The organism is Aeromicrobium jepli (genome assembly GCF_047246605.1).
GTDB lineage: Bacteria > Actinomycetota > Actinomycetes > Propionibacteriales > Nocardioidaceae > Aeromicrobium.
In genome coordinates, this window is sequence record NZ_JBFOKO010000001.1 from 504,316 (window position 1) to 560,071 (window position 55,756).

The window sequence follows — 55,756 nt, forward strand, 5'->3', positions numbered from 1 at the left end:
AACGCCAAGCAGCGCCGCGCGTTCTCGGAGTCCGTGCAGATGGTCTTCCAGGACCCGCACAGCGCCCTCGACCCGCGCCGCACGATCCTGCAGAGCGTCCGCGAGCCGCTCGACGTCATGGGACGCGGCGACAAGCGCGAGCGCGAGCAGGTCGCGGCGAAGGCCCTCGAGGACGTCGGCCTGCCGAGCCAGATGCTCAGCCGCTACCCGCACCAGCTCAGCGGCGGCCAGAAGCAGCGCGCGAACATCGCGCGGGCGCTCGTCACGAACCCCAAGGTCCTCGTGTGCGACGAGTCCGTCGCGGCGCTCGACGTGGCGCTGCAGGCCGAGATCCTCAACCTGCTGCAGGACCTCAAGGCCGAGTACGAGCTGACGATCCTGTTCATCAGCCACGACCTGTCCGTCGTGAGCTACCTCGCCGACCGCATCAGCGTCATGTACCTGGGCAACATCGTCGAGAACGCCACGACCGAGTCGCTCGTGAGCCAGAGCCTGCACCCGTACAGCGAGGCGCTGCTCTCGGCCCAGCCGCTCGTGCACGACTCGTCCGCCGGGCGCCGCATCGTGCTCAAGGGCGACATCCCCAGCCCCGTGGCGCCGCCGCCGGGCTGCCGCTTCAACACCCGCTGCCAGTTCGCGCAGGAGAAGTGCCGCCAGGAGAAGCCTGCGCTGCTGCCGGTCCTGCCCGGCCACTCCTCGGCGTGCATCCGCGTCGACGAGCTGTACGGCGAGCGCCTCGGAAGGACGGTCGCATCATGAGGATCGCGCGTGTCATCGGGACCTGCCTGCTCTCGGCGATCCCCACCCTCATCCTGGCGACGCTGATCGTCTTCCTGCTCCAGCGGCTCATCCCCGGCGACCCCGCCGTGGCGATCGCGGGCGACTACGCCACCCCGGAGAACCTCGCCCGCATCCGCGAGGAGCTGGGCCTCGACAAGCCGTGGTTCGTCCAGTACCTGTCGTGGATCGGCAACGCGTTCACGGGCGACCTGGGCACCTCGTTCCAGACCGGTGAGTCGATCACCGCGCTCGTGATGCAGCGCCTGCCCGTCACGCTCGTCCTGACGACCATGGCACTGCTCGTGGCCGTCGTGATCGGCCTGCCGGCCGGCGTCTGGGCCGCCCAGAAGGTCGACACGACGTTCGACCGGTTCCTCACGACCGCCGCCACCGCCGGCATCGCGATCCCGAACTTCTGGCTCGGCATGATGCTCATCATCGTGTTCGCGCTGACGCTCGGCTGGTTCCCCGGACCGGGCGGCGTGAGCTTCCAGAACGACCCGGCGCAGGCCCTGCGCGGCATGGTGCTGCCGGCCCTCGCGCTCGGCCTCGTCGGCGGCGCCGAGATCTGCCGCCAGGTCCGCAGCGCGATGGTCGAGAGCCTCTCGACGGACTACGTCCGCACGCACCGCGCCAAGGGCCTGTCGACCCGCAGCATCGTGTGGAAGCACGCGCTGAAGAACTCGAGCCTGCCGTTCGCCACGATCATCGGCCTGCAGGTCTCGCGCCTCATCGGCGGCGCGGTCGTCGTCGAGGCCGTGTTCGGCCTGTCCGGCATCGGCTCGCTCGCCGTCGAGGCCACGAACCAGCGCGACTACGGCGTGATCCAGGCGGTCGTCTTCGTCGCCGCCGTGATCGTCCTGTTGACGAACCTCATCGTCGACGTCTCGTACCGACTGCTCGATCCGAGGATCTCCTGATGTCCGCTGTCGCCACCCGTGTCCAGTCCACGACCACGCGCCGCAAGGCCGGCCGCCTCTCGGTGTGGACGAGCTACGTCATCTTGCTGGTCGTCCTGCTCGTCGTGCTGTTCGCGAACTTCATCGCCCCGTACGACCCCAACAAGCAGGACCTCGACAGCATCCTGCTGCCGATGAGCGGCCAGCACTGGCTCGGGACCGACGACCTCGGGCGCGACGTGCTGAGCCGGATGCTCCACGGCACCCGCGTCTCGGTCCTCGCCGCGCTGCTCGCCGTCGCGATCTCGGTCGCGATCGGCCTGCCGCTGGGCATCGCGGCCGGCTGGCTCGGCGGGCCCACGGACCTCCTCGTGATGCGCGTGGTCGACGCGATCATGTCGTTCCCGGCGATCGTCCTGGCCATCGGCATCACGGCCACGATGGGCCCGGACATCACGACGGCGATGATCTCGGTCGGCATCGTGATGTCGCCGGCGATCCTGCGGCTCGCCCGGGCCCAGACGATGGCGATCCGGTCCGAGACGTACATCGAGGCCGCGAAGTCCTTCGGCGCCCGCGGGCTCCGGCGCATGATGCTGCCGCACGTGCTGCCGAACATCATCCAGCCGGTGCTGGTCCAGGTGGCCGTCCTGATGGGCTTCGCGCTCATCGCGGAGGCGAGCCTGAGCTTCCTGCAGCTGGGCGTGCAGCCCCCGACGGCCTCCTGGGGCGCCGTGCTCTCGCGGTCCTACACGTTCCTCGACCAGGCGCCGATGCAGATCTTCATCCCCGGCGTCGCGATCGCCGCCACGGTGTTCTCCTTCAACATCATCGGCGACGAGATCCAGCGATTCCTCGACCCGAAGCGGAAGTGACGCCATGACCACCGTGTTCGTCGCCAACCGGGCCGAGATCGCGGCCCGCGTCCTGCGCACCGTGCGCGAGCTCGGCCACCAGGGCGCCGTCGCGCACCCGGCCGTCGACGCCGACCTGCCCTACGTCGCCGCGGCGGACGTCGCGGTGGGCCTCGACGGCCCGCGCGACTTCGCGAGCGTCGAGGCGATGGTGGCCGCGGCGCGGACGGCCGGCGCCGACCTCGTCCACCCCGGCTACGGCTTCCTCTCCGAGAACGCCGCGTTCGCGCGGGCCGTCGAGGCCGCCGGCATGACGTTCGTCGGCCCGTCCGCGGACGTCATCGAGCTCATGGGGGACAAGGCCAGCGCCCGGGCCGCCGCCGTGCGCGCGGGCCTGTCCGTCGCCGCGGGGTCGGACGGCGCCGTCGACTCCCTCGAGGCCGCGCGGGACGCCGCCGAGCGCGCCGGCTACCCCGTCATGCTGAAGGCGGTCGCCGGTGGCGGCGGCATCGGCATGGCCGTCGTGCGCGACGCGGACGGCCTCGAGCAGGCCTTCACGTCCGTGACGGGACGCGCCGCGTCCGTCTTCGGCGACGCGCGGGTCATCGTCGAGCGCTTCATCGAGCGCTCGCGCCACATCGAGGTCCAGGTCATGGGGCTGCCGGACGGCCGCGCCATCGCCCTGTCCGAGCGCGACTGCTCCGTGCAGCGCCGGCACCAGAAGGTCGTGGAGGAGAGCCCGTCCCCCGCGCTCGACGCGACCGCCCGGGCCGACCTGCTCGCGCGTGCCGCCGCGCTGACGGAGGCCGTCGGCTATCGCGGCGCCGGCACGATCGAGTTCATCCACGACCTCGACTCCGGCGAGTCGTACTTCCTGGAGATGAACACGCGCCTGCAGGTCGAGCACCCGGTCACCGAGCTCGTGCACGGCGTCGACCTCGTGGCGTGGCAGCTCGCGATCGCCCTCGGCGACGCGACCGTCCCGGACTTCCGCGTCGAGCCGAGCGGGCACGCGGTCGAGCTGCGCCTCTACGCCGAGGACTCCGAGCGGTTCCTGCCGCGTCCGGGCGTCATCACCGCGTGGCGGATGCCCGAGGGCGAGGGGATCCGGGTCGACGCGGGCTACGCCGACGGCACCACGGTGACGCCGTTCTTCGATCCGCTGCTGGCCAAGATCGTCGCCCACGCGGCGACGCGCGACGAGGCCATCGTCCGGGCCCGCGAGGCCGTCGCCTCGACCGTCGTGGAGGGACCGGGCTGCAACCTGGCGTTCCTCGCGCGCGTGCTGGAGGAGCCCGAGTTCGTCGACGGCACGCACGACACCGGCATCGTGGAGCGGATGCGCGCCACGGCGGTCCGCTAGCGGCGGACGGACAGCACGCGGAAGCCCTTGCTGCTGGCCACGCGCTCGGTGGGGAAGCCCTGCTCGTCGAGCCAGCGCTGCAGCGTGTCCGCGCCGAGGTTCCTGCCCACGACGAGGCGCGCCTCGCCGCCCGGGCGCAGCCGCGGCAGCCACGTCAGGAGCAGCTCGTGCAGCGCCTCCTTGCCGATGCGGATCGGCGGGTTCGACCAGATCGCGTCGAACCGCAGGTCCTCCGGGACGTCCTGCGGCAGCACCGCGTGCACGTCGAGGCCGGCCGCGTTGCGAGCGGTGAGCTCGAGCGCCCGCTCGTTGACGTCCACCGCCCAGACGGTGCTGCCCGCCTCGGCGAGCGAGCACGCGATCGGTCCCCAGCCGCAGCCGAGGTCCAGCACGACCGAGCCCGCCGGGGGAGGGGTGCTCTCGGCCAGCAGGATCGCCGTCGCCTTGTCGAGGCGGTCGCCCGAGAAGACGCCCGTGGACGTCTCGTAGGAGCGCGTTCGGTCCCACACCGTGACCGAGAGCGTGCGCCGCTCGTCGCTCGTCGTGGGGGCCGCGTCGAAGTAGTGGCTCACTCGTCCTCGCCGTTCTCGACCAGCCACGCCTCGCGGACCGTCGGGGTGGCCATCAGCAGCCACGCCTCGGTGAGCAGCTCGCGCAGCTCGTCCGGCTCGGCCTCGTCGGGCCGCACCAGCACGGCGGACAGGTCGGCCTTCCGGAAGTGCTCGATGTAGTAGTAGGGGGTGCCGGGGTCCTCGGTGAGGGCCTCGAGCTCGCTGCGGTCGACCTTGACGGCGACCGATCCGGGCGAGTCGTCACGATCTCGCCACCACGCGACCAGGCGCCCGCCCGTCTTCACGCCGGGCATGCCCCACGACAGGCTCGCCTCGGTGTCGGGGAACTGGAGCAGGAACGCCTCGATCTCCTCCCAGGTCATGGGGCAACCGTACGCCCCCGATCGCGGACGGTGGTCTCGATGCGCCGCTCGTTCCTCGCGAGCTACTCGACCACCGGCGGCGGATGCGAGCGGTGGTCTCGATGCGCCGCTCGTTCCTCGCGAGCTACTCGACCACCGGCGGCGGCAGGCGGTCGAGGAAGGCGGCCTGGGCCGCGACGATCGCCTCGGCGGCCTCGTCGAGGCCGAACCACGCGACGCGGTCGATCTCGGGGAAGGCCTGCATCGTGCCGGAGTTCGGCGGCCACTCGAGGTCGAACGTGCCGGGCACGACGGACTCGGGGTCGAGGTCGGCCTCGACGGCCCACACGAGGACGTCCTTCCTCGACTGGCGCACCGATCCCAGGTCGAGCCACGGGCCGTCGGGAACGGGCACGCCCAGCTCCTCGAGGAACTCGCGGGCGGCGGCGTCCTCGGGGGACTCGCCCTCCTCGACGACGCCTTTCGGGATCGACCAGGCGCGCTCGTGGCGGCGCGCCCAGAAGGGCCCGCCGAGGTGGCCCAGCAGGACCTCGCGGCGACCGTCGCGGACGCGGTGCAGCAGCAGGCCCGCGCTGAGGAGGCGGGCCATCACTCGTCCCGGCGGCGGCGCGCCTGCTCGACCCGGGCGGCGAGCTGGTCGTCGGCGGGGTAGACGACCTCCTCCAGCACGAGGCCGTGGGCGGGCATGACCTTCACGCGCGGGTCGCGCACCTGCGCCCCGAGGATCTCGGCGGCGAACTCGGGCTTCTCGCGACGCTCGCCGACGGCCACGAGGCAGCCCATGAGCGAGCGGACCATCGAGTGGCAGAACGCGTCGGCCCGGACGGTCGTGGCGATCGTCTCGCCGCCGCGGACGGTGCGCAGGGTGAGCAGGTCGCGGATCGTCGTGGCGCCCTCGCGCTGCTTGCAGAACGCGGCGAAGTCGTGCTCGCCGAGCAGGTGCTGCGCGGCCTCGTTCATGAGCTCGACGTCGAGCGGGCGCGGCATCGCGGCGACCATGCGCCGCTGCATCGGGTCGGGGCCGGCGGGGTGGTCGGTCATCCGGTAGACGTACCGGCGCTCGATCGCGGCGAACCGGGCGTCGAAGTGCTCGGGCGCCTCGGTGACCCGCATGACGCGGATGTCCGCGGGAACGATCCGGCGCAGGCGCCGCTCGAGCACGCCGGGGTGGCTGTCGACGTCGACGTGGGCGACCTGGCCACGGGCGTGCACGCCGGCGTCCGTGCGGCCGGCGCACGTGACGCGCGGCGGCTCGGGCAGGCGCAGGATCGTGCCGAGCGCCGTCTCCAGCTCGCCCTGCACCGTGCGGAGGCCGGGTTGGCTCGCCCAGCCCCGGAAGTCGGTTCCGTCGTAGGCCAGGTCGATCCGCATGCGCACGGGACCACGGTACTGGCCGCGTCGTCGCTCCCGGGAGGCGGAACGGGCGGATCGACCTACCGTGGAGGGATGAGGTCTCGGGTGGCGATGACGGTGACCATGGTGCTGGCGGCCCTGCTGCTGCCGGTGCCCTCCGGCGTGGCGGCCTCGTCGGGGTTCACGCGAATCCTGCTGACGTCGACCGCGACGCCGGCCACGTCGCAGTACGTCTCGTGGAGCCGGTCCCGCGCGGCCTCCGGGCAGCGTGTCGTGACGGTCGCGCCGGACGGGACCGTGCGCACCTCGCCCGCGGTGCGCAAGACCGGCACGACGAAGCGCACGGCCGGGAGCACGCAGTACCGGTACGTCGCACGGGTGTCCGGCCTGACTCCCTCGACGCGGTACCGGTACCGGATCGTGAGCGGGTCGACGGTCTCGTCGTGGCGCACGTTCCGGACCGCCCCGCGCGCCGGCGAGCCGTTCACCCTGCTGTCCTTCGGCGACACGCAGGTCGACAACGCCGGCGTGCCCGAGAGCACGATCGACCGGGCCGTGAAGCGGTACCCGTCGGGTGAGCTGATGCTGCAGGCCGGCGACGTCGTCAACAAGCCCTGGGTCGGCCGCGAGTGGGCCGACCTGCACCGCGCGCTCACGCCCTCGGGGCAGTCGCGCAGCTGGATCTCCTCGATCGGCAACCACGAGCAGTGCAAGGTCCCGGGGCCGTGCCGCTCGGGGAGCGCACGCGGCTTCCGCTCGTACTTCCAGGGCGCGAGCAACGGCTTCGACGGTCAGCGGCGGACCTGGTTCCGGGTGGACCACGGGCCCGCGCGCATCATCGTGCTGGACTCGTTCGGCTCCGACCTGAAGCGCCAGCGGGCGTTCCTCATCGACTCGCTGCGGACCAACCGGCGCGCGTGGTCCATCGTGCTCATGCACCGAGGCCCGTTCGCGGCGCGCGGCGACCGTGACAACGCCGAGATCCGGCGCTGGTTCCTCGGTCCGCTGGAGAAGTACGGCGCGGACCTGGTCCTGTCCGGTCACGACCACTCGTACGCGCGGGCCACGAAGGCCGGCGTCACGTACGTGACCTCGGTGAGCGGTCCCAAGTACTACGACACCTCCGCCAAGGACTTCCGCGAGAACGGTGCGCGGCGGGTGAAGTGGGCCGAGCGGACCTCGACCTTCCAGGCACTGAGGATCACGCCGACCACCCTGCGCCTGCGCGCCGTCGTGAGCCACCGCGCGAAGGGGGCGAAGCCCGCGACCGCGGTCGGCCGGACCCTCGACCTGTTCACGCTGCGGCGCTGAGCCCGCTCAGGTCCCGGCGGCGCGGACGCCACGGATCCCGGCGAGCACCTCGTCGGTGTGCTCGCCGATCGCCGGGACCCGCAGCCGGCGCTCGCTGCTGCTCAGGCCGACCGAGGTCATCGGGCCGGGTGCCGCGACGGGCCGCCCCGTCGGGGAGGTGACGCGGACGACGCTGTCGTCACCGCGCTCGTCGAGTCGCCGGACGGCCTCGGCCAGCTCGCGCACGGGGCCGGCGGGGATCGACAGCCGCGCCATGCGCGCGAGGATGTCGTCGTTCGTGCGCGTGCGGCACCACGCGGCGACGAACTCGTCGACCTCGTCGCGGGCGACCAGCACGGCGTCCTCGTAGGACAGCGACCCGGCCCAGTCGTCGCGGCCGATCTCGCGGCAGAAGGCCGCCCACTTCGGGTCGCCGACGGGGGCGAGGTGGACGAAGCCGTCCATCGTCCGGAACGTGTTGCCGATCGAGACCGGCGCACGGTTGCCCTCGCGCCGGTAGGGCCGACCCTCAAGGGACTCGTGGACGTCGTGCGCGAGCAGTCGCATGTAGGTCGAGAGCATGTCGACGTCGACGAGCTGCGCCTGCGGGTCGGCCTCGCGGACGCGCAGCGCCATGAGGATCGACATCGTCGCGCGGTAGGCCGTCAGGTGGTCGGCGACGAACGTGCCCACCAGGGTGGGGTCGCCGTCGGGCAGTCCCGTGATGTCCGGGATGCCGCTCATGCACTGGATGATGGCGTCGAACGCCAGCAGCGAGCGGTCCGCGCTCGCGGACCCGAAGCCCGTGATGTGCACCATGATGATCGACGGGTTGACCGCCTTGAGGGTCTCGAAGCCCCAGCCCAGGCGGTCGGGGACCTCGGCGCTGTAGTTGGTCAGCACGACGTCGGCGTCCTCGACGAGCCGCAGGAACAGGGCCAGCCCCTCGGCGTCCTTGAGGTCGAGCACGACGCTGCGCTTGCCGCGGTTCTGCGCCGCGAAGTAGACGCTGTCCTCGCCGTCCACCGGCAGCGCCATGCGCGCGAGCTCGCCGCCCGGCGGCTCGACCTTGATGACGTCCGCACCGTGGTCGGCGAGGATCTGGCCGGTGTGCGGGCCCGCGATCGCGTGCGTCAGCTCCAGCACGCGGACGCCGTCGAGTGCGGCGGTCATCGCGGACCCATGGAGGAGGCCAGCTTCTCCAGCCCGACCTTGGACACCTTGCCCGTCGGCGCGAGCGGCATCTCGTCGATGACCTCGATGCGGGGGATCTTGTAGGGCGCCATGTGGTCCCGGCACCAGGTCAGCAGGTCCTCGGCCGTCACCTCGCCGCGGGCGCCCTGCTCGAGCTGGACGAACGCGACGGGCGCCTGCCCCCTGCGCGGGTCCGCGACGCCGATGACGCCGCACGCGGCGATCGCCGGGTGCCGGCTGAACAGGTGCTCCAGCTCCGATGGGAAGACGCTCATGCCGTTGACCTTGAGCATCTCCTTCGTGCGCCCGAGGTAGTGCAGGGCGCCGGTCTCGTCGATCGTGCCGATGTCGCCCGTGTGCAGCCAGCCGTCGCGCAGCGTCTCGGCCGTCGCCTCGGGCCGGCGGTGGTAGCCGCGCATCATGCTGGGGGAGCGGACGATGATCTGGCCCTCCTCGCTGACGGGGACCAGCTCGCCGGTCGTGAAGTCGACGATCGCGACGTCCGTGCCGGGCATCGGCAGTCCCGTGAAGCCGGGCCGGCCGCGCAGGTCGGCGTCGTCGCCCTGCAGGCCGAGGGTGAACGTGTCGAGCGTGTGGTCCTCGGTCATGCCGTACGAGCTCTCGCGCAGGATGCCGGGCGCGCCGGTCTCGCGGGCCCAGCGCTCGCGGATCTCGACCGTCAGCTTCGTGACGAACGACATCGTGACCGGGGAGCGCAACGACGCGAGCGACAGGCCGGAGTCCTTCGCCACGTCCAGCAGCTCGAGGTAGTTGTCGACGGTGCCGGCCATCGCCGTCACCGCGTGCTCGTCGATGGAGCGCAGCACCGCCTCGGCGTCCCAGCGGTAGTGCAGGACGCACGTCCCGCCGTTGACGAGGGAGACGAGGAACGCGTCCTCGCCGGCGATCCAGAACACGGGGACGAAGACGAGGCTGACCGCGTCCGCGCCGCCGCCGAACCCCAGCTGACCGCCGGTCAGGGCGGTGTAGAGCATGTCGGCCTGCGTGTGCTCACAGCCCTTCGGCATGCCGGTCGTGCCGCCGGTGTAGTTGAGGGCGGCGAGCGCGTGCGGGTCGTCGGGGTCGCGGGGGACGGGCAGGTCGTCGCGCTCGAGGACCGACATGAACCGCGTCGTGTCCTGCGCGACCGGCACGTCGGCGGCCATGCCGCGGGGCAGGTCGCCGCCCTCGGGCAGGAAGTCGGTGTTCGCCGAGGCGATGATCTCGGTCACCGCGGTCCCCTCGCAGCCGGCGCGGAACTCGGGCGCGACCTCGTCGAGGATGAACGCGAACGTCGCCTCCGAGTCGAGCAGCTCGTAGTTGATCTCCTCGCGTCGGAACATCGGGTTGACCGGGACGTGCACGCCACCGGCCTTGAGGATCGCGAAGAACGCGATGATGAACTGCGGGCAGTTGGGCATCATCACCGCGGCCCGGTCGCCGGGGACGAAGCCGCGGTGCGCCAGGTAGGCGGCGACGCGGTCGCTCAGCCGGTCGAGCTCGGCGTAGGTGAGCGTCCGGCCGTGGTGGACGATCGCGGCATGGTCCGGCCGCTGCGCGGCCCACGAGCGCACGTAGTGGGTGACCGTCGACTCGCCGAAGGGGTAGTCGATCGTCGGCTCGCCGACGTCCGGCCAGGCCTCCCGGCGGCGCCGGGCCAGGTCGGCCAGGTACTCGTCGATCTCGCGGTGGAACCTCTCCGACATCGTCACGGGCGTGCACCTCTCGTCGTGCTCCGGGCGTGCGGCACCACCCCTCGGGGCAGCGGCGTACGCCTGAACCTGAAACAAGGTTCAACGCGACACTATGACGTGCGTCACGTGTGGTCAACCATGCGGCGGGAAACTCCGAGTGACCGATTTCGACTGGAAGGACAGGAAGAACGGGATGTGCCGGGAACGCCAGTCAATTTTGAGGTCATCTTCAATTTGGGCCTTGTCAGGTGAAGAGACCCTCTCTATCGTCGGCGCCACCATTGGGGTTGAGAGGACTGGCTGATGAAGATCACGTCACGTGTGGGAGTGGCGGTGGCCGCGGCGATGCTCGTCGTGGTCGGCGCCTGCGGCACCGGAGGATCGGGCGGGGGAGGCGGCGGTACGCTGCGCGTCGCGACCCAGGCCGACATCTCGTCGATGGACCCGATCCGCGGCAACTCCGGGTCCGACCACCAGATGCTCTACCCGCTCTACGACACGCTCGTCTCGTTCGACCAGGACCTGCAGCCCGAGCCCGGGCTCGCGGAGTCGTGGGAGTTCGCCAATCCCCGCCAGCTCGTGCTGAAGCTCCGCGAGGGCGTGAAGTTCCACGACGGCGAGCCGCTCGACGCCGAGGCCGTCAAGTACAACCTCGAGCGCGCCGCGGGCGAGGGCTCGAACATCGCCGCGGACGTCGAGTCGATCGAGTCCGTCGAGGCCGTCGACGACCTGACGGTGCGGCTGAACCTCAAGCAGCCGAACTCCGCGCTCGTGATGACGCTGGCCGATCGCGCCGGGATGATGGTCTCGCCCAAGGCCGCCGAGGCGGCCGGCGGTGACCTCAGCACGAAGCCCGTGGGCGCCGGCGGCTGGAAGTTCGTCGAGTGGAAGCGCGGCGACTCCATGACGTACGAGAAGTTCGACGACTACTGGGACAAGGACGCCGAGCGCGTCGACAAGGTCGTCATCAAGGTCATGCTGGAGCCCAAGACGCGCGCCACGTCGCTGCGGTCGGGCCAGCAGGACATCGCGTGGGACATCGTCCCGGCGGACGCGGAGTCCATCAAGAAGAACGACAAGCTCACGCTGCACGAGCAGCCGCGCATGTGGACCTGGATGATCTACACCAACCGGGCGTCCGAGGAGCTCGGCGACCCGCGCGTCCGCCGTGCCCTGAGCCTGGCGATGGACCGCGACCAGCTGCTCGAGAGCGCGTACTTCGGCATGGGCACCAAGCCGCGCGGCTTCCTGCCCGACGGCTACTGGGCCGAGCCGTCCGACAAGGTCCAGCTGGACTACGACGTCGCCGAGGCCAAGCGGCTCATCGCCGAGGCCGGTGCCGAGGGCCTGAGCTTCGACATGCTCCTCTACGCCGACGCCACCTCGACCCGCGTGGGCGAGATCCTCAAGGACCAGTGGGCGCAGATCGGCGTCGACGTGAAGCTGGTCCCGCGCGAGGTCAACCAGGCCAACAACGACTACTTCAACGACAAGAAGACGCCCGCGTTCTTCGCGGCGTGGACCGGCCGGCCGGACCCGGCGCTGACGTACCGGCTGATGTTCACGAAGCAGGCGTACTTCAACACCTCGGGCCAGTCGACCCCGGGCATCGACGCGGCGCTCGCCGAGGACGCCGCCGCCACGACGCCCGAGGCGCGCAAGGCCGCCCTCGACAAGGCATCCGAGGCGGTCTACGCCGACATGCCGATCATCCCGATCGTCTTCCAGCACTCGCTCACGGGCCTGGGTGAGAAGGTCGAGGGCTTCGAGAGCAACGTGCTCGGCAAGCCCAAGCTCATCGGGGTGACGCTGAAGGACTGACGGCCGCCGAGGTCCCCGCGGGCGAATCGCGCCCGCGGGGGCCTCGGGACTCCTACGATGGGCGCGACCACGTCGCCCGGCCCGGGAGTCCCCGTGAAGAAGCTGTTCCTCGTCCTGGTCGCCGCCGGCCTCGTGGCCACGCTCGGCGCCCCCGCCCAGGCGGCTCCGGCGAAGCGGAAGGTCTCGGTCTCGGTCACCGACCGGTCCATCACCGTGGGCGAGGCGATCCGGGTCTTCGGCCGCGTCTCGCCCGCGACGAGCGGCAAGGTCCTGGTCCAGCGCCGCCAGGGCAAGGGCTGGCAGACGCGTGTCAAGGTCTCCGTCTCCGCCGGCCGGTTCTCGTGGATCACGAAGCCGCGGTCCACGACCCGCTATCGCGTCGTCGTCCCGCGCAGCGGCCGCCACGCGGCGTCCGCCTCGCGGACCGTGACGGTGAGGGTGACCGAGCCGCGCGCCCGCGACCTCACGAACGCGAAGCTGCGCAACGCCCGGGTCCCGTCCCTGTGCGGGCACCCGGCCGGGCGGCTGAGGAACGGCACGCTGCCCGGCATCGCGCCGGGCCGCGGCGAGGTGACGTACGTGAAGGCCGCCTTCGGCGAGATCGACGCCCGCGGGGGCCGCGACGCCGCGGCGGTCGTCCGGTGCAACCAGGGCGGCGTCGGCTGGCCGGACCAGGTCGTGGTTTACACCGCTGACGCGCAGGGCCGGCCGGTCGTGCGAGGCCGGTTCGACAGCGCCTCGGTGGTGCGATTCGGCCGGGAGACGGTCCGCAACATCACGCTCACCGGCCGCACGGCACGCGTGAACATCCACGCGGGCGAGTCGTACGAGTGCATGGCGTGCGGCACCGTCTCGGCGTGGGCGGACCTGCGTCTCGTGCGTGGCAAGGTCGCGGTCCGCTCCACGGGGCGACACGGGGCGCGCGAGGCGCTCGCCGCGTTCCTCGCCGCCGCCAGCCGCGGCGACCGTGCGGCGGCGCTGCGCCTGTCCGAGCGGTCGGAGCACTACGAGCACCCGGCCGACGTGGCCATCCGCGAGGCGCGCGAGGGTGGCGCGCTCACCCCGGCGCGCGTGTACGGACCGGCACCGCTGGCGGCGTGCGACCAGTCGTTCTCGACCGGCGGCACGCGGGACTGCCGCGCGAGCAACGCCGCGCACGACTTCGCGCTCGTGCTGGGCTACCGGGGCTGGCGCGACTGGCGCGTCACCTGGATGATCCGCGACTGAGGCCGACTTTCGGAACGGGTTCCACCTCGTCCACGCTGGGAACTGGGGAACGCGTTCCGAAAGTCGACACCGGCAGGGGCAGCGGGCAGCGGGGATCGAGCAACGGCCCCGGAACGGCGAAGGCCGCGAGCCCCTCCCGGGACTCGCGGCCTTCCGCGTGACTGGTGTCAGCTCACTTCCAGCGCTCGCTCGCGGGCACGAAGTCGAGCGTGCGGTCGCCGGTGTAGATCTGCTTGGGACGCGCGATCTTCTGCTCCGGGTCGTCGACGAGCTCGAGCCACTGGGCCAGCCAGCCCGACGTGCGCGGGATCGCGAACAGGACCGTGAACATCTCCGGCGGGAACTGCAGCGCCTCGTAGATCAGGCCCGAGTAGAAGTCCACGTTCGGGTAGAGCTTGCGCTGGACGAAGTACTCGTCCTCGAGCGCGATCTTCTCCAGCTCCTGGGCGACCTCGAGCAGCGGGTTGACACCCGTGACCTCGAAGACGTCGTCGCAGGCCTTCTTGATGATCTTGGCGCGCGGGTCGTAGTTCTTGTAGACGCGGTGGCCGAAGCCCATGAGGCGCTCTTCGCCGTTCTTGACGCCCTCGATGAACGCCGGGACGTTCTCCTTCGTCTTGATGCGCTTGAGCATCTTCAGGACGGCCTCGTTGGCGCCGCCGTGCAGCGGGCCGTAGAGGGCCGCGATGCCGGCGCTGACGGCCGAGTACGGGTCGACCTGGCTGGAGCCCACCGAGCGCACCGCGTTGGTCGAGCAGTTCTGCTCGTGGTCGGCGTGCAGGATGAACAGGACCTCGAGGGCCTTGGCCAGGCGCGGGTCCGGGTCGTACTTCGGCTCGCTCATGCGGAACAGCATCGAGAGGAAGTTCTCGGTGTACGACAGGTCGTTGTCGGGGTAGATGTACGGCTTGCCCTGCGCGTGGCGGAACGACCAGGCGCCGAGGGTCGGCATCTTGGCGATCATGCGCACGATCTGCTCGTGGCGGATCTGCGGGTCCTTGATGTTGCGGGCCTCAGGGTAGAACGTCGACAGCGCGCCGACGCTCGACAGCAGCATGCCCATGGGGTGCGCGTCGTAGCGGAAGCCCTGCATGAGGCTCTTGAGGTTCTCGTGCACGAACGTGTGGAACGTGATCTCGTGCACCCACTTCTCGTGCTGCTCCTGCGTGGGCAGCTCGCCGTGGATGAGCAGGTAGGCGACCTCGAGGTAGGTGGAGGACTCCGCCAGCTGCTCGATGGGGTAGCCGCGGTACTCGAGGATGCCCTTGTCGCCGTCGATGTAGGTGACGGAGCTGCGGGTCGAGGCGGTGTTCGTGAAGCCCGGGTCGTAGACCGCCAGGCCGGGGTCGTCCGCGGTCTTGCCGATCTTGCCCAGGTCGGAGGCGCGGATCGCCCCGTCGGCGATCTCGACCTCGTACTCTTCTCCCGAGCGATTGTCGCGGATGGTCAGCGTCTGCTTGTCGGTCACGATTGGGTCTCCTGTGACGTCATGGAGTAGGGGCCGCGGGGGTGTACGGCGACTCCAACCTAGTGCGCCGCTCAGGCCCACGCGAGACCAGGGTCACGTTCACGACACCCGTTTTGACCGGGACTGGGCCATGTGGGTAACCTTGAGAGTCGTTGTGTTCCGTCGCGCACCGACTGCGCCGCGACACGACACATGGTTCCGATTTCACCGAATTCGATTTGCAGCAAGAAGGTCACGCCGTGCGTACGTACAGCCCGAAGCCTGCTGACATCACCCGTCAGTGGCACGTCATCGATGCCGAGGACGTCGTCCTCGGCCGTCTCTCCGTCACCGCGGCGACCCTCCTGCGCGGCAAGCACAAGCCGACGTACGCGCCCCACGTGGACGGCGGTGACTTCGTCATCATCGTGAACGCGGACAAGGTCGCCCTGTCGGGCAACAAGCGCACGGACAAGAACGTCTACCGCCACAGTGGCTACCCCGGTGGCCTCAAGCAGATCGCCTACGGCGACCTGCTGGAGAAGGACGCCCGCAAGGCGATCGAGAAGTCGGTCCGCGGCATGCTGCCGAAGAACCGTCTCGGCCGTCAGCTCATCACCAAGCTGAAGGTCTACGCCGGCCCGGATCACCCGCACGCCGCCCAGAAGCCCCAGCCGTTCGAGATCACGCAGATCTCCCAGTAAGCGAGAAGAGCAGGTTCATCGTGGCTGAGACCACCACCGAAGACGTCGAGTACACCACCAACGCCGAGGGCGTCGCCTACACGTCGGAGTCCTCCGGCGCGAGCGCCGCCGGCGAGATCACCTCGATCATCGCCCCCGGCTCCGCGACCGGCCGCCGCAAGGAGGCCATCGCCCGTGTCCGCCTCGTGCCGGGCACCGGCACGTGGACCGTGAACGGCAAGCCGCTCGAGGAGTACCTGCCGAACAAGCTGCACCAGCAGATCGCCAAGGAGGCCCTCGCGGCCACCGGTCTGCTCGAGTCCTTCGACGTGATCGCTCGCGTCACGGGCGGCGGCATGACCGGCCAGGCCGGCGCGCTGCGCCTGGGCGTCGCTCGCGCCCTGAACGCGATCGACCTCGAGGCCAACCGCCCGACCCTCAAGAAGGCCGGACTGCTGACCCGCGACGCGCGGATCAAGGAGCGCAAGAAGGCCGGCCTCAAGAAGGCCCGCAAGGCTCCGCAGTACAGCAAGCGCTGATCCTCACCCTCGCATGGGTCGGATCTTCGGTACCGACGGCGTTCGTGGCCTGGCCAACCGGGACCTGACCGCCGAGCTGGCTGTCGACATCTCCGTCGCCGCCGCCCACGTGCTGGGCGAGGCGGGGGCGTTCGCCGACCAGCGACCCACTGCAGTCGTCGCCCGCGACACCCGCGCCTCCGGGGAGTTCCTGGAGGCCGCGGTGGTCGCGGGTTTGGCGTCTGCTGGGGTCGACGTGCACCGCCTCGGCGTCGTCCCGACGCCCGGCGCGGCGTACCTCACGGCGTTCCTCGAGGCCGACATGGGCGTCATGATCTCCGCGAGCCACAACCCGATGCCCGACAACGGCATCAAGTTCCTGGCGCGCGGCGGCGTGAAGCTCGACGACGAGATCGAGGACGCGATCGAGCAGCGGCTCGAGGAGCCGTGGGACCGCCCGACGGGCTCCGACGTGGGCCGCGTCGGCGACAGCCACGCCGGCCTCGGCGCGTACGTGCGCCACCTGCTCGACACGCTGCCCAGCCGCCTCGACGGCCTGACGGTCGTGCTCGACTGCGCCAACGGCGCCGCGCACGAGGCCGCCCCCGACGCGTTCGAGCGCGCGGGCGCCACCGTCATCTCGATCCACGCCGATCCCGACGGACTCAACATCAACCGGGACTGCGGATCGACGCACCTGGACGACCTGCGCCGCGTGGTGGTCGAGAAGGGCGCCGACGTGGGCTTCGCCTTCGACGGCGACGCCGACCGGTGCCTCGCGGTCGACCAGCACGGCGAGGTCGTCGACGGCGACCAGATCCTGGCGATCCTGGCCCTGCGCGGCCAGCGCGAGGGCACGCTCGCCAACGACACCGTCGTCGCCACGGTCATGAGCAACGTCGGCTTCACGCGCGCGATGGAGGCCGCCGGGATCACCGTCCTGCGCACGGCCGTCGGCGACCGCTACGTGCTCGAGGCGATGCGCGAAGGCGGCCACACGCTCGGCGGCGAGCAGTCCGGCCACGTCATCATGAGCCGCCACGCCACCACCGGCGACGGCACGCTGACCGCCCTGCAGCTCGCGGCCGAGCTGGCCGAGTCGGGCAAGACGATGTCCGAGCTCGCGGCCGTCATGCAGCGGCTGCCGCAGGTGCTCGTCAACGTGGGCGGCGTCGACCGCTCCGCCGCCGCGACCAACGAGGTCGTGCAGGCCGCCGTGGCCCAGGCCGAGGCCAAGCTCGGCGACGCGGGCCGCGTCCTGCTGCGTCCCTCCGGCACCGAGCCGCTCGTGCGGGTCATGGTCGAGGCGCCGACGGCCGACCTGGCGCAGGAGATCGCCGACCGGCTCGCCGACGTGGTCCGCGCCGAGCTCGCCCTCTGACCCGCTGAGTTGCACGTTCGGCCGCCGACACGCCGTGTCCGGGTGGCCGAACGTGCAACTCAGCGAGGACGTCAGGTGCGCGGCGATGACAGACTGCGGGCATGAGCGTCACGATCGAGGTGCTGGACCCGACCGACCACGGTGCGTACACCGAGTTCTACGAGGTCTACGCCCGCGCCAACGACCGGCCCTACGACCAGCCCTGGTCCGCCGAGGAGCTGCTCGTGTCGCTGGTCGGCGACGAGTACCGCCGCCAGGACGCGCTCGTCGCCCGTGAGGGCGAGACCGTCGTCGGCGTGGCGCTGGCCGAGCTGCCCGAGCGCGACAATGTCGACACGGCCTTCGCGGAGGTGTGGGTGCCGGCCGAGCTGCGGCGCCGCGGCCACGGCACCGCCCTGCTGGAGCGGCTCGAGCAGCGGATCGCCGAGGACGGCCGGACGCAGGTCCTCACCGAGACGCTGCGCGGGGTCGGCGACGAGACCTCGTCCGGTCGCGAGTTCATGCTGGCGCGCGGCTACCGCCCCGACACCATGAACGTCCAGCGGGAGCTCGCGCTGCCCTGGACGCCGCAGGAGGTCGCCCTGCGCGACGGCTACACGCTGCGCGCCTGGCGCGGCCTGCCGCCGGGGGACTGGCTCGACCAGTACGCCCACCTGCGCGCGCTGCTCAACCAGGAGGCGCCGTCGGGCGAGACCCAGCTCGAGAACGAGTACTGGGACGCCGACCGGTTGCGCCTTGAGGTCGACCAGTGGAAGCGCCAGCGCCGCGTCGCGCAGGTGGTCGTGGCCGTTGCGCCGGACGGGACGCTCGCGGGGCACACGCAGCTGCTGTTCCCGGCGGCGTCCCCCGAGGTCTACCAGTGGGACACGCTCGTCCTGCCCGAGCACCGCGGTCACGGCCTGGGCCTCGCGCTCAAGCAGCAGGCGATGGGCGAGGCCGCCGACCTGCTCGAGGGCCGGGCGCGCATCGTGACGTGGAACGACGCCCAGAACGACCACATGATCGCCGTCAACGAGTCCCTCGGGTACCGCGCCACCGCGTACGCCGACCAGTGGGTCAAGCACCTCGGGTGACGCGCCTTCCCGCCGTCCGCCGGTGAGCCGTCGTCCGAGGCGGACGGCGATTCGGTGAGAAGTCCCGCGCCGCGGCGCCGCGGACCCTAGGGTCGCGGCATGGACGATGAGAGGTCGCCTCGCTGGTTCCCGGCGCTCGGCTCGGTCCCCGCCCGGTGGTGTGTGGGCGTCGGCTCGTTGCTCGCCGTCGCCGTGCTCGCCGGGGGAGCGGTCCCCCGAGCCCTCCGACCTGCGGCTGCAGCTCGTCGGACTGTCGAGCGGGGCGCTGGTGGTGCTCGCGGTCGCGGTCGCGTGGGGACGGACGCTCCTCGTGTGGGTCGGCGTCCCGATGCTGCTGCCGGCCCTCGTGGGCGCCGTCGCGCTGCTCGCGCCGCCCGACGAGGGCATCGTGCTGCCGTTCCTGCTCACGACGCCGACCGGCTGCGGGTGGGCGGTCTTCGCGTTCGCGGCGTGGAACCGGATCGGCTGGACGCCCGCGCCCACCGGAAGCGGTGAGCCGTCGGCGACGTGAGGGTGTCGGCGGGCCTCAGAGCTTGCGCAGGCGGACCCACTGGACGGAGTGGTCCGAGGACTTGCGCAGCACGAGGTCGGCGCGCCCGCGCGTCGTGGCGACGTTCTCGCGTAGGTTGGGCCAGTTGATCGTGTCCCACAGCTCCTCGGCGCGGGCGACGGCCTCGGCGTCGGTGAACGTGCTGTAGCGGTGGAAGTACGAGGCCGGGTCGGCGAACGCGGTCTCGCGCAGGCGCAGGAAGCGCGAGATGTACCAGCGGCGGATGTCGCGGCTGTTGGCGTCGACGTAGATCGAGAAGTCGAAGAAGTCGCTGATCGCCAAGCCGGGGGAGCCGTCGCCGCGCAGCCGCGGCGGTGCGAGCACGTTGAGGCCCTCGACGATGAGGATGTCGGGCCGCTTGAGCGACACGGTCTCGTCGGTGCGGTCGTACGTGAGGTGGTCGTAGACGGGGGCCTCGATGACCTCGGCGCCGCTCTTGGCCTGCATGACGAAGCGCAGCAGCCCCTTGCGGTCGTACGACTCCGGGAAGCCCTTGCGGTGCATGATGCCGCGGCGCTCGAGCTCGGCGTTGGGCAGCAGGAAGCCGTCCGTCGTGACGAGCGCGACGTTCGCGTGGTCGTCGTGCTCGGCCAGCAGGTCGCGCAGCAGGCGTGCGGTCGTCGACTTGCCGACGGCGACCGAGCCGGCCAGGCCGATGATGAACGGCACCCGGTCGGGCTGCGGGTCGCCCAGGAAGCGCTCGGTCGCCCGGTACAGCGCCTCGGCCAGCCGCACGCGCAGGCTGATCAGCTGCGCCAGCGGCAGGTAGACCTGCTGCACCTCGTCGAGGTCGAGCTCCTCACCGAGGCCGCGTACCCGCTCGATCTCCTCGCCGGACATCGGCTGGGTGGCGTCGCGCGCGAGCTCGGCCCAGGCGGCGCGTTCCAGCTCCACGTAGGGGGAGGGGTCCCGTGACATACGCACCATTGTCACCAGCGCGTCCGGCCACCGCGCAGTCGGTACCCTGAAGCCTATGTGCGGAATCGTCGGATACGTGGGCCATCGTCAGGCGCTCGATGTCGTCATGGGTGGTCTGCGGCGCCTGGAGTACCGGGGCTACGACTCCACGGGCGTCGGCGTCGTCGACGGCGATCGGATCGCCTGGGCCAAGAAGGCCGGCAAGCTGGCCAACCTCGATCCCGAGCTCGCGGCGTCGCCGCTGCCGGCGTCCACGACCGGCATCGGGCACACCCGCTGGGCCACGCACGGCGGCCCCACGGACGCCAACGCGCACCCGCACGTGGCCCCCGACGAGCGCGTCGCGGTGGTCCACAACGGCATCATCGAGAACTTCATGGTGCTGCGCGAGGAGCTCGAGGCCGCCGGCTACGAGTTCTCCTCCGAGACCGACACCGAGGTCGTCGTCCACCTGCTGCACCGCGAGCTGCAGACCCAGACCGACCTCTCCGAGGCCGTGCGCGCCGTGTGCCGCCGCCTCGAGGGCGCCTTCACGCTGGTGTTCGCCGACGCGCTGAACCCCGGCGTCGTCGTGGGCGCGCGCCGCAACTCCCCGCTCGTGGTGGGCCGCGGCGACGGCGAGAACTTCCTCGGCTCCGACGTCGCCGCGTTCATCGACTACACGCCGCGCGCGATCGAGCTCGGCCAGGACCAGGTCGTCACGATCACCCCCGACTCGATCGAGATCACCGACTTCCACGGCGGCCCCGCCGAGACCACCGAGTACACGGTCGACTGGGACGTCACCGCCGCCGAGAAGGGCGGCTACCGCTGGTACATGGCCAAGGAGATCGACGAGCAGCCCAAGGCCGTCGCCGACACGCTGCTGGGCAAGACCAGCCTCGACGGCCGCCTGCAGCTCGACGAGATGCGCCTGTCCGACGACGAGCTGCGCGAGATCGACAAGATCATCATCATCGCGTGCGGCACGGCGTCGTACGCCGGGCTCGTCGCCAAGTACGCGATCGAGCACTGGACCCGCGTGCCCTGCGAGGTCGAGCTGGCGTCGGAGTTCCGCTACCGTGACCCGATCATCGACCGCTCCACGCTGGTCGTGGCGATCAGCCAGTCCGGCGAGACGATGGACACGCTCATGGCGATCCGGTACGCCCGCCAGCAGCGCGCCCGCGTCCTGTCGATCTGCAACACCAACGGCTCCACCATCCCGCGCGAGTCCGACGCCGTGATCTACACGCACGCCGGCCCCGAGGTCGCGGTCGCGTCGACCAAGGGCTTCCTGTCGCAGGTCGTGGCCTGCTACCTGCTCGGCCTCTACCTGGCTCAGGTGAAGGGCACCAAGTACGGCGACGAGATCGGCCAGATCCTCGACGAGCTGCACAGGATCCCCGAGGGCGTCCAGCGGATGCTCGACGACCGCGAGCAGGTCCGCAAGCTCGCGGCCCAGCTGGTCGACAAGACCTCGTTCCTGTTCCTGGGCCGCCACGTCGGCTACCCGGTGGCGCTCGAGGGCGCGCTCAAGCTCAAGGAGCTGGCGTACATCCACGCCGAGGGCTTCGCGGCCGGCGAGCTCAAGCACGGGCCCATCGCGCTCGTCGAGGACGGCCTGCCGATGTTCGTGGTCGTGCCGCCCCGGGCGCGCGACCAGCTGCAGGAGAAGATCGTCAGCAACATCCAGGAGGTCCGCGCCCGCGGCGCGTACACGATCGTCCTGGTCGAGGACGGCGACGACTCCGTCCTGCCGTTCGCCGACGAGGTGATCCGCCTGCCCAAGGTGCCGACCCTGCTGCAGCCGCTCGTGGCCACGGTGCCGCTGCAGATCTTCGCGTGCGAGCTCGCCGAGCTGCTCGGCCACGACGTCGACCAGCCGCGCAACCTGGCCAAGTCCGTCACGGTCGAGTGACGGGATGCTGACCGCCCACACCGTCGCGCAGGTGCGCGCGGCCGAGGAGGCCGCGGCGGCGACCGTGGGGTGGGACGGCCTCATGCAGCGGGCGGCCGAGGCCCTCGCCGAGCGGCTGCTCGCCCTGCTCCCGGCGGGCGAGCCGGTGCTCGTCCTCGTCGGGCCCGGCAACAACGGTGGCGACGCCCTGTTCGCGGCCGCGCGCCTGGCCGGCCGGGGCCGGCGCGTGCAGCTGTGCCTGCTGGACCCCGACGCCGTGCACGCCGAGGGGCTCGAGGCCGCCACGACGGCGGGCGCTGAGCTCGTCGACGCGCCGGCGGGCCACCGTCACGTGGTCGACGCGGTATTCGGCATCGGGGCGCGTCCGGGCCTGTCCGGCCGCGCCGCCGACTGGGCGCGCTGGATCGACGCCGAGCGGCCGTTCGTCCTGGCGGTCGACGTCCCCTCGGGCATCGGCGTCGACGACGGCCGCCTCGACGGGCCGGCCGTCCGGGCCGACCACACGGTCACGTTCGCGACCCTCAAGCCGGGCCTGCTGCTCGGCCCCGCCGCCCACCTCGCCGGCACGATCGACGTCGCCGACATCGGCATGGACCTGTCCGGGCAGCCCGGGATCGAGTCGCTCGAGGCGCGCGACGGGGCGCTGTTCCGCGACCGGATCGTCCCCGGCCGCGACGCGCACAAGTACACGCGCGGCGTGGTCGGGATCCGCGCGGGCTCGCCGCAGTACGCCGGCGCCGCCCACCTCGCGGTCGCGGGCGCGCAGGCCGGACCCGCGGGCATGATCCGCTTCGTCGGCGCGCAGGAGCTGTCGCGCCGGGTCGTCGACCGCGCCCCCGAGGTCGTCGGGCGGCGCGGGCGGGTGCAGGCGTGGGTCGTCGGCCCCGGCGGCGAGGACACCCCCGCGCCGCTGTCGGCCGCGCTGCAGGACGAGGTCCCCGTCGTCGTCGACGCCACCGCGCTGCACCACCTGCCGGACGCGTTCGAGGTCGATGCCCTGCTGACGCCGCACGCGGGCGAGCTGGCCGCGCTGCTGAAGGTCGAGCGCGAGGCCGTCGAGGCCGAGCCCCTGCGCCACGCCCGCGAGGCCGCCGAGCGCTGGCGCGCGACGGTCCTGTTGAAGGGCCCGCGCACGCTCGTCGTCGCGCCCGACGGCCGCGTGCGGGTCAACCTGACCGGGACGCCGTGGCTCGGCACGGCCGGCGCCGGCGACGTGCTGGCGGGCTTCACCGGCTCCCTGCTGGCCTCGGGCCTCGACGCCTTCGACGCCGGCTCGGTCGGCGCCCTCCTGCACGGCCTGGCGGCCGAGCGCCTCGGCGGCCCGCTCGTGGCCTCCGACGTGGCTCGTGAGCTGCCCGCCGTGCTCCGCGACTTCTGTGAGGCGGTCGCGCCGGCCGGCGCGACGCGTCACACCAGGGAAGGGAAGCTCCCGTGAGCGCCAACGCCGAGCTCGTCATCGACCTCGACCAGTACCGCGACAACCTCGCCGCCCTGCGGGCCTACGCGCCGGAGGCGCTGCAGATGGCAGTCGTCAAGGCGAACGCCTACGGCCACGGGATGGCGCCGATGGCCCGCGCCGCTCGCCAGGGAGGGGCGGACTGGCTGGGCGTCGCGACGCCCGAGGAGGCGCTGGCGCTGCGGGCGGCGGGCGACGAGGGACCGCTGCTGTGCTGGCTCATGACGCCGGGGGTCCCGTTCGGCCGGCTCGCCGAGGCGGGCATCGACGTCACCGCCTCCACCGTCGAGCAGCTCGAGGCCATCGCCGACGCGTCCGACCGTCCGCGGGTGCAGGTCAAGGTCGACACCGGCCTGTCGCGCAACGGCGCCTTCGGTCCCGAGTGGGACGAGCTGGCCCGCGCGGCCGGTCGCCTGCAGGCCGCCGGCCGGGTCGAGATCACCGGCATCTGGTCGCACTTCGCGTGCGCCGACGAGCCCGGCCACCCCGCGAACGACCACCAGGAGGCGGTCTTCCGCGCCGCCGTCGACCAGCTCGCCGCGGAGGGCGTCACGACGCCGCTGCGCCACATCGCGAACTCCGCCGCGACGGTCGTGCGGCCGTCCTCGCACTTCGACCTCGTGCGGGTCGGCATCGCCTCCTACGGCCTCGATCCCGACCCCGCGGTCCCCGTCCCCGAGGTGCGTCCCGTCCTGACCGCGCGCACCGTCCTGGCCAACGTGAAGCGGGTCCCCGCCGGGGCCTCCGTCTCGTACGGCTGGCGCTGGACGGCCGAGCACGAGACGACGCTGGGGCTGGTCCCCGTCGGCTACGGCGAGGGCATCCACCGCACGGCCTCGAACAAGGCCCACGTGGGGTTCGCCGGGACGGCGGTGCCGGTGCGTGGCACGATCTGCATGGACCAGTTGGTCGTCGACCTCGGCGACCGGCCCGCGTCGATCGGCGACCCGGTCACGCTGTTCGGGCCGGGCGACGACGGCGAGCCGACCGCCGAGGACTGGGCCCGGGCCGCCGGCACGATCGGGTACGAGATCGTCACGCGGCTCGCCGGTCGCTGGTCCCGCACCTACCGAGGAGAACGATGAGATCGGTCGCCGCACGAGTCGCCGCCACCGCGGGCGCCTTCGCGGCCGCGGGCGTGGCGGGGGCCGCCGCGACCCGGCTCAAGAACCGCCAGACCGAGCGCCGCCGCCTGACCCGTGGCGAGGAGGTCCCGTTCGGCTCCGTCCGCGGTGACTCCTACTACGTCTCGGCCGCCGACGACGTCCCGATCCACGTCGAGATCGACGAGGGGCCGGCGCCGACGATCGTGTTCGTGCACGGCTGGATGTGCGACCTCGACACGTGGCACTTCCAGCGCCTCGCGCTGCGTGGGCACGCCCGCCTCGTCTTCATGGAGCAGCGCTCGCACGGGCGCTCGGGGCGCACCGGCCCGCGGAACTCCTCGCTGCACGACATGGCCGACGACCTGCGCCGCGTGATCGACACGCACGCCACCGAGGGTCCCGTCGTGCTCGTGGGCCACTCGATGGGCGGGATGACGATCATGCAGCTCGCGCCCGAGCTGTTCGGCGACCGCGTGACGGGCGTCGTCCTGGTCAGCACGAGCGCCGGCCAGCTCATGCGCCGCAGCCCGGCGCTGCGCTTCGCGGTGCCGCTCATCAAGGCGGCGACGCCGCTGCTGGACTGGGGCCGCGAGTTCAACAGCTACTCGGTGATCCGCCGCTGGGCGTTCGGCCCGCACGCGCAGCCCGCCGCGGTCGACATGGCCGACGAGATGATCCTGCGGGCGCCGACCTCGGTCATCCTCAACTTCCACGACAACTTCGTCGAGCTCGACCTCGGCGCCGGCCTCGGGGCGATCTCGCGGTGCCGCACGTCGGTCGTGTGCGGCACGCAGGACGTCATGACGCCGTTCTCGCACAGCCGCTGGTTGGCCCGGCACATCGAGGGCTCCGAACTGGTCCCGGTCAACGAGGCCGGTCACATGGTCATGCTCGAGGAGCACGAGCAGGTCACCGAGGCGATCGAGCGCGTCCTGAAGGACATCGCATGAGCGGGCGCCAGCGAGCGGACACGAGCACGGGCATGCCGGCGCTGCCGGACCGTGCCGCTGCTCTCGGGGCGGTGCCGGCATGACGCGGGAGCTGGACGTCGACCTGGCCGGTCCGGACCGCGCCGAGGAGGTCGTCGGGGTCATCCATCGCGCCTTCGCGGCGCGGCCCGTGCTGGACCCGCCGGCCACCGCCGGCGACGAGACCGTCGAGACCGTCGCCGCCGCGTTGGAGCGGGACGGCGGCCTCATCGCGATGCGCCGCGGCCTGCCGCTCGGCGCGATCCTGTTCGACCGCTCGCGGCCGGGCCTCATGGGGCTGCGCCGGGTCAGCGTCGACCCGCTCGGGCGCGACCGTGGCGTCGCCTCGGCGATGGTCGGCGTGGCCGAGGACGTCGCGGAGGAGGCCGGCATGGACGGCATCTGGCTGCACGTGCGCGAGGAGCTCCCCGACAACCTGCGCTTCTGGAGCCACCGCAAGTACCTGCCGGTGCGCCGCGACGGCACCACGATCGAGATGGGCAAGACGCTGTGGCTCGCCCGCGAGGTCCCCGACGCCGAGGCGATGCAGGACCTCGCGCACCGTGTCGCCGGGCTGCTGCGCGCAGGGGACCTGCTCGTGCTCACGGGCGACCTCGGCGCGGGCAAGACCACGTTCACGCAGGGCCTCGGCGAGGCGCTCGGGGTGCGCGGGCCCGTGACCTCGCCGACGTTCGTCATCGCGCGCACGCACCCGAGCCTCGTGGGCGGCCCCGCCCTCGTCCACGTGGACGCGTACCGTCTCGGCGACGCGGCCGAGATCGACGACATCGACCTCGACGCCACCACGGACGAGTCCGTCACGGTCGTCGAGTGGGGCGCCGGCATGGCGGAGCAGCTCTCCGACAGCTGGCTGTCGATTTCGATCGAGACGCGTCCCGCGAGCCCGGGGGACCCGATCGGCACCTCCTCGGGCGTCGTCTCCGAGGACATGCGGGTCGTCACGATCCGGCCGCACGGACCTCGCTGGCTCGGCGTCCCGCTGCGCAGCACGATCCTGGCCTGACGTCCACGTCGGACCCTCGATCCCCGCGCAACTAGGCTGTAGCCCGTGCTCCTGCTCGCGTTCGACACCGCCACGCCGTCGATCTCGGTGGCCGTCCACGACGGCTCGTCCGTCGTCGGCACCTCCACCGGCGAGGGCGCCATGGCGCACGGTGAGCTGCTGGCCCCCGCGATCGCCGAGGCCCTGCGCGCCGCCGGCGCCACGGCCGCCGACCTCACCGACGTCGCCGTGGGGGCCGGCCCCGGCCCGTTCACGGGCCTGCGCGTCGGCGTCGTGACGGCGCTGACGCTGGGCCGGACGCTCGGCGTGACGACGCACGGCGTGTGCTCGCTCGACATCCTCGCGGCCGAGGCCGCCGACCGGCTCGACGGCGAGTTCGTCGTGGCCACGGATGCGCGCCGCAAGGAGGTCTACTGGGGCCGCTTCGACGCCACCGGCACGCGGCTGAGCGGGCCCGACGTCGACTTCCCCGACACCGTCGCGCAGCTCGGACTGCCCGTCGTGGGCCGCGGCGGCAAGCTCTACGCCGACCGGCTCGACTGGGTCGAGTCGGCACCCCTCGACCCGTCCGCCTCCGCGCTCGCGACGCTCGTGGCCTCCGGTCGCCACCGCGACCTGCCGCTCGAGCCGCTGTACTTGCGCCGACCCGACGCGACCCCGCAGGTCGCGGCGAAGCCCGCATGATCCGAGCCGCCGGCCTGCGCGACCTCGACACCCTCGAGTCGATCGAGCGGGCCAGCTTCGGGTCCGACGCGTGGAGCGCCGCGCAGCTGCGCGACGAGCTGCAGGACGACCGCATCGTGCTCGTCCACGTCGACGAGTTCGGCGTGCAGGGCTACGCCTCGATCCGGCTCTTCGTCCCCGAGGCCGAGCTCATGCGCATCGGCGTGGGCCTGGGCTCGCGCCGCCAGGGCGTCGGCTCGCGACTGCTCGAGGCCGTCGAGGACGCCGCCCGGTCGCGCGGCGCCGAGCGGATGCTGCTCGAGGTCGCCGACGACAACGAGCCCGCGTTGGCCCTCTACCGGCGAGCGGGCTACCGCGAGACGGGCCGCCGCCGCGGCTACTACCGCTCGGGCGCCGATGCCGTGCTGATGGACCGGCGGCTGACGTGAGCTCGCTGGTCGAGTCGATCCGCGCCTGGCCGTGGGTGTGGGCCTGGCTCGCGTTCTTCGCGATCGTGCTGCTGCGCGCCGGCGCGACGTACCTGATCGGCCGCGGGATCGCCGCCGGCGTGCTGCGCGACCGCGAGCCGGGCCCCAAGGTGCGCCGCGCCATGGAGCACGTGCAGCGCTGGGGGCCGCCCGCCGTGACCGTGAGCTTCTTCACGGTCGGCGCGCAGACCGCCGTGAACCTCGCGGCCGGGCTGGCGCGCATGACGGGACCTCGCTACCTCACCGGCCTGGTGCCCGGGGCGGCGATCTGGGCGACCATCTGGGCGACGATCGGGATGAGCGCGTTCCTGGCCGTCTTCAGTGGCGGATCCGACCGCGCGGCGTGGGCGATCGTGCTGGTCGTGGTGCTCGTGGTGGCGCTGCTGCTGGCTCGCTCGATCCGGCAGGCCGACCCCGCGGGGGAGCGCGGGACCGACTGACGCGCGCCGGGCGGATGCCCCCGTCGCGTGGCAGGGTGGAGGCATGAGTGATCCCCGCAATCCAGCCCCGAACCCCTCCCAGTTCATGAGCCAGGACCCGCACGAGGACACCCTGATCGAGCGCGGCCCGCACGACCCGCTGGACGAGGGCCTGACCCCGCCGGAGAAGTGGTCGGCCGGTGAGGGCTTCGGCACGACCGTCGACGAGTACCGCCGCGGGGAGTCCTTCGAGCAGCGCCTCTCGCAGGAGGAGCCCGACATCGATCCCGACGCCGAGTGGACCGAGGACGACCTCGACGACGGCGAGGTCGGCAACGGCCGCTCCGGCCGCCTCGTGGACCCCGACGGCGGCATCGGCGAGGACCACGTGCACGAGCTCGTGGGCGACGACGTGGGCGTCGACGGCGGTGCCGCGAGCGCCGAGGAGGCCGCCGTCCACATCGTCGAGGAGGACTGACCATCCGGCGCGACGTCCCGGGCGGCGCGCCCGCCGCGGGCGCCCCGGGACGTCGCGTCGGAACCGTCCTCGGTGAACGCGCGTGCACTAGGGTTCTGGCATGCGCGACGTGACCTACCCGCCGATCATCCTGACGGCGAAGACGCTGTTCAAGGCCCTCGGCATGTCGTTCCAGACCTCCGGCACCCACCACATCCCGCGCGAGGGCGGCGCCATCCTGGCGTCCAACCACGTCAGCTACGTCGACTTCATCTTCAACGGCCTCGCGGCCCAGCCGTCCAAGCGCCTCGTTCGCTTCATGGCCAAGAAGGAGGCCTTCGACCACAAGGTCTCGGGCCCGATCATGCGCTCGATGCACCACATCCCGGTCGACCGCGCGCAGGGCGAGGGCTCGTTGCACGCCGCCGCCGACTACGCGCGCCGCGGCGAGATCGTCGGCATCTTCCCCGAGGCGACGATCAGCCGGTCCATGGAGGTCAAGGAGATCAAGACCGGCGCGGTCCGCGCCGCCGCGGAGGCCGGCGTCCCCCTCATCCCGATGGTCGTGTGGGGCACACAGCTGCTCAAGACGAAGGACCACGACGCCGACCTGCTCGGCCGCGGCAAGACGATCGCCCTGCACGTCGGCGAGCCGATCCCCGTGACGGGCGAGGACCCCGTCGCCGAGACCGCCGTGCTGCACCAGGCGCTGGCGGCCCTGTTGGACAAGGCGATCACCGAGTACCCCGTCTCGCCCGAGGGCCAGTGGTGGGCCCCCGCCCGCTACGGCGGCACCGCGCCCACGCCCGACGAGGCGCGCCGCATGGACCTCGAGGAGCGGGCCGCGCGCGAGGCCAGGCGCGCCCAGCGCGACTGAGCGACCGCCCGCCTGCGAGGATGGACCGGTGAGTGAGCCGCTGGTCCTGGGCATCGAGTCCTCCTGTGACGAGACCGGCGTGGGCATCGTGCGGGGCACCACCCTGCTCGCCCATGCCGTGGCGTCGAGCGTCGAGGAGCACGTGCGCTTCGGGGGAGTCGTCCCCGAGGTCGCCAGCCGTGCGCACCTCGAGGCGATGGTCCCGACCCTCGAGCAGGCCTACGAGCAGGCCGGCCTCGACGTCCGCGACGTCGACGCGATCGCCGTCACGAGCGGGCCCGGCCTGACCGGCGCGCTGCTGGTCGGCGTCGCCGCGGCCAAGGCGCTCGCCCTCGCGCACGACAAGCCGCTCTACGGCGTCAACCACCTCGCGGCGCACGTCGCGGTCGACCAGCTCGAGCACGGCCGCTACGACGAGCCCGTCATCGCCCTGCTGGTCAGCGGCGGCCACACCGAGCTGCTGCTCGTCAACGACATCGCCACGGACATCACGCTGCTGGGCGGCACGATCGACGACGCGGCGGGGGAGGCCTTCGACAAGGTCGCCCGGCTGCTCGGCCTGCCGTACCCCGGTGGCCCCGAGATCGACCGCGTGGCCCGCGACGGCGACCCGACGGCGATCGACTTCCCTCGCGGCCTGACCACGGGGCGCGACCTCGAGCGGTACCGGTGGGACTTCTCGTTCTCCGGCCTCAAGAGCGCCGTCGCCCGCCACGTGCAGCACGAGCAGCGGATGGGCCGCGAGGTCGACGTGCCCGACGTGGCGGCCTCGTTCCAGGACTCGGTGTGCGACGTGCTGAGCCGCAAGGCGATCAAGGCGTGCCTCGAGCACGACGTCCCGCGCCTCATCCTCGGTGGCGGCGTCGCGGCCAACGGCCGGCTGCGCCACTTCGTGCTGGAGCGCGCGGCCGCCGCGGGCGTCGAGGTGCGCATCCCGCCGCCGTCGCTGTGCACCGACAACGGCGCGATGGTCGCGGCGCTCGGCGCCGAGGTGGTCCGTCGCGGCATCGCCCCCTCGCCGCTCGACCTGCCGGTCGACTCGAGCCTGCCGGTCACCCGCATCGTCGCCTGACGGGGTTCCCGGCCGCCCGGTCGCCGGTCGGTTCCGCGACTGGCGCAAAGATGCCCGCCACTCGCCGAGTGGCGGGCGGATCTGCGCCACTCGCGACCCCGGTTCGCGCCACTCGGCGGACGTCAGGCGCGATGGCGGCGGAAGCGCACGACGTCGCCGGGCCGGGCCTGCGCGAGCAGGTCGGTGTCGGCGTCCGGGACGACGCCGATGACGGGATAGCCGCCGGTGACCGGGTGGTCGGGGCCGAGCACCACTGGCCGCCCGGACGTGGTCACCTGGACGCTGCCGCGGATCACCGGCTCGCTCGGCAGCTCGCCGTCGCGTGCCCGCTGCAGTGCCGGTCCGTCCAGTCGGACGCCGATCCGGTCCGACACCGGATCCACCCGCCACGGCGCCGACAGCAGCGTCGCGACGGCGTCGGGCGTGAACCAGTCGTCGCGTGGGCCGAGCACGACGCGCACCGTGACCTCACCCGAGGCGAGCGCGGCGGGGTAGGCCTCGAGCGACACGGCGCCGGTCGGTCGCCCCACCGTCAGCTCGGCGCCCGCGGTCAGCGGATCGGGGCCGAGCGCCGCGAGCGTGTCCGTGCTGCGGCTGCCGAGCACCGCCGGGACCGTGAGGCCGCCGGCGACCGCGAGGGTCCAGCGCAGCCCCACTGCCGGTGCGCCCAGCCGCAGGACCTGGCCGCGTCGCAGTGACAGCACGCGGCCGGAGTCGACGGGCGTCCCGTCGACCGCCAGGGGCCCGGCCGCGCCGGTCACGGCGACGACGTGCGCCGCGGTGGCGACGACGGCCAGCCCGCCACCGAGCGCCTCGACGACGGCGGCGTCGTGCGGGTTGCCGACGAGCGAGTTCGCCTCGCGCATCGCCCGCCGGTCGAACGCGCCGGACGGTCCCACGCCGAGGTCCGAGAGGCCCGAGCGGCCGAGGTCCTGCACGAGCGACAGCGGCCCGGGCTCCAGCACGCGCAGGCTCATGGGAGACCTCCGGTGTCGACGAACCGGACCCGGTCGCCGGGGTGCAACAGGGCGGGATCCTCGCGACCGAGGTCCCACAGGGTCGCGTCGGTGCGGCCGATCAGCTGCCAGCCGCCGGGGGAGGGGCGGGGGTAGACGCCGCTGAACCGCCCGGCCAGCCCGACCGAGCCGGCCTCGACGCGCGGCCGGGGGCGCCCGAGTCGCGGCACCTCCAGCGACGGGTCCCCGCCGGTCAGGTACGCGAATCCCGGCGCGAAGCCCGCGAAGCCGACGGTCCACGCCGTGGCGGTGTGCCGCCGCACGACCTCCTCGGCCGGGAGGCCGCAGTGCGCGGCCACCGCGGCCAGGTCGGGCCCGTCGTAGACCACGCGGATCTCGACGTCACGACCTTCGTGCACCTCGACCTCGGAGACGTCCGTCGCGGCGACGGTGGCGCGCAGGTCGGCAGGCCGGCCGCGCAGCAGGACCGTGGTGGCGCCGAGGACGGGACGGTGATCGGCCAGGGCGGCGTGCCAGTGACGCGCCTCGTCCGCGTCGGCGCAGTCGAGCAGCACGGCGCGGTCGCCGCAGGGCAGGACGCGCATGTCAGCCGAACGCCGCCACGGTCACGCCCTCGTCCTCGAGCACGCCGCGGACGCGCGCGAGCAGCGTCTCGGCGCCCGGGCTGTCGCTGTGGACGCACAGGGAGTCCACGGTCCCGACGAGGGAGAGGGCCTGGGCCGCGGCCGCCTCCGGGTCGGTCAGCACGGCGCCGGGACGGTCCCGGGGGACGAGCGAGCCGTCGGCGTCGTACGCGCGGTCGGCGAAGCCCTCGAGCACGACCGGGACGCCCTGGTCGGTGGCCATCCGCAGCGCGAGCGAGCCCGGCATCCCGACCAGCGGGAGCAGCGAGCCCTCGGCCAACAGGGCCTCGACGACCGCCGACGCCTGGTGGGGGTCGTGCGCGATCCGGTGGTAGAGCGCGCCGTGCGGCTTCACGTACGTGACGAGCCCGCCGACCTCCCCGGCGAGCTCGGTCAGGTGGTCGATCTGGTGCAGCACCTCGTCGGCGAGGTCGCGCGGCGCGAGGTCGATCGCGCGGCGGCCGAACCCCTCGCGGTCGCGATAGCCGACCTGCGCCCCGATCGCGACGCCGTGCTCCACGGCCGCCTCGCACGTGGCGCGGATGAGGTCGTCGTCGCCCGCGTACGCGCCGCAGCAGACGTTCGCGCTCGTGACGAGCGGGAGCAGCCGGCGGTCCTCACCCGACTTCCACCGCTCGGCCGACTCGCCGAGGTCCACGTTGAGGTCGACGGTGCCGGGCATGGCCCGACGCTACCGCGTCCGGCGCTCTCAGCGGATCGGGTCGACGAGGAAGACGCGGCCCTCGCCGGCGACCCGGGTGAGGACGATCGTGGCGGGACGGGCGCCCTTGAGCTTGAGGCGGGCGACGAGCTGCTCGGGGACGACGTCGACGCCGCGCTTCTTGACCGTGAGCGTGCCGACGTCACGCTCGCGCAGCGCGGCGCGCAGCTGCTTCTCGCGGAAGGGCAGCTCGGCCTCGATCCGGAAGGCGCGGCCGAACGGGGCGGCGTCGGCGCGGTCGGTCGTGATCCACGCGATGTGGGGGTCGAGCAGGTGGCCGCCGAGGTCCTGCGCGAGCTCGGCCACCAGGCCGGCGCGGATCACGGCGTCGTCCGGCTCGACGAGGTGCGCCAGCGGGTCGCCGGTCGAGGTCACCGCGTCACGAGACGCCAGGGTCGCGCCCGACGGGAGCACCGTCGCGCGCCGCTGGGCCGGCAGGTCGAATCCCGCGCCCCAGAGGCACGCCTCCACCAGGTCACCCCCGTCCGAGACCCACTCGGCCTGCACGCCCGGCGGGACCGCGTCGTGCGCGATCCCCGGCATGACCTTCGCGAGCGCCCGCCCGGCGAGCAGGCCGGTGACGAAGTCCCACGCCGGCACGAGCGCGTCGAGGGAGAACGTGCGGCCGGCGCCGTCGCGGCGGGCCGGGTCGACGAACGCGACCTCGTCGTCGCCGATCGCGGTGGCGGTGGCGTCGCCGACCTCGATCTCGCCGCCCAGCCCGAGCGCCGCGAGGTTCGCTCGCGCCATCGCCGCGCGGACCGGGTCCTGCTCGATGCCGCGGACCGCCAGCCCGGCCCGAGCGCACGCGACGAGGTCGCCGCCGATCCCACAGCCGAGGTCCACGACGGAGGTCGCGCCGAGCGCCACGAGCCGCGCCGCGCGGTGGGCGGCCACCGGCGCGCGGGTCGCCTGCTCGAGCGCGTCCGGCACGAAGTACATGTGCTCCGCGTCGGGCCCGAACTTGACCGCCGCGCGGCGCCGCAGGGCATGCTGGGACATGGCCGCGGCGACGAGCTCGGCCGGGTGCTCGCGCCGCAGCCGGGTGCCCAGCGCGAGATCGGACTCGGTGCCGGACCGCTCGGCGATCACGGCGAGCAGCTCCTGGCCGGCGGGCGCGAGCAGGGCGTCGAACGTCGCGGGATCCACCCGTCGAGTCTCCCATCGCGCGCGCGTGGGGCGCGATTAGCACTCCCTTGGGGCGAGTGCCAACGCGGTGCTACGCTGACGTTGGCACTCCCGATGAGCGAGTGCCAACCCGAACGTTTCCGTCCGAAAGGGGAGGTCGACCAGTGTCGGTCACCATCAAGCCGCTCGAAGATCGCATCGTCATCAAGGCCGGAGAGGCCGAGCAGACCACCGCGTCGGGTCTCGTCATCCCCGACACCGCCAAGGAGAAGCCGCAGGAGGGCGAGGTCGTGGCCGTGGGCCCCGGTCGCGTCAGCGACAGCGGCGAGCGCATCCCCGTCGACGTGGCCGTCGGCGACCGCGTCCTGTTCAGCAAGTACGGCGGCACCGAGGTCAAGCACGCCGGCGAGGAGTACCTCATCCTCAACGCGCGCGACGTGCTCGCCGTCATCGCCTGAGTCCACCCGCCAACCTTCCTAGGGAGCACTCATGCCCAAGATCCTGGAATTCGACGAGAACGCACGCCGCGCCCTCGAGCGTGGCGTCGACAAGCTCGCCGACACCGTCAAGGTGACCCTCGGCCCCAAGGGCCGCTACGTCGTCCTCGACAAGAAGTGGGGCGCCCCCACGATCACGAACGACGGCGTGTCCGTCGCCCGTGAGGTCGAGCTCGACGACCCGTTCGAGAACCTCGGCGCCCAGCTGGCCAAGGAGGTCGCCACCAAGACGAACGACGTCGCCGGTGACGGCACGACGACCGCCACGGTGCTGGCCCAGGCCATGGTCCACGAGGGCCTGCGCGCCGTCGCGGCCGGCGCCAACCCGGTCGGCCTGAAGAAGGGCATCGAGGCCGCCGTCGAGGCCGTCACGAACGAGCTGCACACCCGTGCGCGCGCCGTCGACTCGGTCTCGGACATGTCCGCCGTCGCCACGGTGTCCAGCCGTGACTCGGTCATCGGCGAGCTCATCGCCGAGGCGTTCGACAAGGTCGGCAAGGACGGTGTCATCACCGTCGAGGAGTCCAACACCATGGGCACCGACCTCGAGTTCACCGAGGGCATGCAGTTCGACAAGGGCTACCTGTCCCCGTACATGGTGACCGACACCGAGCGCATGGAGGCCGTCCTCGACGATCCCTACATCCTCGTGAACCAGGGCAAGATCTCGGCCGTCGCCGAGCTCCTGCCGCTGCTGGAGAAGGTCGTCCAGTCGGGCAAGAGCCTGTTCATCATCGCCGAGGACATCGAGGGCGAGGCCCTGTCGACGATCGTCGTCAACAAGATCCGCGGCACGTTCACGTCCGTCGCGGTCAAGGCCCCGGCCTTCGGCGACCGCCGGAAGGCGATGCTGCAGGACATCGCGACCCTCACCGGCGCGACCGTCGTCACCCCCGACGTCGGCCTCAAGCTGGACCAGGTCGGCCTCGAGGTGCTCGGCACCGCCCGTCGCGTCGTCGTCACCAAGGACGACACGACGATCATCGACGGCGGCGGCGACCAGGCCGAGGTCGAGGGCCGCGTGGCCCAGATCAAGGCCGAGTTCGAGCAGACCGACTCCGAGTGGGACCGCGAGAAGCTCCAGGAGCGCCTCGCCAAGCTGGCCGGTGGCGTCTGCGTCATCCGCGTCGGCGCGGCCACCGAGGTCGAGCTCAAGGAGAAGAAGCACCGCATCGAGGACGCCGTCTCGGCGACCCGCGCGGCCATCGAGGAGGGCATCGTCCCCGGTGGTGGCTCCTCGCTCGTCCACGCCGTCGGCGTGCTGGACAAGGACCTGAACCTGACCGGCGACGAGGCGCTCGGCGTCCGGATCGTCCGCAAGGGCGCCGACGCCCCGCTGGAGTGGATCGCCCGCAACGGCGGCGAGTCCGGCGAGGTCGTGGTGTCGAAGGTCCGCGAGTCCGGCGAGGGCTACAACGCGGCCACGGGCGAGTACGGCGACCTGCTCGCGCAGGGCATCCTCGACCCGGTCAAGGTCACGCGCTCGGCGCTCGCGAACGCGGCCTCGATCGCGGCCATGCTGCTCACCACCGAGACGCTCGTGGTGGACAAGCCGGCCGACGAGGACGACGCGCACGCCGGTCACAGCCACTGATCGACCGATCACCGCGAACGGCCCCGGGCACTGCGCCCGGGGCCGTTCGTCGTGCCGTGACGGTTTCCCCGGTTAGGTAGGAAAGCTGTCACTGAACGAGTGTTGCGAACCCCCGGAAGTGACAGGAAACCTCGCTCAGTCGAGCCGGAGAGGCCGCCCCGGTAGCCTGCAGCCGATGGCCATCACGATCACCGAGGAGTTCGAGCGCGCGCTCGAGATTCTCGAGTCCGGCGGGAACCTGTTCCTCACCGGCAAGGCCGGCACGGGCAAGTCCACGCTGATCCGGCACTTCATGGAGCACACCGACCGCCGCGTCGTGGTCGCGGCGCCCACCGGCATCGCGGCGCTCAACGTCGCGGGTCACACGATCCACCGGCTCTTCGGCTTCCGCAGCACGACGACACTCGAGGACGTCCGCTCCGGCGACTACCGGCCGGGTCGCTTCACCCGCACGCTGAGGTCCCTGCAGACCCTCGTCATCGACGAGGCCTCGATGGTCCGCGCCGACCTGTTCGACCTGCTGGCCGCGGCCCTCGTGCGCTTCGGCCCGCACCCGGAGCGCCCGTTCGGCGGCGTGCAGCTCGTGCTCGTGGGCGACCTGCTGCAGCTGCCGCCCGTGGTCCCGGACGCGCTCTCCGACTTCTTCTCCAGCCGTTACGAGACCCCCTACTTCTTCTCCGCCGACACCTTCGACGCGGCGACGTTCCCGACCGTCGCGCTGACGACCGCGTTCCGCCAGCTCGGCGACGATCGGCTGACCGCCCTGCTCAACGCCGTGCGCGAGGGAGTCCTGCTCGAGCACGCGCGCGCGGACCTCAACACGCGCGTCGACCCCGACTTCGAGCCACCCGAGGACGAGCTGTGGCTCACCCTCGCCCCGTCGAACCGCGTCGTGTCCGCGCGCAACCGGGAGCGGCTCGAGCGCCTGCCGGGGGAGGAGGTGCGCAGCGTCGCCGTCGAGTCCGGTGACCTGGCGCTGTTCGACCCGCCCACCGATCGCGAGCTCGTCCTCAAGGTCGGCGCGCAGGTCATGATGCTGACGAACGACCCGTCCGACCGCTGGGTGAACGGCACGCTGGGGCGGATCGTCGCGCTCGCGCACGAGGAGGGCCGGCTCGTCGCGACCGTCGAGTTCGCCGACGGCTCGACCGCCGAGGTCGGCCCGTACGCGTGGGAGGTGCAGCGGCCCGTCGTGTCGGGAGGCCACCTGACGAACGAGGTCGTCGGCGTCTTCACCCAGCTGCCGTTCAAGCTGGCGTGGGCCATCACGATCCACAAGAGCCAGGGCCAGACGATCGACCGGCTCGTCGTCGACCTGTCCGGCGGGGTCTTCGCGACCGGTCAGGTCTACGTGGCGCTGAGCCGGGCGACGTCGCTCGACGGCCTGGTGCTCAAACGGCCCGTGGAGCCGCGCCACCTGCGCACGGACCGGCGGATCCTGCGGCATTTGCACGCCTCGACCGTGCACGGGGAGGCGCGGGCGTGTGCGATCGCCGTGTGCCTCGTGGGGGACGAGGGCACGTTCTCGCGGCCCCGGCCCGTCGAGCTCGCCGTCGTGTTCGAGGACGACACGGCGATCACGACGCTCGTCGACCCACAGCGGGACCTCGGCGACGCGCGGACGGCCTTCGGGATCACCGCGGACGACGTGTTGCTCGCGCCGACCCTCGACCAGGCCTGGTCGACGATCGCGCCGCTGCTCGAGGGGCTCGTCCCGGTGGGTGTCGGCATCGACGAGACCCTCGCGACGATCGACTTCGAGCTCAAGCGACTGGCGTGCACGTGGCCGATGCCGGTGGGCGTGGAGGTCCCACGGGACGCGCTGACCGACGACGAGCTCAGTGGGCTGCGATCAGGACGGGCCCTCGACCGGGCGCGCGCGGCGATGGGCGCCCACCGCAGGCTCGGCACGGGCTCCGGCTCGCCCTTCGCCCACGCGGAGCTCGTGGTCGACGAGCCGCACCACCTGCTCACCCGCGACGCCGACGTCCCCGTCGCCGCCTCGGACGCGATGCCGACGCTCTCGGCGATCGTGGAGGTGAGCCGCGTGCTCGGTCGGGTCCTGCTCGGTGGCGACGCCTCGGCGGTCGAGGTCGACGAGGCGGCGCGCGTGGCGGCGGGGGAGGCGGTCGCCCATCGCGTCGCCGCGGCAGCGGCCCGGGCGTCGCGGCTCTCCCCGGAGCTCGTCCAGCGGCTGCGCGACGTGGAGGCCGTGCTGGGCAGCACCTTCGTGGACGACGTCATGGCCTCGGTGTCCGGCGCCCAGCCCGAGCCCGCCGAGGTCCTCGTGCCCGGCGCTCGGGTGTGCTTCACGGGCAGCGCCCTGACCGGTCAGGGCCGGGTCCTGTCGCGGGAGGACATGACCGATCTCGCGGTCCGCCGTGGCCTCGAGCCGGTCGCGAACGTCACGAAGACGCGCTGCGACGTGCTCGTCGTCGCCGAGGCGGGCACCCAGTCGGGCAAGGCGCGCAAGGCCCGGGACTTCGGCACGCCCGTCCTCACCGCGGCCGAGTTCCTCGCGTGGGCCGGCCTGGACTGAACGAGGCTTCCTGTCACTGAACGTGGTGCGCAACCCTCGTTCAGTGACAGTTTCCCTACTCAACCGGGGAAACCGTCACCCCGGCCCATGCCCCGCGCGCGCGGTCCCGGGCCGGTGTCCGAGCCCGTTGATACGACTTCGTCCATGACGACGCCAGCGATCACCTGCCCGTGGTGGTGCACCGATCACCGCCGCGGCGACACCGTCGAGGACGAGCAGCACGCTCGCCTGTTCCCCGCGCCCGCCGGCACGTGGGTCGCGATCCTGCTCGGCGGCCTGCCGCGCGACCGGCCCGAGCTCGCGTGGGGCGCCGAGGCCTACCGGCCGGACGGCGAGGACGCACGCGCCTTCGCGGCCGCCCTGCTGCAGGCGGCCGACCTGTTCGATCGGCTCGCGGCCGAGCCGGGACGGGCGCCGTGACGACGGCGGGGCCTCAGCGCGCCTCGGCCTCCATGAGGGCACGCACCTCGACGAGCAGCTCGCCCAGGGGCAGCTCGAAGGCGTCCTCGAGCGCCAGCAGGGTGTCCAGGCTGGGATTGGCCGAGCTGCGGCCCACGCCGGTGTTGTTGTTGTTCCGGTTGTTCTCCAGGTTCTGCACCTGGTTGCGGCTCAGTCCCGCGCGGTGCGCGAGCTGCTCCTGCGTCCAGCCCTGGTCCTCGCGACGGCGTCGCAGCCAGGTGGCGAACCATCCGGCGATCTCGGCGGTGTGGGTCGAGGGCGTGCGCTTGGGCATGCACAACAGCATGGGTGCAATGCCCAATCGAATCAGCCCAATGTCATGGGTAGTCCCGATTTACGGATCGACGAAGACGTCGCAGGCCCGGATCCCCAGCGCGTGTGCCACGGCCAGCACCACGTCCAGTCGGAACGCCGGCGTGCGCGTGACGGGCTCGGCCTCGAGGTTCTGGATCGTGTTGCGGTGCACGCCGGCGCGCTCGGCCAGCTGCTCCTGCGTGAGCCCGTGCGCCCGCCGCGCCTCGCGCAGGCGCACCGAGAGGCGGCGCAGGGTGGTGGCGTAGTCGGGCGGCACCTGGATCGACGTCACGCCCAATACGATGGCGCGCCGCACCGACAGGAGTCAGCACATCGCCCTGTGTTTTCGAACCCGTGACCCGTCTCACATTCTATGTTACATTCACGATGTCACATTCGACGTGCCCGAGGAGATCGTCATGACCGTCACCGATCACGACGCCGCGCAGTTCCGTGAGTCCATCGACATGGACACCGAGCTCGAGCGCCTGTTGGACTCCGCCGCCGTCCTGTCGTATGACCCCGACCGGGAGATCGACTGGGACGCGCCGCTCGACCCGCACAAGTACGGCCTCAACCCCGAGTGGTCCACGCTCTACGGCACGCCGCTGTGGGACGAGATGACCGAGCAGCAGCGCATCGACCTGACCCGCCACGAGGTCGGCTCCATCATGAGCACCGGCATCTGGTTCGAGACGATGCTGCAGTCGATGGTGCTGCGCTCGCAGTACTCCGCCGACTACGGCGACCCCGAGTTCCGCTTCGCGCTCACCGAGATCGCCGACGAGTGCCGCCACTCGCTCATGTTCAGCAAGACCTGCAGCAAGATGGGCGTCCCGCACTACCGCCCGCGCCGGCTGTTCCACGAGCTGGCCCGCGTCTTCCGCACCACGGCGAACGGCGAGATGTCGTACGCCGCGATCCTGGTCGCCGAGGAGGTGCTCGACATCATGCAGCGCGACTGGATGCGCGGCGAGAACGTGCTCGACGAGGTCCGCACCACGAGCAAGATCCACGTGGTCGAGGAGGCGCGCCACATGAAGTTCGCGCGCATCGAGATCAAGGAGCACCTGCGCGGCGTCTCCAAGCCGCGGCGGCACCTGGCCGCGATCGCGATCTCGGTCGTCGCCGCGATCATCGTGGACTCGCTCGTCAACGAGGACGTCTACGCCAACGTCGGCCTCGACGCCGAGCGGGCCAAGGCCGCGGCGCGCGACAACGTGCACCACCAGAACCTCATGCGGATGAGCTGCGTGCACCTCATGGACTTCCTGTCCGAGGTCGGCCTGCTGACGCCTGCCGCGATGCGGATGTACCGCCGCGTCCACATGCTCTGAGCCCGCGCCGAGCCGACCCGAGAGAGCACCCGTGGCCTACGCGATCACCCAGTCCTGCTGCAAGGACGCCTCGTGCGTGTCCGTCTGCCCCGTGGACTGCATCCACCCCACCCCCGACGAGCCGGACTTCGGCACGGCCGACATCCTCTACGTCGACCCGCAGGCCTGCATCGACTGCGGCGCGTGCGCCGACGCGTGCCCCGTCGCGGCGCCCAAGCCGATCGACCTGCTGCGCGGCGGCGAGGAGGTCTTCGCGCAGCTCAACGCGGCGTACTACGAGCAGCGCCCCGAGCACGAGGCCCCGCGCACGCACACGTGGGACGAGATGGGCGGCGACCTCGAGCGGCAGCTGACGGTCGCGATCGTGGGCACCGGCCCGGCCGCCGCGTACACCGCGCGCGAGCTGCTGCTGTCGACCGATGCGCGGATCACGATGATCGACCGGCTCCCGGTCCCGGGCGGCCTCGTGCGCGGGGGCGTGGCGCCCGACCACACCGACACCAAGAAGTTCTCGGGGATCTTCCACTGGGCGTACAAGCACCCGCGCACCACGATGATCATGAACGTCGAGGTCGGCCGGGACATCACGCACGAGGACGTGCTGCGCCACCACGACGTCGTCGTCTACGGTGTCGGCGCCCGCCTGGACCGGCCGCTGGGCGTGGCGGGGGAGGAGCTGCCCGGCGTGCTGGCCGCGCCCACCGTCGTCGGCTGGTACAACGGCGCGCTCGACGTGCCGGCCGCGGACGTGGTGATCGAGGGAGACCGGGTCGTGATCGTCGGCAACGGCAACGTCGCGCTCGACCTGGCGCGCCTGCTGCTGGAGGACCCCGAGGTCCTGGCGCGCACCGACATGGCCGATCACGCGCTTGCCGCATTCCGAAACCTCGACGTGCGCGAGGTCGTCCTGCTGGGACGGCGCGGCCCCTCGTACGCCGCCTTCACCCGGCCCGAGCTGCTGATGATGCCGCCGGGGATCGACGTCGTCGTCGCCCGCGACGGGCTCGCCGAGGCCGAGCTCGCCGAGGCACCCGAGGGCTCGAACGCCGAGGTCCTCGCGCGCCTGCCGCTCGTCGACGTCGACCTCACCGCTCCGCCGGGCGGGAGCCGCCGGCTCGTCTTCGCCTTCGGCCGCCAGGTGGTCGAGGTCGAGGGGGACGCGCGCGTCGAGGCGGTCCGGATCTCGCCCACCGGCGTGCCCGAGCAGGCGCAGACCGTGCCGTGCGGCACCCTCATCCGGTCCACGGGCCACCGCGGTGCGCCCGTGCCGGGCCTGCCGTTCGACGAGGCGACGCGCACGGTCCCGCACCGGGAGGGTCGCGTGATCGACCCCGCCACCGGGGAGCCCGTGCCGGGCACGTACGTCGTCGGCTGGATCAAGCGCGGCGCGACCGGCGGCATCGGCGCGAACCGCACGTGCGCGCACGAGACCGTCACCTCGATCGTCGCCGACGCCAACGCCGGCCGGATCCCGCACGCGCCGCGCAGCCGGCGCACGTTCGGTCCCTTCGTCCGCGCCACGGTGGGCCAGGTCGTGGGGCGCCGGCGCATGCTCGCGATCGAGAAGGCCGAGGAGCGCCGCGGCCGCGAGCAGGGCCGCCCGCGGGTCAAGTTCGACTCCGTCGAGGAGATGCTCAAGGTCAGCGCGATGACCAGCGTGCACTGACGTCCAGATCACGTCCCACCGGTTCGGGGTGCGTGAGGCGCGCGAGTAGAATCGGCTCATGGTGGGCATCCCCGACAAGTTCGCACCCCTCGGTCTGACCTACGACGACGTCCTGCTCCTCCCGGGCGAGACCGACGTCATCCCCAGCGAGGTCGACACCACGACGCGGCTCACGCGCGAGATCTCGCTGCGCATCCCGCTGCTGTCGAGCGCGATGGACACCGTGACCGAGTCGCGCATGGCCATCGCGATGGCGCGCGAGGGCGGCATCGGCATCCTGCACCGCAACCTCTCGATCGAGGATCAGGCGTACCAGGTGGACCTGGTCAAGCGCACCCAGACGGGCATGATCCCCAACCCCGTCACGATCGGCCCGAAGGCCACGCTCGAGCAGCTCGACGAGATCTGCGGCGAGTACCGCGTCTCGGGCCTGCCCGTCGTCGACGAGGACAACACGCTGCTCGGCATCGTCACCAACCGCGACCTTCGCTTCACGCCGGTCAAGGAGTGGGCCACCACGTTCGTGGGCGACGTCATGACCCACATGCCGCTCATCACCGGCCACGTCGGCATCAGCCACGAGGACGCCTCGGCCCTGCTGCGCCAGCACAAGCGCGAGCGCCTGCCCATCGTCGACGCCGACGGCAAGCTGGCCGGCCTCATCACCGTCAAGGACTTCGTGAAGTCCGAGCAGTTCCCGCTCGCCAGCAAGGACGCCGAGGGCCGCCTGCTCGTGGGCGCGGCCGTGGGCTTCTTCGGCGACTCGTACGACCGCGCCGGCGCCCTGATGGAGGCCGGCGTCGACGTGCTCGTCGTCGACACGGCGCACGGCCACGCCAAGGCGCTGCTGGACATGGTCCGCCGCCTCAAGGCCGACCCGGCGTTCGAGGGGGTGCAGATCATCGGCGGCAACGTCGCCACGCGCGCGGGCGCCCAGGCGCTCGTCGACGCCGGCGTCGACGCCGTCAAGGTGGGCGTCGGCCCCGGCTCCATCTGCACCACGCGCGTCGTCGCCGGCGTCGGCGTCCCGCAGATCTCGGCCGTGTACGAGGCTTCGCTGGCGGCCGAGCCGGCCGGCATCCCCGTCATCGCCGACGGCGGCCTGCAGTACTCGGGCGACATCGCCAAGGCCCTCGTCGCGGGCGCCGAGTCGGTCATGGTCGGCTCGCTGCTGGCCGGCTGCGAGGAGAGCCCGGGCGACCTGATCTTCGTGGCGGGCAAGCAGTACAAGGCCTACCGCGGCATGGGCTCGGTCGGCGCGATGGCGTCGCGCGGCAAGAAGTCCTACTCCAAGGACCGCTACTTCCAGGCCGACGTCACGAGCGACGACAAGATCGTCCCCGAGGGCATCGAGGGCCGCGTGGCCTACCGCGGCCCGCTCGCCACGGTCGCGCACCAGCTCATCGGCGGCCTGCACCAGTCGATGTTCTACGTCGGCTCGCGCACGATCCCCGAGCTGCGTGAGCGCGGCCGCTTCGTCCGCATCACGGCCGCGGGCCTCAAGGAGAGCCACCCGCACGACATCCAGATGACGGTCGAGGCGCCCAACTACACGATCCTGTGACCATCCCACCCCGCTGAGTTGCACGTTCGGCCGCCCGAGGACGGCGTGTCGCGGGCGCAACGTGCAACTCAGCGTGGAGGTCCCCCCCGATAAGGTGACCGGGTGAGCATCGACATCGGTCTGGCCAAGCGTGGCCGTCAGGGTTACCACTTCGACGACATCGCCATCGTGCCCAGTCGGCGCACGCGCGACCCGCACGAGGTGTCCACGCACTGGCAGATCGACGCCTACCGCTTCGACCTGCCGATCGTGGCCGCGCCGATGGACTCGGTCATGAGCCCCGAGACCGCGATCGCGCTGGGCAAGTTCGGTGGCCTCGGCGTGCTCAACCTCGAGGGCCTGTGGACCCGCTACGAGGACCCGCTGCCGCTGCTGGAGGAGATCGCCCGCATCGAGCCGGCGCAGGTCACCGCGCGGCTGCAGCAGATCTACGCCGAGCCGATCAAGGCCGAGCTCATCACCGAGCGGCTGCGCGAGATCCGCGAGGCCGGCGTCACGGTCGCGGGCGCCCTGTCGCCTGGCTCCACGAAGCAGTTCGCCGACACGGTCGTGCAGGCCGGCGTCGACCTGTTCGTCATCCGCGGCACCACCGTCTCGGCCGAGCACGTCTCCAGCAACGCCGAGCCGCTCAACCTCAAGCAGTTCATCTACGAGCTGGACGTCCCGGTGATCGTGGGCGGCTGCGCCACGCACCAGGCCGCCCTGCACCTCATGCGCACCGGCGCGGCGGGCGTCCTCGTCGGCTTCGGCGGCGGCGCCACCCACACCACTCGCAGCGTGCTGGGCGTGGCGGTCCCGATGGCGTCGGCCGTGTCCGACGTCGCCGCGGCCCGCCGCGACTACCTGGACGAGTCCGGCGGCCGCTACGTGCACGTCATCGCCGACGGCTCGATCGGCCGCAGCGGCGACCTGGCCAAGGCCTTCGCGTGCGGCGCCGACGCCGTCATGATCGGCTCGCCGTTCGCGCGCGCCACCGACGCCCCCGGCCACGGCTTCCACTGGGGCGCCGAGGCGTGGCACTCCGACCTGCCGCGCGGCGAGCGGGTCGAGATCGGCACGGTCGGGCCGCTCGAGCAGGTGCTGTTCGGCCCCTCCGTCGTCCCGGACGGCACGATGAACCTCGTCGGCGCGCTGCGTCGCGCGATGGCCACCACCGGCTACACGGACCTCAAGGAGTTCCAGCGGATCGAGGTCGTGGTCGGGTGACCCTCACGGTCGCCGCGGGCCAGTTCGCCTCCGCCGGTGACGTCGAGACCGACGTCGCCGCCGTCGTCCGGGCGATCGAGTCGTCGCCGGGCGCGGACCTGCTGGTCATGCCCGAGCTGTTCCTGGGCGGGTACCGCCTGCCGCCGATCGTGGTCGGCGAGAGCGATCCGCGCCTGCAGCCGATCGAGGACGCCGCGGCTGCGGCGGGCCTCGTGGCGCTCGTCGGCGCCTGCCTCGACGGGCCGCACGGTTTCACGATCTCCACGCTGGCGTTCGGGCGCGGCGCGCCCGAGCGCGTCTACGACAAGCAGAACCCGTGCGGCGACGAGAACGCCCACGTCGTGCCGGGCCGCGACGGCGTCGTGATCGACGTCAAGGGCTGGGCCGTGGGCCTGTCGATCTGCTACGACGGGTGCTTCCCCGAGCACGCGCGGTCGCTCGCGCTGGCGGGGGCCGAGGTGTACGCCGCGTCGGTCGCGTACTTCGCCGGCAGCGCCCACCGGCGCGAGCTGTACTACCGCGCCCGCGCCCTCGAGAACGGCATGTACGCGGTCGTCAGCGGCCTCACCGGCTCGGTCGCGGGCGCCGAGTTCGACGGCGGCTCGGCGATCTACGACCCGGAGGGCCGGGTCGTGGCCGAGGTCGGCCCCGGTGAGGGCGTCGCGACGGCCACGCTCGACCGGCCCCTGCTCAAGGCCACCCGCGCGCAGCACCCGATGCTGGCCGACGTGCGCGAGCCCGCGCCCGTGGTCCGCCGGTGACGGCTCGACTCGTCGAGGTGGACTTCCTCGACCCGCGCGCGGTCGACCTGCGGGCGCGGATGTCCGCCGAGATGGCCGACCTGTACGGACGGCCGCGGCACACGGTCGGCACCGAGGACATCGAGCCGGAGTCGGTCATCGTGTGCCTGCTCGCGCTGGACGGCGACCGGCCGGTCGGCACGGCCAGCCTGCGGCGCCTGCGCGACCTCGTCGAGGTCAAGCGGATGTACGTCCTGCCCGAGACGCGCGGAACGGGCCTGGCGCCGCGGCTGCTGGCCGAGATCGAACGGCACGCCGCCACGGTCACCGACCGCGTCGTGCTGCACACGGGCGAGCGGCAGCAGGCGGCGATCGCGCTCTACCGTCGCTCGGGCTACGTCCCGATCGAGATCTACCCGCCGTACGACGAGGTTCCCGAGTCGTTGTGCTTCGCGAAGGACCTGCGGCCAGCCTAGCCCTCCCGACATCTGACATGACGAGTGTCACATTCGGGCGGAATCGGGGTATCGTGCGAGCCATGCCCCACGCCGTCCCCCTGGCCGTGCCGTCCGCGCGCGTCGCCGAGCTCACCGCCCTGATTCGGGCCACCGGCCCCGAGACCCGCACGACCGTCTCGCCGCTCGACGGCGCCGACCTCGCCACGGTCCCGATCTCCACGGAGCACGACGTGGAGGCGGCGTTCGCCGCGGCGCGGGTCGCCCAGCTGCACTGGGCGCGCACGTCGCTGCGCCGCCGCAAGCGCGCCCTGCTGCGCCTGCACGACCTGATCCTGGCCCACCAGGACGAGCTGCTCGACCTCATCCAGCTCGAGTCCGGCAAGGCCCGCTCGCACGCCTTCGACGAGGTGCTGCACACCGCCCTGACCGGCCGCTACTACGGCCGCCGCCTGGCCCGGATCCTCGGCCCGCACCGCCGCGCCGGCGTCTACCCCGTCATCACCGGCATCCGCCAGTACCACCAGCCGAAGGGCATCGTCGGCCTCATCACGCCGTGGAACTACCCGCTGTCGATGGCGCTCGTCGACGGCCTGGCCGCCGTCGCGGCCGGCAACGCCGTCGTGCACAAGCCGGACAGCCAGTCGCCGCTCACGGCGCTCGCGATCGTGCAGCTGATGCACCGCGCCGGCTTCCCGAAGGACCTGTGGCAGGTCGTCAGCGGCGCCGGCTCGGTGATCGGCTCGGCCATCATCGACCGCGCCGACTACATCTGCTTCACCGGCTCCACCGCCACGGGCAAGCGCATCGCGGCCCAGTGCTCGCAGCGGCTCATCGGCTGCTCGCTCGAGCTCGGCGGCAAGAACCCGATGATCGTCCTGCCCGGCGCGGACGTCGCCAAGGCCGTCGAGGGCACCGTGACGGCGGCGTTCAGCTCGGCCGGCCAGCTGTGCGTCTCGATCGAGCGCGTGTACGTGCACGAGTCAATCTACGCGCAGTACCGCGACGCGCTCGCCGAGCGGCTCGCGCACCTGTCCTACGGCGCCAACGCCGACTGGGAGGTCGAGATGGGCACGCTCGTCTCGCCCGCGCAGCTGGCCACGATCGAGAAGCACGTCGCCGACGCGCTCGACCACGGGGCCACGCTGGTCTCCGGCGGCCGCGCCCGGCCCGACATCGCGCCGTGGTTCCACGAGCCGACGGTGCTCGAGAACGTCCCCGAGTCGGCCCTGTGCCACCGCGAGGAGACCTTCGGCCCGCTCGTCTCGCTGTACCCGTACCGCAGCGTCGGCGAGGCGATCGACCTCGCGAACGACACCGTCTACGGCCTCAACGCCAGCGTCTGGGGGCCCGTGCGCCGGGCTCGCAAGGTCGCCACGCGGATCCAGGCCGGCACCGTCAACGTCAACGAGGGCTTCGCCGCGACGTTCGGCAGCATCGGCGCCCCGATGGGCGGCATGAAGGAGTCCGGCACGGGCCGCCGCCAGGGCGCCGAGGGGCTCCTGCGGTTCACCGAGAGCCAGTCCGTCGGCGTCCAGCGGGTCATGCCCGTGGGCGGCCCGGCGTTCCTGCCCCGGCAGCGGTTCGCCGCGCTGCTGACGATCGGCCTGCGGCTGCTGCGCCGCCTCACGACGAGGGCCTGAGAGGACCACCATGACCGAGCTCGACTACGACGTCGTCATCATCGGCTCCGGCTTCGGCGGCAGCGTCTCGGCGCTGCGGCTGACCGAGAAGGGCTACAAGGTCCTCGTGCTCGAGGCCGGCCGCCGTTTCGCCGACCACGAGTTCGCGAAGAACTCCTGGCACCTGCGCGACTACCTGTGGGCGCCGCGGCTCGGCTGCTACGGCATCCAGCGCATCAACCTGCTGCGCGACTCGCTCGTGCTCGCGGGCGCGGGCGTCGGCGGCGGCTCCCTCGTCTACGCCAACACGCTCTACGAGCCGCTCGACCCGTTCTACGAGGACCCCGCGTGGAGCGGCATCACGGACTGGAAGAGCGAGCTGGCGCCGTACTACGACCAGGCCAAGCGCATGCTCGGCGTGAACGAGGTCCGCGAGATGACGCCGGCCGACGAGGTCGTCAGGACGGCGGCCGAGCGCCTCGGCTACGGCGACTCGTTCCACTTCGCGCCCGTCGGCGTGCTGTTCGGTGACGAGGAGGGCCAGGACGTCGGCGACCCGTACTTCGGCGGCGTCGGCCCGTCGCGGCGGACCTGCCTGAACTGCGGCGAGTGCATGTCGGGCTGCCGCCACAACGCGAAGAACACGCTCGTCAAGAACTACCTGTACCTGGCCGAGCAGGCCGGCGCCGAGGTCCGCGACCTCACGACGGTGGTCGACGTGAAGCCGATGCCGGGCGGCGGCTACGAGGTGCATGCGCGCTCGACGAAGAGGCGCCGTCGCCGCTCGGTCGTCCGGGCCGAGCAGGTCGTGTTCTCGGCCGCCTCGCTCGGCACGCAGCGGCTGCTGCACCAGCTGCGCGACTCGGGCAGCCTGCCGCGCATCTCGGACCGCCTCGGCCTGCTGACGCGCACGAACTCCGAGGCGCTCATGGGCTCGGTGGCGATGCACCGCGACGTCGACTACACGCGCGGTGTCGCGATCACCTCGTCGATCCACCCGAACGACACGACCCACATCGAGCCCGTCCGCTACGGCAAGGGCTCCAACGCGATGATGTTCGTGCAGATGGTGCTGTCGACCGACGGCAGCGGCGACGACCGGCCGCGCCTGCGGACGGTCCTGAAGAACATCGTCAGGCTCGGTCCGAAGCTGCCGAGGCTGTACGACGCGTTCCACTGGTCCGAGCGCACCGTCATCGCCCTGGTGATGCAGGCGCGCGACAACTCGATCACGACGTACACGAAGCGCCGGCTGCTGGGCGGTCGCAAGATGACCACCAAGCAGGGGACCGGCGAGCCGAACCCGACGTACATCCCCGAGGCGCATCGCGCCGTGACCGAGATGGCCGATCACATGGGCGGCGTCCCCGGCGGCATCGTGACCGAGCCCATCGGCATCCCGATGACGGCGCACTTCCTCGGCGGCTGCGCGATCGGCGAGTCGCCCGAGACCGGTGTGATCGACCCCTACCAGCGCCTCTACGGGCACGAGGGCCTGCACGTCATCGACGGCTCGGCGATCACCGCCAACCTGGGCGTCAACCCGTCGCTCACGATCACGGCACAGGCCGAGCGCGCGGTGGCCATGTGGCCCAACAAGGGCGAGGCCGATCCACGCCCGGCGCTCGGCGCGCCCTACCGCCGCATCGAGCCGGTCGCGCCGAAGAACCCGGTCGTCCCCGACAGCGCCCCCGCCGCCTACCGCCTGCCCATCGTCGCCGTCTCCTGATCCCGCCTCCGGCGGGCGAGATGTGTGGCGGTGTCCACACGATCTCGGCCTGAGACGGCCGATGCGGGTGGACACCGCTACAGATCTCGGTCCCGGGAGGGACGGAACAGGCCGGCCGGGGTGAGGACGAGGTCGACGGGACGGTCGTGCGGCTCGTGGGGGAGCGAGGGCAGCAGCTCGTCGTCGTGGACGAGGGCGCACACGACGCCGCCGAAGCCCTCGAGCGCGCGGTCGTAGTACCCGGCGCCACGGCCGAGGCGCACGCCGGCGTGGTCCACGGCCAGCGCGGGGACGACGGCGACGTCGCACGAGGCCAGCGCGTCCGGCCCGAGGTCGGGCCCCGTGGGCTCGGGGACGCCGAGGCCTCCCACCACCACCTCGCCCGGTGCGTACCGGACCCACTCCATCGACCGGTCGGGGCGGCTGCGCGGCACGAGGACCTCGATCCCGAGACCGGTCAGCCACGCCAGGAGCGGTTCCGTGCCCGGCTCGCTCGGCAGCGACAGGTAGGCCGCGACCCGCCGGGCGCGGACGAGCGCGGCCACGGAGGGCGCATGCAGCGCGATCGCTTCGGCGACGGCCGCGCGCGACACCGCCGACCGGCCGCGCCGGCGGGCGGCGACCGCGGAGCGGACCTGCGACTTCTCAGACGTCACTTCGGCCGACATGCCGCTAGCCTAGGGCCGGTGAAGGGACTGGCAGCGGCTCAGCAGAAGATGCGTTCGGACGGCCTGCCCGAGCAGGCGATCGACGTCTTCACGGCGTTCTACCACCAGCTCGAGGGCGGCGCGTCGGGTCTGATCCCCGAGTCCGAGGTCGATCCGCTCGAGGACATCGACAGCATCGAGAAGCTCGAGTACGACACCGAGACGCTGCGCCGTGCCGCCGCCGAGACCGTCGTCATCAAGCTCAACGGCGGACTGGGCACCACGATGGGCATGACGCAGGCCAAGTCGCTGCTGCCCATCAAGCACAGCCTGAGCTTCCTCGACCTCATCGTCGACCAGGTCTGGCACGTCCGCGCCACGCTGGGCGTCGACCTGCCCCTGCTGTTCATGAACAGCTTCCGCACGCGCGACGACACGCTCGCCACCCTCGCGCGCTATCCCGGCCTCCAGGTCGGCGACCTGCCGCTGGACTTCCTGCAGAACCGCGAGCCGCGCCTGACGGCCGACACGCTCGAGCCGGTGGAGTGGCCGCAGGACCCCGCCCTCGAGTGGTGCCCGCCGGGTCACGCCGACCTTTACACGGCGCTGGACGCCTCGGGCGTGCTCGACCGGCTCATCGCCGAGGGCTACCGGTACGCCTCGGTCTCGAACGCCGACAACCTCGGCGCCGTCCCGGACCCCGCGATGATGGCCTGGTTCGCCGAGACCGGCGCCCCGTACGCGGCCGAGGTCTGCCGCCGCACCCCCGCCGACGTCAAGGGCGGCCACCTCGTGGTCCGCCGCTCCGACGGCCGGCTCATCCTGCGCGAGACCGCGCAGATCGCGCCCGAGGACCGCGAGGCCGCGGCCGACCTCACGGTGCACCGCTACTTCCACACGAACAACCTGTGGTTCGACCTGCACGCCCTGCGCCGCGAGCTCGACCGCGCCGAGGGCGTCCTGGACCTGCCCCTCATCCGCAACCAGAAGAACGTCGACCCCACCGATCCCGAGACACCCGAGGTCATCCAGATCGAGTCCGCGATGGGCGCCGCCATCTCGGTCTTCGAGGGCGCCACCGCGATCGAGGTCGACCGCGCGCGGTTCCTGCCGGTCAAGACGACCGACGACCTGCTGCTGCTGCGCTCGGACGTGTACGACGTCGGGCCGGACTACCAGATGCGCGCCCGCGTCGACGAGGTCCCGTCGGTCGACCTCGACAAGCGGTACTTCAAGACCATCGCCGACTTCGACCGCCGGGTGCCGTTCTCGGTGTCGCTGCAGTACGCCTCGTCCTTCACGGTGCGCGGCGACTGGAGCTTCGGCGAGGGGGTCGTCGTGCGCGGTGACGTGACCCTCGAGGACGAGGGCCGACCGCGCCACGTGGAGTCCGGGACCGTACTGTCCGGGTTCTGAGGCGGATCGGCCGTTAGGCTGGCAGGCATGTCGTCAGGACAACTGCCTCCGCGGACGCGTCCCGTCAGCGTCGCACCCGGTCGCCTGACGGTCGAGGACCACCTCGAGACCATCCTGCGCGGTGTGGGCCCGCTCGCGGCCTACGACCAGCCGGTGGTCGAGTCGCTGGGCCTGACCCTGCACGAGGACGTCGTCAGCGACCACGACCTGCCCCGCTTCTCCTCCGCCGCCGTCGACGGGTACGCCGTCAACGCCACGGACGTGGTGGGCGCCCGGCCCGGTGAGCCCGTCGAGCTGCCCGTCGTGGCCGAGATCGTCCCGGGCCTGGGCAAGCCGTTCGCCATCAGCGGCGGCTCGTGCGTGCGCATCACGGCCGGCGCGCCGCTGCCGCGCGGCGCCGACGCCGTCGTCCCGGCCGACGCGACCGACGGTGGCCGCTCGAGCGTGCTCATCAACCGTGCGGTGCTCGCCGGCTCCGGCGTCCGCCACGCGGCGGGCGACCTCTCCCGCGGGGGAGTGGCGCTGCCGGAGGGCGCCGTCCTGGGCCCGCGCGAGATCGGCCTGCTGGCCGCGATCGGCCGTGACCGGGTCCGCGCCCGTCCCCGCCCGCGCGTCGTCGTGATGTCCACCGGCCGCGAGCTGCGCGAGCCCGGCGCCCACCTCGACGTCGACTCCGTCAGCGACGCCAACTCCTCGATGCTCGCCGCGGCCGTCCGCGACCTCGGCGCCATCGCCTACCGCGTCGGCGTGGTCGACGACGAGCCGACGCACTTCAAGCGCGTCCTGTCCGACCAGCTCGTGCGCGCCGACCTGGTCGTCATCACCGGCGGCATCACGGGCGGCGAGCACGCCCTCGTGAAGAAGACGCTCACCGAGGTCGGCGAGGTGACGTTCGCCGACGTGGCCGTCGCGCCGGGCCGCACGCACGGCTTCGGCCGGGTCTTCGACGAGCAGACCCCCGTCATCGCCCTGCCGGGCGATCCCGTCTCGGCCTACGTGGGGTTCGAGGTCTTCGTGGTGCCGGCGATCCGCCGCATGCTCGGCCGCACGCCGTACCGCCGCCCGCAGGTGCACGCCGTGCTGGCCGAGGACGTCACGTCCGAGACCGGCGTGCGCGAGTACCGTCCCGCGCTGTTCGAGGTCACGCACCGCGGCGCCAAGGTCACCCCGCTGCCGCGCACGGGCCCGCACCTCGTGGGCGTCCTGGCGAAGGCCAACGCGTTCATCGTGATCGGCGAGGACGAGAGCGCCCTCAACCTGGGCGACACCGTGCGGACCCTCGTCCTGGACCGCAACTTCTGATGGCGCGCGGCTGGCCGGTCACCCTGTCCGACGGGCACGTCGGCGTGCGCCCGCTGGTCCGCCGCGACGCCGGGGCGTGGGCGCGCCTGCGGGCCGAGAACCGCGAGTGGCTGACCCCTTGGGAGGCCACGCTGCCGCCGGGGGAGGGGTCGGTCCCCGAGTCGTACACCGGCACGATCGCCACACTGCGCCGCCGTGCCCGCGAGGGCACCGCGATGCCGTTCGCCGTGACGTGGGCCGGCGACATGGTCGGCCAGGTGACGGTCAACAGCATCACGCGCGGGTCCGCGCAGTTCGCCAGCATCGGCTACTGGGTCTCGCGCAGCCACGCGGGGCGCGGCGTCACGCCCACCGCCGTCGCGCTCGTGTGCGACCACCTGTTCACGCGCGCCGGACTGCACCGCATCGAGATCTCGATCCGTCCCGAGAACGCCGCGAGCCTGCGCGTCGTGGAGAAGCTGCGCTTCACCGAGGTCGGCCTCGCCCCGGGATACCTGCACATCGCGGGGCAGTGGCGCGACCACCGCGTCTTCCAGATCCTCAAGGAGGACGTGCCTGAAGGGCTGCTGACCCGGCTGCGCGAGGGGCGCCGCGCGGACTGATCCGTGGGACGCGCGTGAACTCGTGGTGCGACACACCCGAGTCGCTCCCACGGATCGCGCTCGCCACGACCTACGGTTTCAAGCGTGGGAGGATCCAGCGGGCTGATCGTGGCGTTCGTCGTCGCCCTGTGGGCGGCGTACTTCGTGCCGCTCGTCCTTCGTCGATACGACGAGGCGGCCAAGAACTCGTCGTTGGACAACGACGGGCCCACCCGACGCGTCGTGCAGCCGCGCCGGGTCTCCGTCGCTGCCGAGGAGCGCGCCGTCGTGCGTCCGGCTCCGCAGCCCGCCCCCACCGTGACTTCCCCCCGTGTCGACCGGACTTCTCCGGCGGTCGACGCGCAGCGTCCGCGCGTCTCGCGCGAGGCCGCCCGGATCGCCGCTCGCCGACGCCGCAACGTGCTGCTGACGCTCGTGGCGGTGCTGGCGGCACTGTCGGGCCTGGCGATCGCCGCGCTCGTGCCGGTCTGGACGCCGGCCATCGGCGTCGGGCTGATCGTCGGCTGGCTCGTGCTGTGCCGCGTCATGGTCCGCCAGGAGCGCGGCCTCGCGTCCCGTCGCAGCGGCCGCGGGGCGAGCGTCCTGCGCGCCACGGGCCGTCGAGTCGCCGGCGCGCCCGCCGCCCTCGTGCGCGGCCTCGGCTGGGCCTCGGGCAGCGTGCGCACGGCCGCCGCCCCGGGTGGCTCGGCCGCCGACGAGGAGATGACGGTCGTCGTCTCCGACCAGGTCGAGGACCACGACCCGAACCGCCGCAACGTCATGGAGATGGACGTCCCGCTGGCCGCCGACGCGCTCGACGAGCAGCTGCAGATCGCCGTCCCCAGCGTCTCGGCCACGACCGGCGAGCCCGTGTGGGACCCGCTGCCGATCACCGTCCCCACCTACGTCAGCAAGCCGCGCGCCGGCCGCACCGTGCGCACGATCGAGTTCGGCCAGCCGGGCGCGTGGACCTCGGGTCACGTCGAGGGCGAGCAGACCGAGCTGCCCGGCATGACGGACGATTCCGCGCCCGACCAGCGGGCGGTCGGACACTGACCCACCCCGCGGATGGGATCCGCGGGGAGGGTTTGCTAAGGTTGACCACGGCCTTGGGGCATTGGCGCAGTTGGTAGCGCGCTTCGTTCGCATCGAAGAGGTCAGGAGTTCGAATCTCCTATGCTCCACCCGCGACAGCGGCCCCGGACTCCGGTCCGGGGCCGCTGTCGTTCCGGCTCACTACCGCCCATGGTCCGTTCGGGTCACCTTGTGCGATTTCCTCCCACAGCAGCCTCAGGCGTCCCTACGCTCACAGGCATGAATCCCCCCACCACGACCGGCCGCGTCACGGCCGGCCTCGTCAGCGGCGCCCTCATCGTGGGCGCCCTCGCCTTCACCGCGCCGGCCGCACAGGCCGCGCCCGCGGAGCCCGGCGCCAAGGTCCTGATCCTCAACGATCCGGGCTTCGTCGACACCATGCCCGTCGACCAGGCCACCGCGGAGGACCCGAGCCGCGAGGGCGTCAACATGGTCCTGGCCCTGCGCGAGCAGGGTCACCAGGTCACCGAGCTGACCGGGATCGACGCCGCGACGATCAGCGCCGCCCTCGAGGGTCAGGACACGTTCGTCATCCCCGAGCTCGAGCGCGGCGCGTGGGTCCCGGCCCTCGACGAGGCCGCCCGCGGCGCCGTCACCTCCTGGGTGCGCGACGGCGGCACGCTCGTCGTGGCCGGGGACGAGCAGAACACGTTGAACGACCTGTTCGGCTACTCGCTCACGAACCGGTACTCCGGAGCCACGTACGCGAAGACGACCGCCGCCAACAGCGTGTTCGCGGGCGAGGCCGATTCGCTGCCGTGGAACGACGGCTCCTACTCGTACGCCGTCGACTCGGTGCCCGAAGGCGCCCAGGTCCACTACCGCAACGAGACCGATGCGGCCGTCGTGACGTTCCCGCAGGCGAAGGGCACCGCCGTGTCGCTCGCGTGGGACTGGTACGACGCCGCGCCGCTGGGCAGCCAGGACGGTGGCTGGAACAGCGTCCTCGATACGGCCGTCCGCATCGCGCCGGCCGCCGTCGAGCCGCCGGCCGAGCAGCCGGCCGAGCCGAGCAACGCCTTCGTGCTGCCCGGCCGTGGTGCCGCGAATGCCAAGAACGGCAGCATCACGATCTGGGTCCGGATTCCCGGCGTCGTGGGCCGCGTGACCGTCGGCTCCGCCCCGGCCGGCGTCCTGAAGTCGACGTCGCGCAGC

At 72.4% G+C, this 55,756-nt stretch carries 55 protein-coding genes and 1 tRNA gene (2 of these 56 running past the window's edge); 41 read left to right on the forward strand and 15 right to left on the reverse strand.

All coding sequences use genetic code 11. The annotated features are described in order from the left end of the window. The 4 genes in view from AB3M81_RS02470 to AB3M81_RS02485 are tightly spaced (at most 4 nt apart) and all read left to right on the forward strand, a layout consistent with a single transcriptional unit that may run on beyond the window. Positions 1–759: the 3' portion of an ABC transporter ATP-binding protein gene (locus AB3M81_RS02470; protein ID WP_412902318.1), read on the forward strand. The gene continues 228 nt to the left of window position 1, outside the view; the window shows 759 of its 987 coding nt (coding positions 229–987); its start codon lies beyond the left edge, outside the window; it ends in the stop codon at positions 757–759. Then, positions 756–1,700, forward strand: a complete 945-nt coding sequence (locus AB3M81_RS02475) for an ABC transporter permease (RefSeq protein ID WP_412902319.1) — start codon at positions 756–758, stop codon at positions 1,698–1,700. The genes AB3M81_RS02470 and AB3M81_RS02475 overlap by 4 nt, the downstream gene beginning before the upstream one ends. Then, complete coding sequence (locus AB3M81_RS02480; RefSeq protein ID WP_412902320.1) at positions 1,700–2,554, forward strand: ABC transporter permease; 855 nt, start codon at positions 1,700–1,702, stop codon at positions 2,552–2,554. Before AB3M81_RS02475 ends, AB3M81_RS02480 begins: the two co-directional genes overlap by 1 nt. A 4-nt stretch (positions 2,555–2,558) precedes the next feature. Beyond that, positions 2,559–3,896 carry an ATP-binding protein gene (locus AB3M81_RS02485; RefSeq protein ID WP_412902321.1) on the forward strand — a complete coding sequence of 446 codons (1,338 nt, stop codon included), beginning with the start codon at positions 2,559–2,561 and terminating at the stop codon, positions 3,894–3,896. On the opposite strand, the gene AB3M81_RS02490 is transcribed toward AB3M81_RS02485, so the two are convergent. From AB3M81_RS02490 to truA, 4 genes are all read right to left on the reverse strand, one after another. Then, complete coding sequence (locus AB3M81_RS02490; RefSeq protein WP_412902322.1) at positions 3,893–4,468, reverse strand: class I SAM-dependent methyltransferase; 576 nt, start codon at positions 4,466–4,468, stop codon at positions 3,893–3,895. The two genes, AB3M81_RS02485 and AB3M81_RS02490, sit on opposite strands and share 4 nt — an antisense overlap. Beyond that, on the reverse strand, positions 4,465–4,830 hold the full coding sequence (locus AB3M81_RS02495; RefSeq protein ID WP_412902323.1) for an MmcQ/YjbR family DNA-binding protein: 366 nt from the start codon (positions 4,828–4,830) through the stop codon (positions 4,465–4,467). Before AB3M81_RS02495 ends, AB3M81_RS02490 begins: the two co-directional genes overlap by 4 nt. 124 nt (positions 4,831–4,954) lie before the next feature. Continuing rightward, complete coding sequence (locus AB3M81_RS02500) at positions 4,955–5,419, reverse strand: NUDIX hydrolase (protein WP_412902324.1); 465 nt, start codon at positions 5,417–5,419, stop codon at positions 4,955–4,957. Continuing rightward, positions 5,419–6,207, reverse strand: a complete 789-nt coding sequence (gene truA / locus AB3M81_RS02505) for a tRNA pseudouridine(38-40) synthase TruA (protein ID WP_412902325.1) — start codon at positions 6,205–6,207, stop codon at positions 5,419–5,421. The genes AB3M81_RS02500 and truA overlap by 1 nt, the downstream gene beginning before the upstream one ends. Positions 6,208–6,276: 69 nt before the next feature. Here truA and AB3M81_RS02510 point away from each other — a divergent pair, with 69 nt between their 5' ends. Continuing rightward, the gene (locus AB3M81_RS02510; RefSeq protein WP_412902326.1) at positions 6,277–7,494 is read left to right on the forward strand and encodes a purple acid phosphatase family protein; all 1,218 of its coding nucleotides are present in this window, start codon (positions 6,277–6,279) and stop codon (positions 7,492–7,494) included. 6 nt (positions 7,495–7,500) lie between these two features. On the opposite strand, the gene AB3M81_RS02515 is transcribed toward AB3M81_RS02510, so the two are convergent. Then, on the reverse strand, positions 7,501–8,646 hold the full coding sequence (locus AB3M81_RS02515; protein WP_412902327.1) for a CaiB/BaiF CoA transferase family protein: 1,146 nt from the start codon (positions 8,644–8,646) through the stop codon (positions 7,501–7,503). Further along, positions 8,643–10,373 (reverse strand): AMP-binding protein, encoded by a 1,731-nt coding sequence (locus AB3M81_RS02520; RefSeq protein WP_412902558.1) that lies wholly within the window; start codon positions 10,371–10,373, stop codon positions 8,643–8,645. The genes AB3M81_RS02515 and AB3M81_RS02520 overlap by 4 nt, the downstream gene beginning before the upstream one ends. 291 nt (positions 10,374–10,664) lie before the next feature. Between AB3M81_RS02520 and AB3M81_RS02525 the strand changes: the two genes are divergently transcribed. Together AB3M81_RS02525 and AB3M81_RS02530 are read left to right on the forward strand one after the other, a co-directional pair. Then, on the forward strand, positions 10,665–12,182 hold the full coding sequence (locus tag AB3M81_RS02525; protein ID WP_412902328.1) for an ABC transporter substrate-binding protein: 1,518 nt from the start codon (positions 10,665–10,667) through the stop codon (positions 12,180–12,182). 93 nt (positions 12,183–12,275) lie between these two features. Beyond that, positions 12,276–13,409: a hypothetical protein gene (locus AB3M81_RS02530; protein WP_412902329.1), complete on the forward strand. Its 1,134-nt coding sequence runs from the start codon at positions 12,276–12,278 to the stop codon at positions 13,407–13,409. Positions 13,410–13,581: 172 nt separating this feature from the next. Here the strand turns inward: AB3M81_RS02530 and AB3M81_RS02535 are convergent, their stop codons facing one another. Next, the gene (locus AB3M81_RS02535; RefSeq protein ID WP_412902330.1) at positions 13,582–14,877 is read right to left on the reverse strand and encodes a citrate synthase; all 1,296 of its coding nucleotides are present in this window, start codon (positions 14,875–14,877) and stop codon (positions 13,582–13,584) included. A 239-nt stretch (positions 14,878–15,116) separates the two neighbouring features. Between AB3M81_RS02535 and rplM the strand changes: the two genes are divergently transcribed. The 5 genes from rplM (at position 15,117) to AB3M81_RS02560 (ending at position 19,022) form a co-directional block, all read left to right on the forward strand. Then, entirely contained in the window at positions 15,117–15,560 is a 444-nt protein-coding gene (gene rplM / locus AB3M81_RS02540) for a 50S ribosomal protein L13 (protein ID WP_412902331.1), read from the forward strand. Between the two features lie 20 nt (positions 15,561–15,580). Beyond that, positions 15,581–16,078, forward strand: a complete 498-nt coding sequence (gene rpsI, locus AB3M81_RS02545) for a 30S ribosomal protein S9 (protein WP_412902332.1) — start codon at positions 15,581–15,583, stop codon at positions 16,076–16,078. A gap of 13 nt (positions 16,079–16,091) precedes the next feature. Continuing rightward, positions 16,092–17,438 carry a phosphoglucosamine mutase gene (gene glmM / locus AB3M81_RS02550; protein ID WP_412902333.1) on the forward strand — a complete coding sequence of 449 codons (1,347 nt, stop codon included), beginning with the start codon at positions 16,092–16,094 and terminating at the stop codon, positions 17,436–17,438. A 101-nt stretch (positions 17,439–17,539) separates the two neighbouring features. After that, positions 17,540–18,511, forward strand: coding sequence for a GNAT family N-acetyltransferase (locus AB3M81_RS02555; RefSeq protein WP_412902334.1), 972 nt, complete (start codon positions 17,540–17,542; stop codon positions 18,509–18,511). Between the two features lie 106 nt (positions 18,512–18,617). Beyond that, complete coding sequence (locus AB3M81_RS02560; protein WP_412902335.1) at positions 18,618–19,022, forward strand: hypothetical protein; 405 nt, start codon at positions 18,618–18,620, stop codon at positions 19,020–19,022. 15 nt (positions 19,023–19,037) lie between these two features. Here the strand turns inward: AB3M81_RS02560 and coaA are convergent, their stop codons facing one another. Further along, entirely contained in the window at positions 19,038–19,988 is a 951-nt protein-coding gene (gene coaA, locus AB3M81_RS02565; protein ID WP_412902559.1) for a type I pantothenate kinase, read from the reverse strand. Positions 19,989–20,034: 46 nt separating this feature from the next. On the opposite strand from coaA, the gene glmS reads away from it, so the two are divergent. From glmS to tsaD, 11 genes are all read left to right on the forward strand, one after another. Then, complete coding sequence (gene glmS / locus AB3M81_RS02570; RefSeq protein WP_412902336.1) at positions 20,035–21,879, forward strand: glutamine--fructose-6-phosphate transaminase (isomerizing); 1,845 nt, start codon at positions 20,035–20,037, stop codon at positions 21,877–21,879. A 4-nt stretch (positions 21,880–21,883) separates the two neighbouring features. Beyond that, positions 21,884–23,314 carry an NAD(P)H-hydrate epimerase gene (locus AB3M81_RS02575; RefSeq protein WP_412902337.1) on the forward strand — a complete coding sequence of 477 codons (1,431 nt, stop codon included), beginning with the start codon at positions 21,884–21,886 and terminating at the stop codon, positions 23,312–23,314. Beyond that, complete coding sequence (gene alr, locus AB3M81_RS02580; RefSeq protein ID WP_412902338.1) at positions 23,311–24,420, forward strand: alanine racemase; 1,110 nt, start codon at positions 23,311–23,313, stop codon at positions 24,418–24,420. Before AB3M81_RS02575 ends, alr begins: the two co-directional genes overlap by 4 nt. After that, positions 24,417–25,391, forward strand: coding sequence for an alpha/beta fold hydrolase (locus AB3M81_RS02585; protein WP_412902339.1), 975 nt, complete (start codon positions 24,417–24,419; stop codon positions 25,389–25,391). The genes alr and AB3M81_RS02585 overlap by 4 nt, the downstream gene beginning before the upstream one ends. Positions 25,392–25,470: 79 nt before the next feature. Continuing rightward, on the forward strand, positions 25,471–26,433 hold the full coding sequence (gene tsaE / locus AB3M81_RS02590) for a tRNA (adenosine(37)-N6)-threonylcarbamoyltransferase complex ATPase subunit type 1 TsaE (protein WP_412902340.1): 963 nt from the start codon (positions 25,471–25,473) through the stop codon (positions 26,431–26,433). Between the two features lie 45 nt (positions 26,434–26,478). Beyond that, on the forward strand, positions 26,479–27,117 hold the full coding sequence (gene tsaB / locus AB3M81_RS02595) for a tRNA (adenosine(37)-N6)-threonylcarbamoyltransferase complex dimerization subunit type 1 TsaB (protein WP_412902341.1): 639 nt from the start codon (positions 26,479–26,481) through the stop codon (positions 27,115–27,117). After that, positions 27,114–27,545 (forward strand): ribosomal protein S18-alanine N-acetyltransferase, encoded by a 432-nt coding sequence (gene rimI / locus AB3M81_RS02600; RefSeq protein ID WP_412902342.1) that lies wholly within the window; start codon positions 27,114–27,116, stop codon positions 27,543–27,545. Before tsaB ends, rimI begins: the two co-directional genes overlap by 4 nt. After that, positions 27,542–28,024: a DedA family protein gene (locus AB3M81_RS02605; RefSeq protein ID WP_412902343.1), complete on the forward strand. Its 483-nt coding sequence runs from the start codon at positions 27,542–27,544 to the stop codon at positions 28,022–28,024. The genes rimI and AB3M81_RS02605 overlap by 4 nt, the downstream gene beginning before the upstream one ends. A gap of 43 nt (positions 28,025–28,067) precedes the next feature. Next, complete coding sequence (locus tag AB3M81_RS02610; RefSeq protein WP_412902344.1) at positions 28,068–28,481, forward strand: DUF5709 domain-containing protein; 414 nt, start codon at positions 28,068–28,070, stop codon at positions 28,479–28,481. Between the two features lie 100 nt (positions 28,482–28,581). After that, entirely contained in the window at positions 28,582–29,337 is a 756-nt protein-coding gene (locus AB3M81_RS02615; protein ID WP_412902345.1) for a lysophospholipid acyltransferase family protein, read from the forward strand. A 28-nt stretch (positions 29,338–29,365) separates the two neighbouring features. Then, on the forward strand, positions 29,366–30,409 hold the full coding sequence (tsaD, locus tag AB3M81_RS02620; protein WP_412902346.1) for a tRNA (adenosine(37)-N6)-threonylcarbamoyltransferase complex transferase subunit TsaD: 1,044 nt from the start codon (positions 29,366–29,368) through the stop codon (positions 30,407–30,409). A 122-nt stretch (positions 30,410–30,531) separates the two neighbouring features. Here tsaD and AB3M81_RS02625 read toward each other — a convergent pair whose 3' ends face one another. The 4 genes from AB3M81_RS02625 to AB3M81_RS02640 are packed head-to-tail and all read right to left on the reverse strand — an operon-like array spanning position 30,532 to position 33,879. Continuing rightward, positions 30,532–31,386: a 5-oxoprolinase subunit C family protein gene (locus AB3M81_RS02625; protein ID WP_412902347.1), complete on the reverse strand. Its 855-nt coding sequence runs from the start codon at positions 31,384–31,386 to the stop codon at positions 30,532–30,534. Continuing rightward, entirely contained in the window at positions 31,383–31,970 is a 588-nt protein-coding gene (locus tag AB3M81_RS02630; RefSeq protein ID WP_412902348.1) for a 5-oxoprolinase subunit B family protein, read from the reverse strand. The genes AB3M81_RS02625 and AB3M81_RS02630 overlap by 4 nt, the downstream gene beginning before the upstream one ends. A 1-nt stretch (position 31,971) precedes the next feature. Further along, positions 31,972–32,691, reverse strand: a complete 720-nt coding sequence (locus AB3M81_RS02635; RefSeq protein ID WP_412902349.1) for a LamB/YcsF family protein — start codon at positions 32,689–32,691, stop codon at positions 31,972–31,974. 27 nt (positions 32,692–32,718) lie between these two features. Further along, positions 32,719–33,879 carry a class I SAM-dependent methyltransferase gene (locus AB3M81_RS02640; RefSeq protein WP_412902350.1) on the reverse strand — a complete coding sequence of 387 codons (1,161 nt, stop codon included), beginning with the start codon at positions 33,877–33,879 and terminating at the stop codon, positions 32,719–32,721. A 143-nt stretch (positions 33,880–34,022) separates the two neighbouring features. Here AB3M81_RS02640 and groES point away from each other — a divergent pair, with 143 nt between their 5' ends. The 4 genes from groES to AB3M81_RS02660 all read left to right on the forward strand — a co-directional run bounded on the left by groES (position 34,023) and on the right by AB3M81_RS02660 (position 38,908). Then, positions 34,023–34,316 carry a co-chaperone GroES gene (groES, locus tag AB3M81_RS02645; RefSeq protein ID WP_412902351.1) on the forward strand — a complete coding sequence of 98 codons (294 nt, stop codon included), beginning with the start codon at positions 34,023–34,025 and terminating at the stop codon, positions 34,314–34,316. Between the two features lie 31 nt (positions 34,317–34,347). Beyond that, positions 34,348–35,949 (forward strand): chaperonin GroEL, encoded by a 1,602-nt coding sequence (gene groL / locus AB3M81_RS02650; RefSeq protein ID WP_412902352.1) that lies wholly within the window; start codon positions 34,348–34,350, stop codon positions 35,947–35,949. Positions 35,950–36,124: 175 nt separating this feature from the next. After that, the gene (locus tag AB3M81_RS02655) at positions 36,125–38,488 is read left to right on the forward strand and encodes an AAA family ATPase (protein WP_412902353.1); all 2,364 of its coding nucleotides are present in this window, start codon (positions 36,125–36,127) and stop codon (positions 38,486–38,488) included. A 144-nt stretch (positions 38,489–38,632) separates the two neighbouring features. Further along, positions 38,633–38,908, forward strand: a complete 276-nt coding sequence (locus AB3M81_RS02660; protein ID WP_412902354.1) for a hypothetical protein — start codon at positions 38,633–38,635, stop codon at positions 38,906–38,908. A 13-nt stretch (positions 38,909–38,921) separates the two neighbouring features. Here AB3M81_RS02660 and AB3M81_RS02665 read toward each other — a convergent pair whose 3' ends face one another. Together AB3M81_RS02665 and AB3M81_RS02670 are read right to left on the reverse strand one after the other, a co-directional pair. Further along, positions 38,922–39,221: a helix-turn-helix domain-containing protein gene (locus AB3M81_RS02665; protein ID WP_412902355.1), complete on the reverse strand. Its 300-nt coding sequence runs from the start codon at positions 39,219–39,221 to the stop codon at positions 38,922–38,924. 60 nt (positions 39,222–39,281) lie between these two features. Further along, positions 39,282–39,533 (reverse strand): helix-turn-helix transcriptional regulator, encoded by a 252-nt coding sequence (locus tag AB3M81_RS02670; RefSeq protein ID WP_412902356.1) that lies wholly within the window; start codon positions 39,531–39,533, stop codon positions 39,282–39,284. A gap of 127 nt (positions 39,534–39,660) precedes the next feature. Between AB3M81_RS02670 and AB3M81_RS02675 the strand changes: the two genes are divergently transcribed. From AB3M81_RS02675 to AB3M81_RS02710, 8 genes are all read left to right on the forward strand, one after another. Next, positions 39,661–40,578, forward strand: coding sequence for an AurF N-oxygenase family protein (locus AB3M81_RS02675; protein ID WP_412902357.1), 918 nt, complete (start codon positions 39,661–39,663; stop codon positions 40,576–40,578). A 31-nt stretch (positions 40,579–40,609) separates the two neighbouring features. Further along, positions 40,610–42,244: a 4Fe-4S binding protein gene (locus tag AB3M81_RS02680; protein WP_412902358.1), complete on the forward strand. Its 1,635-nt coding sequence runs from the start codon at positions 40,610–40,612 to the stop codon at positions 42,242–42,244. A gap of 58 nt (positions 42,245–42,302) precedes the next feature. After that, complete coding sequence (gene guaB / locus AB3M81_RS02685; RefSeq protein WP_412902359.1) at positions 42,303–43,808, forward strand: IMP dehydrogenase; 1,506 nt, start codon at positions 42,303–42,305, stop codon at positions 43,806–43,808. A gap of 108 nt (positions 43,809–43,916) precedes the next feature. Then, positions 43,917–45,014, forward strand: a complete 1,098-nt coding sequence (locus AB3M81_RS02690; RefSeq protein ID WP_412902560.1) for a GuaB3 family IMP dehydrogenase-related protein — start codon at positions 43,917–43,919, stop codon at positions 45,012–45,014. Next, positions 45,011–45,775 carry a carbon-nitrogen hydrolase family protein gene (locus tag AB3M81_RS02695; protein ID WP_412902360.1) on the forward strand — a complete coding sequence of 255 codons (765 nt, stop codon included), beginning with the start codon at positions 45,011–45,013 and terminating at the stop codon, positions 45,773–45,775. Before AB3M81_RS02690 ends, AB3M81_RS02695 begins: the two co-directional genes overlap by 4 nt. Then, on the forward strand, positions 45,772–46,230 hold the full coding sequence (locus AB3M81_RS02700; RefSeq protein WP_412902361.1) for a GNAT family N-acetyltransferase: 459 nt from the start codon (positions 45,772–45,774) through the stop codon (positions 46,228–46,230). The genes AB3M81_RS02695 and AB3M81_RS02700 overlap by 4 nt, the downstream gene beginning before the upstream one ends. A 62-nt stretch (positions 46,231–46,292) precedes the next feature. Beyond that, positions 46,293–47,852: a succinic semialdehyde dehydrogenase gene (locus AB3M81_RS02705; protein WP_412902362.1), complete on the forward strand. Its 1,560-nt coding sequence runs from the start codon at positions 46,293–46,295 to the stop codon at positions 47,850–47,852. Between the two features lie 10 nt (positions 47,853–47,862). Next, positions 47,863–49,560 carry an FAD-dependent oxidoreductase gene (locus tag AB3M81_RS02710; RefSeq protein WP_412902363.1) on the forward strand — a complete coding sequence of 566 codons (1,698 nt, stop codon included), beginning with the start codon at positions 47,863–47,865 and terminating at the stop codon, positions 49,558–49,560. A gap of 77 nt (positions 49,561–49,637) precedes the next feature. Here the strand turns inward: AB3M81_RS02710 and AB3M81_RS02715 are convergent, their stop codons facing one another. Then, positions 49,638–50,228: a 5-formyltetrahydrofolate cyclo-ligase gene (locus tag AB3M81_RS02715; protein WP_412902364.1), complete on the reverse strand. Its 591-nt coding sequence runs from the start codon at positions 50,226–50,228 to the stop codon at positions 49,638–49,640. Between the two features lie 48 nt (positions 50,229–50,276). On the opposite strand from AB3M81_RS02715, the gene AB3M81_RS02720 reads away from it, so the two are divergent. From AB3M81_RS02720 to AB3M81_RS02745, 6 genes are all read left to right on the forward strand, one after another. Further along, entirely contained in the window at positions 50,277–51,623 is a 1,347-nt protein-coding gene (locus AB3M81_RS02720; RefSeq protein ID WP_412902561.1) for a UTP--glucose-1-phosphate uridylyltransferase, read from the forward strand. Between the two features lie 27 nt (positions 51,624–51,650). Then, positions 51,651–52,925, forward strand: coding sequence for a molybdopterin molybdotransferase MoeA (locus AB3M81_RS02725; protein WP_412902365.1), 1,275 nt, complete (start codon positions 51,651–51,653; stop codon positions 52,923–52,925). Further along, on the forward strand, positions 52,925–53,527 hold the full coding sequence (locus AB3M81_RS02730) for a GNAT family N-acetyltransferase (protein ID WP_412902366.1): 603 nt from the start codon (positions 52,925–52,927) through the stop codon (positions 53,525–53,527). The genes AB3M81_RS02725 and AB3M81_RS02730 overlap by 1 nt, the downstream gene beginning before the upstream one ends. Positions 53,528–53,611: 84 nt before the next feature. After that, the gene (gene sepX / locus AB3M81_RS02735) at positions 53,612–54,562 is read left to right on the forward strand and encodes a divisome protein SepX/GlpR (protein WP_412902367.1); all 951 of its coding nucleotides are present in this window, start codon (positions 53,612–53,614) and stop codon (positions 54,560–54,562) included. 55 nt (positions 54,563–54,617) lie between these two features. Then, positions 54,618–54,690: transfer RNA gene (locus AB3M81_RS02740), tRNA-Ala, on the forward strand. 130 nt (positions 54,691–54,820) lie between these two features. Continuing rightward, positions 54,821–55,756, forward strand: the 5' portion of a protein-coding gene (locus AB3M81_RS02745) for a hypothetical protein (protein WP_412902368.1). The gene runs 210 nt beyond the window's last position; the window shows 936 of its 1,146 coding nt (coding positions 1–936); its start codon is at positions 54,821–54,823; the stop codon falls past the right edge of the window.

Bases quoted from the DNA above. Each gene is read 5' to 3' on its own strand.
- AB3M81_RS02475 (WP_412902319.1), top strand. From the start codon at position 756: ATGAGGATCGCGCGTGTCATCGGGACCTGCCTGCTCTCGGCGATCCCC.
- AB3M81_RS02480 (WP_412902320.1), top strand. From the start codon at position 1,700: ATGTCCGCTGTCGCCACCCGTGTCCAGTCCACGACCACGCGCCGCAAG.
- AB3M81_RS02485 (WP_412902321.1), top strand. From the start codon at position 2,559: ATGACCACCGTGTTCGTCGCCAACCGGGCCGAGATCGCGGCCCGCGTC.
- AB3M81_RS02495 (WP_412902323.1), bottom strand. From the start codon at position 4,830: ATGACCTGGGAGGAGATCGAGGCGTTCCTGCTCCAGTTCCCCGACACC.
- AB3M81_RS02500 (WP_412902324.1), bottom strand. From the start codon at position 5,419: ATGGCCCGCCTCCTCAGCGCGGGCCTGCTGCTGCACCGCGTCCGCGAC.
- AB3M81_RS02510 (WP_412902326.1), top strand. From the start codon at position 6,277: ATGAGGTCTCGGGTGGCGATGACGGTGACCATGGTGCTGGCGGCCCTG.
- AB3M81_RS02515 (WP_412902327.1), bottom strand. From the start codon at position 8,646: ATGACCGCCGCACTCGACGGCGTCCGCGTGCTGGAGCTGACGCACGCG.
- AB3M81_RS02520 (WP_412902558.1), bottom strand. From the start codon at position 10,373: ATGTCGGAGAGGTTCCACCGCGAGATCGACGAGTACCTGGCCGACCTG.
- AB3M81_RS02525 (WP_412902328.1), top strand. From the start codon at position 10,665: ATGAAGATCACGTCACGTGTGGGAGTGGCGGTGGCCGCGGCGATGCTC.
- glmM (WP_412902333.1), top strand. From the start codon at position 16,092: ATGGGTCGGATCTTCGGTACCGACGGCGTTCGTGGCCTGGCCAACCGG.
- AB3M81_RS02555 (WP_412902334.1), top strand. From the start codon at position 17,540: ATGAGCGTCACGATCGAGGTGCTGGACCCGACCGACCACGGTGCGTAC.
- AB3M81_RS02560 (WP_412902335.1), top strand. From the start codon at position 18,618: ATGAGAGGTCGCCTCGCTGGTTCCCGGCGCTCGGCTCGGTCCCCGCCC.
- coaA (WP_412902559.1), bottom strand. From the start codon at position 19,988: ATGGTGCGTATGTCACGGGACCCCTCCCCCTACGTGGAGCTGGAACGC.
- glmS (WP_412902336.1), top strand. From the start codon at position 20,035: ATGTGCGGAATCGTCGGATACGTGGGCCATCGTCAGGCGCTCGATGTC.
- AB3M81_RS02575 (WP_412902337.1), top strand. From the start codon at position 21,884: ATGCTGACCGCCCACACCGTCGCGCAGGTGCGCGCGGCCGAGGAGGCC.
- AB3M81_RS02585 (WP_412902339.1), top strand. From the start codon at position 24,417: ATGAGATCGGTCGCCGCACGAGTCGCCGCCACCGCGGGCGCCTTCGCG.
- tsaE (WP_412902340.1), top strand. From the start codon at position 25,471: ATGACGCGGGAGCTGGACGTCGACCTGGCCGGTCCGGACCGCGCCGAG.
- rimI (WP_412902342.1), top strand. From the start codon at position 27,114: ATGATCCGAGCCGCCGGCCTGCGCGACCTCGACACCCTCGAGTCGATC.
- AB3M81_RS02610 (WP_412902344.1), top strand. From the start codon at position 28,068: ATGAGTGATCCCCGCAATCCAGCCCCGAACCCCTCCCAGTTCATGAGC.
- AB3M81_RS02615 (WP_412902345.1), top strand. From the start codon at position 28,582: ATGCGCGACGTGACCTACCCGCCGATCATCCTGACGGCGAAGACGCTG.
- AB3M81_RS02625 (WP_412902347.1), bottom strand. From the start codon at position 31,386: ATGAGCCTGCGCGTGCTGGAGCCCGGGCCGCTGTCGCTCGTGCAGGAC.
- AB3M81_RS02630 (WP_412902348.1), bottom strand. From the start codon at position 31,970: ATGCGCGTCCTGCCCTGCGGCGACCGCGCCGTGCTGCTCGACTGCGCC.
- AB3M81_RS02635 (WP_412902349.1), bottom strand. From the start codon at position 32,691: ATGCCCGGCACCGTCGACCTCAACGTGGACCTCGGCGAGTCGGCCGAG.
- groL (WP_412902352.1), top strand. From the start codon at position 34,348: ATGCCCAAGATCCTGGAATTCGACGAGAACGCACGCCGCGCCCTCGAG.
- AB3M81_RS02655 (WP_412902353.1), top strand. From the start codon at position 36,125: ATGGCCATCACGATCACCGAGGAGTTCGAGCGCGCGCTCGAGATTCTC.
- AB3M81_RS02660 (WP_412902354.1), top strand. From the start codon at position 38,633: ATGACGACGCCAGCGATCACCTGCCCGTGGTGGTGCACCGATCACCGC.
- AB3M81_RS02665 (WP_412902355.1), bottom strand. From the start codon at position 39,221: ATGCCCAAGCGCACGCCCTCGACCCACACCGCCGAGATCGCCGGATGG.
- AB3M81_RS02675 (WP_412902357.1), top strand. From the start codon at position 39,661: ATGACCGTCACCGATCACGACGCCGCGCAGTTCCGTGAGTCCATCGAC.
- guaB (WP_412902359.1), top strand. From the start codon at position 42,303: ATGGTGGGCATCCCCGACAAGTTCGCACCCCTCGGTCTGACCTACGAC.
- AB3M81_RS02705 (WP_412902362.1), top strand. From the start codon at position 46,293: ATGCCCCACGCCGTCCCCCTGGCCGTGCCGTCCGCGCGCGTCGCCGAG.
- AB3M81_RS02710 (WP_412902363.1), top strand. From the start codon at position 47,863: ATGACCGAGCTCGACTACGACGTCGTCATCATCGGCTCCGGCTTCGGC.
- AB3M81_RS02715 (WP_412902364.1), bottom strand. From the start codon at position 50,228: ATGTCGGCCGAAGTGACGTCTGAGAAGTCGCAGGTCCGCTCCGCGGTC.
- AB3M81_RS02720 (WP_412902561.1), top strand. From the start codon at position 50,277: ATGCGTTCGGACGGCCTGCCCGAGCAGGCGATCGACGTCTTCACGGCG.
- AB3M81_RS02725 (WP_412902365.1), top strand. From the start codon at position 51,651: ATGTCGTCAGGACAACTGCCTCCGCGGACGCGTCCCGTCAGCGTCGCA.
- AB3M81_RS02730 (WP_412902366.1), top strand. From the start codon at position 52,925: ATGGCGCGCGGCTGGCCGGTCACCCTGTCCGACGGGCACGTCGGCGTG.